The following is a 55627-nucleotide window of genomic DNA, read 5'->3' as shown; positions in this document are numbered from 1 at the left end:
TCTCCGCCAGCGGTCTTTCGCCGGACGAGGCCGAGCGGCTCGCCGCCGACCCGGCCGTCGACAAGGTCGTCCAGAACAAGAAGTTCTCCATCAGCGCCACCCAGCAGAACCCGCCCTCCTGGGGTCTGGACCGGCTCGACCAGGCCGACACGGCGGGCGACCGCGCGTACGCCTACCCCGACAGCGCCGGTGAGGGTGTCACCGCGTACGTCATCGACACCGGTGTGCGCGTGACGCACAAGGACTTCCAGGGCCGGGCCACCTCCGGGTTCGACGCGATCGACAACGACAACGACGCCAGCGACGGAAACGGCCACGGCACCCATGTCGCCGGCACCATCGCCGGTGCCGCGCACGGCGTCGCCAAGAAGGCGAAGATCGTCGCGGTGCGGGTGCTGGACGACAACGGCTCGGGCACCACCGAGCAGGTCGTCGCGGGCATCGACTGGGTCACCAAGAACCACCGGGGCCCGTCCGTCGCCAACCTGAGCCTGGGCGGGGGCGCCGACCCGGCCCTGGACGCGGCGGTCAGCAAGGCCATCGCCTCCGGTGTGACCTTCGGCGTCGCCGCCGGCAACGAGTCCCAGGACGCCGGGCAGTCCTCCCCGGCCCGGGTGCCGGAGGCCATCACGGTCGCCTCCTCCACCAAGGACGACAAGCAGTCCGAGTTCTCCAACTTCGGTGCGGTCGTGGACGTCTACGCCCCCGGCTCGGACATCACCTCGACGTGGAACGACAGCGACGAGGGCACCAAGACCATCTCCGGCACGTCGATGGCGACCCCCCATGTCGTCGGCGCGGCCGCCGTGTACCTGGCGAACCACCAGGACGCCAAGCCCGCTCAGGTGGCCACGGCGCTCACCGGCGGTGCCACCGTCGACAAGATCACCAACCCCTCCGGCGGCACGGCCAACAAGCTGCTGAAGATCGTGGAGTAACCCCCCGCCGCACCGGACGGCCGCCGTGCCCCTCCCCCACGGGGCACGGCGGCCCGTCCTATGGTGTGGCGATGACGACGAAGTACGCGGCTCTGCTGCGCGGGATCAATGTCGGCGGCCACAAGAAGGTCCCGATGGCCGAGTTGCGCACGCTCCTGGCGGAACGGGGCCACGGCGACCCGCGGACGTACCTGCAGAGCGGCAACGCGGTCTTCACCAGCGCTTCGGGCGCCGACGAGAGCGCGCTCGCCGCCGATCTCGAACAGGCCGTCGAGGAGCGCTTCGGCTTCCGCGTCGACTGCCTGGTCCGCGGCGGCCCCTACCTCCGCGCCATCGCCGACGACTGCCCCTTCCCGGCCGCCGGACTGGCCGGCAAGCAGCTGCACGTCACCTTCTTCTCCGGGCCCGTGGAACCGCGCCGGTTCGCCGCGCTGGACCCCGACGCCTTCCGCCCGGAGGAGTTCCGGCTCGGCGACCGGGCGCTGTACCTGTACGCCCCGGAGGGACTGGGCCGCTCCAAGCTGGCCGACGCCCTCGGCCGGCCCGCCCTTCTCAAGGGCCTCACCGCCACCACCCGCAACTGGAACACCGTCGCCAAGCTGGTGGAGCTGACCCATGACTGACCCCACCGCCGACCCGGCCGTCGCCGCGGCCATCGAGGGTGAACTGCGGCTGCTGGACCCGGCGGTGCGCGCCGAGCCGGAGCTCTTCGGGGCGCTGCTCCACCCGGACTTCCACGAGTTCGGCACCTCCGGCCGCCACTGGGACCGGGCCTCCCTCATCACGGCGGTCACCGCGGAGGAGGCCGTCCCGTCCCGTCCGCCGCACGTCTCCCACATGCGGGGCGTACGGCTCTCCGACGGTGTGGTGCACCTGACGTTCGACACCGACGCGGACGGCCGGGCCTCGCACCGCAGCTCCCTGTGGGTGCGCGCCGGAAGCGGCTGGCTGCTCCGCTTCCACCAGGGCACGCCGTTCCGCCGGACCCCGGCCGGCGCCTGAGAACTCCCGCCGGCCTGCCGGAAACCGGGTACGGGCCTCGGCGCGGTGATGTGTGATGGGGACATGGTGATCGTGTCGGGCAGGCCGGAAGTGGACGCGCTGAGCGAGGCGGTGGGCGTGCTGCGGGAGCGGCAGTGACGGGGGGCCGACGCAACTGCACCCCGGGGACGCGGGCTGGTTCTGGCGGCCCGGGGCAGGCCGGGACTGCTCGAACCGGGTGGGCGTGCACCGGGAACACCGCCGTCACGGTTACGGCGGGGCGATCACCGTCGCCGCGGCGGCCGTGCTGCGGGAGCTGGGCTCGTCGAGCGCGATCGTCTGCGCCCCGAGCTCCCGTGTCGGCGCGGTCGCCACCTACAGGTCGGCCGGCTTCCGGCCGCTCCCCGAGGTTTGGGACCGGTGCCGCTCCGGCACCGCCCGTGCCCCGTCGGCCGGCCCCCCGCTGAACGGGACCGGAGCGACGAACGACTGATGCGGAGAGGCCCGCTAGGCGGCGATCCGCTCCTCGGCGCGGGCCTCGTCGTAGCGCTCCAGCAGCAGCCGTGCCACCTCCGGGGACGGGCCGAGCACACCGCCGAGGACGTCCGCGCCGGCCGCGCCCCGGGCGATGCGGTCCGGTAGCCGGCCGGGCGCGATGACGTAGGGGGCGACCGCCACCCGGCGTACCCCGTCCGCGCGCAGCGCCCGGACGGCGTCCTCGGTGGTGGGAAGGCGCGCGGAGGCGAACGCAGGCCGCACGGAACACCAACCGGTGTGCCGCAGCTCCCGCGCCGTTTCAGCGATCACTGCGATCGCCTCCGGGTCGGTGGAGCCCGCCGAGGCCAGGACGACCCCGGTCGAGCGCTTGTCGGCGGGGCTCAGCCCCGCCTCGTACAGCCGTCGCTCCAGCGCCGCGGTCAGCAGCGGCGACGGGCCGAGCACCGGCGCCTGCGTCACCCGCAGGGACGGCGGAGCCTGGCGCAGGGCGGCCGGTATGTCGGCCTTGGCGTGGAAGGCGCGGGTCAGCAGCAGCGGCACGGCCACCGCGTCGCGTACGCCCTCGGCCGCCAGCCGCTCCAGCACGGCCGGCACCGACGGGACGTTGAAGTCCAGGAACGCCGTCTCGATCCGCGCCCCCGGCCGCAGCGAGCCCGCCCGCCGCACCAGGGCGTGGACGGTCGCGGCGTGCCGGGGGTCACGGCTGCCGTGGGCGATCACCAGCAGGACGGGACGACGGTTCATCGGCCGGCTCAGCCCTTCACCAGCAGACCGCGGCGGCGCAGCACCGTGCGCTCCAGCGGGCTGAAGATCAGCAGGTCGATGGCGATGCCGACGATCAGGATGAGGATGATGGCCAGGAAGATGCCGGGCATGTCGATGTTGTTGCGGCCGTTCTCCAGCAACTGGCCCAGGCCCAGGCCCAGTTCGGGCGACGAGGCGATGATCTCGGCGGCCATCAACGAGCGCCAGGAGAACGCCCAGCCCTGCTTCAGGCCGGCCAGGTAGCCGGGGAGCGCGGCCGGCATCACGATGTGCCAGGCGCCCCGCAGCCCGGTCGCGCCGAGCGTACGGCCGGCCCGCAGGAACAGCGGCGGGACCTGGTCGACGCCCGCCACCAGGCCGTTGGCGATCGAGGGCACGGCGCCCAGCAGGATCACCGCGTACATCATCGAGTCGTTCAGGCCGATCCAGAGGACCGCCGGGGCCACCCACGCCACCGACGGCAGCGACTGGAGGCCGGAGAGGATCGGGCCGATCGCCGCCCGGACGAACTTCACCCGCGCGACCAGCAGGCCCAGCGGCGTACCGATGGCCAGGGCCATGAGGAAGCCCAGCAGGGCGCGCGACACGCTGGTCCACAGCACGTCGAGGAGCGTGCCCTCCAGCCACATGGTGGACAGGCTGTCCCAGACGGCGGACGGCGCGGGCAGCTTGTACTCGTCGGTGACCTTCGCCCACACCAGTAGCTGCCACACCACCAGCACCAGGACGACCGCCACCACCGGCGGCAGTACCTTCTTGACCAGCACGTCACGCACCGGAGTGCGGGCCACCTGGACCGCGTCGAGCGCGTCGAGCCCGGCCTCCAGACCGGCGAGGTCGTCCCCCTTGGCGGCGGCCTTGGTCGTCGTGTCAGTGCTGGCCATGGCGGCGGATCTCCCCACGCAGTTCTTCGGTGATCTCGACGGACAGCTCCGCCACGGCGGCATCCTCGATACGGCGCGGCTGCGGGATGCCGATCTCCCACTCGCGGGCGATCCGGCCGGGACGCGACGACAGCAGCACCACACGCTGGGCCAGCCGCACCGCCTCGCGCACGTTGTGGGTGACGAACAGGACCGACAGCCGCGTCTCGCGCCAGATCCGGGTCAGCTCGTCGTGCAGCACGTCACGGGTGATGGCGTCCAGCGCCGCGAACGGCTCGTCCATCAGCAGCAGATCGCTGTCCTGCGCCAGCGCCCGGGCCAGCGCCACCCGCTGGCGCATGCCGCCGGACAGCTCGTGCACCCGCTTCCCGTACGAGCCGGTCAGCCGGACCAGCTCCAGCAGCCGCTCCGCCTCGTCCCGCCGCTCGTTCTTGGCCACCCCGCGCAGCCGCAGGGCCAGCTCGATGTTCTTGCCCGCGGTCAGCCACGGGAACAGCGCGTGCTCCTGGAACATCAGCGCCGGCCGGCCGCCCGGGGTCTCGATGGACCCCGCGGACGGCCGGTCCAGCCCCGCGACCAGGTTGAGCAGAGTGGACTTGCCGCAGCCCGAGGCGCCCAGGAGGGTGACGAACTCGCCCGGCGCGACGTCGAGCGATATGTCGTCGAGGACGAGCTGTCGCCCGGCCGGTCCCGAGAAGGACTTCGAGACGTGATCGAGACGGGCGGCATGCGTGGTCACCGCGGCACGGTCGTCGGCCTTGGCGATCGTGGTGGCCATGGTCGTCACCTCCTGGAAGCGGGCGTATCGGGCGGACTACTTGACGCCGAGACCGGCGTCGGCGACCTCGGGCTTGCCCGCGGCCTTCAGGACCTTGTTGAGCGGCTTCAGGTCGTAGATGCCACTCAGGTCGGGCTTCTCCAGCAGGCCCGCCTTCACCGCGTGGTCCGCCTGTGCCTGCAGCGTGGCGGCCAGCGGGTCGTCGGTGAACCGGATGGACGGCCACGCGGGGTCGATCACCTTGTCGCCCAGCGGCTTGCCGGTCAGCTCCTTGAGCTTGGTGTTGGCGGACGTCTTGGCCTTCTCCGGGTTGGCGTTGATCCACGCGTTGGTCTTCACCGAGCCGCGCAGCACCGCCTCGACCACGTCCGGGTGCTGGTCGAGGAACCTCTGCGACACGATGATGTTCGTGATCACGAACTTCTTGCCGGGCCACAGGTCGGACTCGTCCAGCAGCACCTTCGCGCCCTCGCTGACCAGCTTGGACGCGGTCGGCTCCGGTACCCAGGCCCCGTCGATGGAGCCGGACTTGTAGGCGTCGGGGGCGATCTTGTTCTCGGTGCGGACCACGGACACGTCGCCCTTGCCGCTCTCGGCGTCGACCTTCCAGCCCCGCTCGGAGATCCAGTTGAGGAACGCCACGTCCTGGGTGTTGCCGTGCTGCGGGGTGGCGATCTTCTTGCCCTTGAGGTCCGCCAAGGTCTTGATCTTGCCGGGGTTGACCACCAGCTTCACCCCGCCGGAGGCCGAACCGGCGATGATGCGCAGGTTCTTCCCCTTGGACTTGGTGTAACCGTTGATCGCGGGGGAGGGGCCGATGAAACCGATGTCGATGGAGTCCGCGTTGAGCGCCTCGATCTCGGAGGGTCCGGCGTTGAAGGTGGACACCTTCAGCTGGGTGCCGCCCAGCTCCTGCTGGAAGATGCCCTCGTGATCCCCCACCAGGGCGGTGGCGTGCGTCAGGTTGGGGAAGTAACCGAGCCGCACCTCGTCGGCGGACAGCTTCTCGCCCTTGGCCTGCGTCCGGGTCTCCCCGGTGGCCTTGGAGCCGTAGCCGCAGGAGGCGAGGGCACCGATCAGGAGGGGGAGGGCGGCGGCCGCGGCGAGGCCACGACTCAGGGTGGTGCGGAACATGGCAGGCACGGGAGGGCGTTCCTCTCGTCGGCCCGGTGCTCACGCCGTCCTGAGCTGTGTCAGGGGCGTGGCCGGGGAGTCGGCGGTGGTGTCTGTCTTCGGCGGTACGGGACGGGGCGTGGCCTCATGCGGCACATCGCGCCACGCCGCCGGTTCCCGCGCCGAGGGCGCCGCTGCCGACCCGGCCGCCCTCCTTGGCGAAGGTCGCGTACGCGTCGGTCATCAGAAGTCCCAGCCCTCGTCGTCGGCCGCCCCGGCGGTCCTGGTGACCTTGGCGGTGGCGAAGGAGTCGCCCGCCATCCCGGCCGTCAGGGTGGTGCCGTCGGCGGGGTCGATGAGCAGGAACGAACCGGTGCGGCGGGACTCGGAGTAGGAGTCCAGCGCCAGCGGTTCGGAGGTGCGCAGCACCACCCGGCCGATGTCGTTGGCCACCAGGTGCCCGGGTGACGGGTGCTGGGAGAGGTCGTCCAGGGTCAGCCGGGACGGTATGTCCTTGACGATGGCCTTGACGGTACGGGTGGTGTGCTTGAGCAGTACCCGCTGCCCCACCGTCAGCGGCTGGTCGGCCACGTGGCAGACGGTCGCCTCGACGTCCTGGGTGGTCGCCGGGGCGCACGCGGTGGGCGCGATCAGGTCACCGCGCGAGATGTCCAGGTCGTCGGCCAGCCGGACGGTCACCGACTGCGGCGACCAGGCGATGTCGACCGGCTCACCGAGCGCGTCGATGGCGGCGACGGTGGAGGTGACGCCGGACGGCAGCACGGTGACCGGGTCGCCCACGCGCAGCGCGCCGGAGGCGATCTGCCCCGCGTAGCCGCGGTAGTCGGGGTGCTCGGCGGTCTGCGGGCGGATGACGTACTGGACGGGGAAGCGGGCCGGGCAGTCGGTCAGGTCGTGGCTGACCGGCACGGTCTCCAGGTGCTCCAGCACGGTCGGGCCGCCGTACCAGACCATGTTGGCGGACGGCTCCACCACGTTGTCGCCGGCCAGCGCCGAGATCGGGATGGCGGTGATCTCCGGGACGCCCAGCTCGGAGGCGTACGTGGTGAACTCCTCGGCGATCGCCGCGAAGACCGGCTCGGCGTACTCGACCAGGTCCATCTTGTTCACCGCGAGCACCACGTGCGGGACGCGCAGCAGGGCGGCGACGGCGGCGTGGCGGCGGGTCTGCTCGACCACTCCGTTGCGGGCGTCGACCAGGACCACGGCCAGCTCGGCCGTGGAGGCCCCGGTGACCATGTTGCGGGTGTACTGCACATGGCCGGGCGTGTCGGCCAGGATGAACCGGCGCCGGGGGGTGGCGAAGTAGCGGTAGGCGACGTCGATGGTGATGCCCTGCTCGCGCTCGGCGCGCAGTCCGTCGGTCAGCAGGGCCAGGTCGGGCGTCTCCTGGCCGCGTGAGCGGGAGGCGTGGGCCACCGCTTCCAGCTGGTCGGTCAGCACGGACTTGGAGTCGTGCAGCAGCCGGCCCACCAGGGTGGACTTGCCGTCGTCGACGGACCCGGCGGTGGCGAAACGCAGCAGGGTGGTGGCGGAGAGCCCGGCGAGCTGCTCGGTGGTGGTGCTCATGTCTAGAAGTACCCTTCGCGCTTGCGGTCTTCCATCGCGGCCTCGGACAGCTTGTCGTCGGCGCGGGTGGCGCCCCGCTCGGTGAGCCGGGAGGCGGCGATCTCCGTGATCACGGCCTCCAGCGTGGTCGCGTCGGAGTCGACCGCCCCGGTGCAGGACATGTCACCGACCGTGCGGTAGCGGATCAGCCGCTTCTCGACCGGCTCGTTGTCCTTGGGGCCGCCCCACTCGCCCGCGGTCAGCCACATGCCGCCGCGCCGGAACACCTCGCGCTCGTGCGCGAAGTAGATCTCCGGCAGCTCGATGCCCTCGCGGGCGATGTACTGCCACACGTCCAGCTCGGTCCAGTTCGACAGCGGGAAGACCCGCACGTGCTCACCGGGGGCGTGCCGCCCGTTGTACAGCTGCCACAGCTCCGGACGCTGCCGGCGCGGGTCCCACTGGGAGAACTCGTCCCGCAGTGAGAACACCCGCTCCTTGGCGCGCGCCTTCTCCTCGTCGCGCCGCCCGCCGCCGAACACGGCGTCGAAGCGGTGCTCCTGGATGGCCTCCGTGAGCGGCACGGTCTGCAGCGGGTTGCGGGTGCCGTCGGGGCGCTCGCGCAGCGCTCCGCGGTCGATGTAGTCCTGTACGGAGGCCACGTGCAGCCGCAGGCCGTGCTTGGCCACCGTACGGTCGCGGTACTCCAGGACCTCGGGGAAGTTGTGCCCGGTGTCCACGTGCAGCAGCGAGAAGGGGATCGCCGCGGGGGCGAACGCCTTCAGCGCCAGGTGGAGCATGACGATGGAGTCCTTGCCGCCGGAGAACAGGATCACCGGCCGCTCGAACTCGCCCGCCACCTCACGGAAGATGTGCACCGCCTCCGACTCCAGCGAGTCGAGGTGGGACAGCGTGAACGGGCTGTCGGTGTCCTCGCCCACCACGTTGACACTCGTCGTCACGGTGCGACCCTTTCGTGAACTCGTCCGCCTGCGCGGCTGGGAAGTGCGGTCATCGTGCTCGGCCGCGGCCGGAGGGCCGCCGGTGTGTCGCTCACAGCAGGCCCCTCTCGGTGAGCAGGGCGTGCACCGCCGCCGCGGACTGCGCCACGGTCTGGTTCTGCGACTCGATCCGCAGGTCGGGCGCCACGGGCTCCTGGTACGGGTCGTCCACGCCGGTCAGCCCGCTGATCTCGCCCGCGGCCTGCTTGGCGTACAGCCCCTTCACATCGCGCTCGGAGCACACCTCGACCGGAGTGGCCACATGCACCTCGATGTACGCCGTGCCCTCGGCCTGGTGGCGCTTGCGCACCGCCTCGCGGCTGTCCGCGTACGGGGCGATCACCGGCACCAGCACCTTCACGCCGTGCGAGGCCAGCAACTCGGCGACGAAACCGATGCGCTGCACATTGGTGTGCCGGTCCTCCCGGCTGAAGCCCAGCCCCGCCGAGAGGAACTCACGGATCTCGTCACCGTCGAGCACCTCGGTCCGGTGGCCCTCGGCGCGCAGCCGGTCCGCCAGCTCGTACGCGATGGTGGTCTTGCCCGCGCTGGGCAGACCGGTGAGCCAGATGGTGGCCCCAGTCACCTGCTTCTCCTGATCAGTCGTCATCAGCCGTGCAGCCCGCACTCGGTCTTGCCCCGGCCGGCCCAGCGGCCCGCCCGGGCGTCCTCGCCCTCCAGCACCCGGCGGGTGCAGGGCGCGCAGCCCACGGAGGTGTAGCCGTCCATCAGCAGCGGGTTGGTGAGCACGCCGTGTTCCATGACGTACGCGTCCACGTCGTCCTGCGTCCAGCGGGCGATCGGTGAGACCTTGACCTTCCGCCGCTTCTCGTCCCAACCGACGACCGGGGTGTTCGCCCGGGTGGGGGACTCGTCGCGGCGCAGCCCGGTGGCCCAGGCGTCGTACCCGGTCAGGCCCTCCTCCAGCGGCTTGACCTTGCGCAGCGCGCAGCACAGGTCCGGGTCGCGCTCGTACAGCCGCGGGCCGTGCTCGGCGTCCTGCTCGGCCACCGTCCGGCGCGGGGTCAGCGTGATGACGTTGACGTCCATCACGGCGTCGACCGCGTCGCGGGTGCCGATGGTCTCGGGGAAGTGGTAGCCGGTGTCGAGGAAGACGACGTCCACGCCGGGGAAGGCGCGCGAGGCGAGGTGGGCCACGACCGCGTCCTCCATGGAGGAGGTGACGCAGAAGCGCCTGCCGAAGGTGTCGGCGGCCCACTTCAGGATGTCCAGCGCGGAGGCGTCCTCCAGCTCCCGGCCGGCCCGCTCGGCGAGCGCCTTGCGGTCCTCCTCGGCCTGCATGGCCGTCATATCGATTCCCCTCCGTGGTCATTGCGCCGAAGCCCACGGGCCAGCAGCCCGAGGAACTTCAACTGGAAGGCCCGATTGCACGCCGCGCACTCCCAGGTGCCGTGCCCCTGCTCACCGGGACGCAGGTCCTCGTCACCGCAGTACGGGCAGTGGAAGGGTGCCGCTCGCTCGCTCACGACAGTGCCTCCTCGGAGGCGCGGGCCGCCCAGGCGGCGAAGCGCTCGCCGTCCTCGCGCTCCGCCTGGAAGCGGGTGAGGACCCGCTCGACGTAGTCGGGCAGCTCGGCCGCGGTGACCTTCAGCCCGCGCACCTTGCGGCCGAAGCCGGCCTCCAGGCCCAGCGCGCCGCCCAGGTGCACCTGGTAGCCCTCGACCTGCCGGCCGTCGTCGTCCAGGACGAGCTGGCCCTTGAGGCCGATGTCGGCGACCTGGATGCGGGCGCAGGCGTTCGGGCAGCCGTTGATGTTGATGGTGACCGGCTGGTCGAAGTCGGGCAGCCGGCGCTCCAGTTCGTCGATCAGCGAGGCGCCGCGGGCCTTGGTCTCCACGATCGCCAGCTTGCAGAACTCGATACCGGTGCAGGCCATCGTGCCGCGCCGGAACGGTGACGGCCGGACCATGAGGTCCAGCGCCTCCAGCGCGGACACCAGCGACTCGATCTGGGTCTCCTCGACGTCGAGGACCAGCATCTTCTGCTCGGCGGTGGTCCGCAGCCGGCCCGAACCGTGCGCCTCGGCGGCTTCGGCGATCTTGGTCAGCGTGGCGCCGTCGACCCGGCCGACGCGCGGCGCGAACCCGACGTAGTACCGGCCGTCCTTCTGCCGGTGCACGCCGACGTGGTCGCGCCACTGCTGCACCGGCTGCTCGGGCGCCGGGCCGTCCACCAGCTCGCGCTTGAGGTACTCCTCCTCCAGCACCCGGCGGAACTTCTCCGCGCCCCAGTCGGCGACCAGGAACTTCAGGCGGGCGCGGTTGCGCAGCCGGCGGTAGCCGTAGTCGCGGAAGATGGAGATGACGCCCTCGAAGACGTCGGGCACCTCCTCCAGCGGCACCCAGGCGCCCAGCCTTACCCCGATCTTGGGGTTGGTGGACAGCCCGCCGCCCACCCAGAGGTCGAAGCCGGGACCGTGCTGGGGGTGGTGGACGCCGACGAAGGCGATGTCGTTGATCTCGTGCGCCACGTCCAGCAGCGGGGAGCCGGAGATCGCGGACTTGAACTTGCGCGGCAGGTTGGAGAATTCCTTGTTGCCGACGATCCGGCGCTGGATCTCCTCGATGGCCGGGGTGCCGTCGATGATCTCGTCCTCGGCGATACCGGCGACCGGGGAGCCGAGGATGACGCGCGGGGTGTCACCGCACGCCTCGGTGGTGGACAGGCCCACGGCTTCCAGACGGTTCCAGATCTCCGGCACGTCCTCGATCCGGATCCAGTGGTACTGGACGTTCTGCCGGTCGGTCAGGTCCGCGGTGCCGCGCGCGAACTCCTGCGAGATCTCGCCGATGACCCGGAGCTGGTCGGTCGTCAGGCGGCCGCCGTCGATCCGGACCCGCAGCATGAAGTACTCGTCGTCCAGCTCCTCGGGCTCCAGGATCGCCGTCTTGCCGCCGTCGATCCCGGGCTTGCGCTGGGTGTACAGACCCCACCAGCGCATCCGCCCGCGCAGGTCGTTGGGGTCGATGGAGTCGAAGCCTGCCTTGGCGTAGATCGTCTCAATACGTGTCCGTACGTTGAGACCGTCGTCATCCTTCTTGAACTGCTCGTTGCCGTTGAGGGGCGTGAAGTGGCCCACGGCCCACTGTCCTTCACCGCGGTGGCGCCCGGTCTTGCGGCGGGCGGCGGCGGAGGCGGGCTTTTCCGGAGTGGCGGCCATGACGATACGTCCTTCGGGACTGCAGGAGGGCGGCTCTGACCTGCACACTCGCGCGCGGGGACTGGCGCTGGGGCGGCGGGTGCGCGTGGGGTTCAGACGATGGGGAACACGGGAGGTGCTGCTTGGTTCAGCTCGCCGAACAAATGGCGCTGGACATGCGGCCGAGGTCGACGTGCCGCCGACTCACCAAGGCAGTTCCAGCTCGAGACATGACGGAAGCCTGTCACGGGACTTTGGACCCAGTCCACCATCTTCCAAGATGTGGACAATCCTGTCTCGCATCGTGGATAAGTGTGTTCCGAGTCACGCGTTTCCTCGGGAATATTCCGGCACCCCCCGGACAAACCGCTGCTCAGAGGTGCGCACCCGGCCACGGGCCTGGAACCGGAACCTCCTGCTCCTGGGTCACCTCCGTGTGGAACAGGGTGAAGCCCCGGCGCAGATAGTTGTCCATCGCGTGCGGCCCGTCCAGGGAGCAGGTGTGCAGCCACACCCGCTTCGTGGGCTCCCGGCCCGGCCACCGCTCCGCCAGGTCCCACGCCCGCGCCGCGCCGTACGACAGCAGGTGCCCGCCGATCCGCCGGCCGCGGAAGGCCGGGATCAGGCCGAAGTACACGATCTCGACCGCCCCGTCCGGCTGCGGGTCCAGCTCCACGTAACCGGCCGGCGTCCCCCTCTCGTACGCCACCCAGGTCTCCACCCCGGGGCGCTCCAGGATCTCCCGCCACCGCGCGTACGTCAGGCCGAGCCGGTCGGTCCAGCGGATGTCTCCGCCGACCGCGCTGTAGAGAAAACGGCTGAATTCCGGTGAAGGTATCTCGGCCCGGACGATCCGGATGTCCGGGCCGGGCTCCGCGGCCGGCCGCAGATCGTCGGGCGAGGTCTGTTCCAGGGACCACGTGGTCACGGTGATGCTCATACCGCCAGCGAATCACGCCCCCGGCCGCGGCCCCAAGGCGGGCGGGCGGCGCCGCGCGGCCAGGACCGCCGGGGCGGTGGAGTGGGGGAGCAGGTCGGCCGGATCGTCCGGGGCGATCACCCCCACCTCGATCTCCTCGCGGAAGCGGTACGGGCGGTGCGCCAGCACGCCCCCCAGGGTGCGGCGGACCCGGGACATCTCCGCGCGGACCGTCACCGTCCGGGACGGGTCCCCGAACAGGTCCCCCGCCAGCTCCGCCGCCGTGCGCCCGTCGCGGTGCAGCGCCAGCACGTACAGCAGCTCGGCGTGGCGGGGGCTCAGCTCCTGGGTCCAGCCGTCCAGCGCCCCGGAGACCTCCAGCGACCACCGGCGGGGCCGGCTGACGTCCAGCACCAGCCGGCTCGCCGCCGCCGCCGCGCGCTGCTCGTCGTCCACCAGCCGCACCAGCCAGCCGCCCGGCAGCGGCTCCACCGCGCACAGGCCCAGCGCCGGCACCAGCACCCGGCCCGCCCCGAAGGAGCGCGGCAGCGGCAGCCGGTCCACCGGCGCCATCCCCGTGACGGCCGCCGCCCAGCCGTGGCGGTCCACCGCCAGTGCCCGGCCGCCCACCCGGCACAGCACCGGCGCGGCCACCGAGCGCAGCCGCGCCAGCTCCGCGAAGTGCCGGTTGCGCAGCTCCGCCTCGACCAGCCGGGCCACCGAACTCACCAGCATCAGCGTCGCCGGGTGCACCGTGACGACCGGCCCGCTCACGTCCACCGCGCCGATCAGCCGCCCGTCGCGCGGATCGGTGATCGGAGCGCCCGCGCAGGTCCAGGAGTGGTGGGTCGACACGAAGTGCTCGGCGGAGTGCACCTGGACCGGGCGGCGGGTCACCAGCGCGGTGCCCACCCCGTTGGTACCGACCGTGTCCTCCGTCCAGTCGGCGCCCGGTTCGAAACCGTGCCCGTCGGCCTTGCGGAGCACCGCGGGGCTGCCCTCGCGCCACAGCACCCGCCCATCGGCGTCGGCCACCACCATGATGTGCCGCACCGAACCGGTGTCCGGCCCCGACACCGCCACCAGGCCCTCCCGCAGCAGCGGCAGCAGTCCGGCCAGCGGCGAGGCGTTCCGGCGGCGCTCCAGTTCCCCGGGCGACAGCAGACCCGAACGGCGGTCCCGGTCCGGGTCCACCCCCGTGCGCAGCATCCGCTGCCACGAATCCCGGATGTCGGCGCGCGGCGCCAGCGGTGGCCGTCCGCCGTTGAGAGCGGCCTCCCGCACACCCTTGAGGAGCAGCGTCGCCTTCCGCGCGTCCATCGCGGCGAGCCGCGTCAAGTCGACGGTGGCCCCGGCGCCCCCCGCCCGGGCGCCCGCGCCCCGGTGGCCGGCCTGTGTCATGTCTACCTCCCCGCCGCGGCGGGGAGATACGCCGACAGCACCCCCGGCGCCCCGCCTCCTGCAACCCCTTGCAACTCTCGTGGACGGCCCGCTCCGGTACGACACTGGTGCCGTACCGGGGCCCCGCCCCGGTGCCGCGCCGGGTTGGTGCCGTGTCGGCGCAGCACCACCTCGCGCGCGTTCCCGGGCGCGGGCCGTCAGACGGCGGCCCGCGCCCGCTCCACCACCGCCGCCAGGTCCAGCGTGTGCGGCAGCGTCCCGAAGGCCGACCCCCAGTCGCCGCCCAGCCGTGAGGCGCAGAACGCGTCCGCGACCTCGGCGGGGGCCCAGCGGACCAGCAGCGACCCCTGGAGCACCAGCGCCATCCGCTCGACCACCCGGCGGGCCCGTGCCTCGATCCCGTCCAGATCGGCCAGTTCGGCCAGCAGGTCCTTGATCGCCGCGTCCAGCCGGTGGTCGGCGCCGCGCGCCCTGCCGACCTCCTCCAGGAAGGCGTGCAGCGCCAGCGGCTCCCTCCCCGTGCGCCTGCCGGCCTGGGGGGTCCCCCCGAGCGCCCGCAGCACGTCCAGCGCCTGGACGTTGCCGGAGCCCTCCCAGATGGAGTTGAGCGGCGACTCGCGCAGCAGCCGCGGCATCCCGGACTCCTCGACGTAGCCGTTGCCGCCCAGGCACTCCAGGGCCTCGGCGGTCACCGGCACGCACCGCTTGGTCACCCAGTACTTCGCCACCGGCACGGCGATCCGCAGGAACGCCCGCTCCTGCTCCGAACCGTCGTCGTAGGCCGCGGCGAGCCGCAGCGCCAGGGTGGTCGCCGCCTCCGACTCCAGCGCCAGGTCGGCCAGGACGTTGCGCATCAGCGGCTTGTCGATCAACACCCCGCCGAAGGCGGCGCGGTGGGCGGCGTGGTGCACGGCCTGGGCCACCGCCTGCCGCATCAGCGCGGCCGAGCCGACCACGCAGTCCAGCCGGGTCGCCGCCACCATCTCGATGATGGTGCGCACCCCGCGCCCCTCCTCGCCGACCCGGCGCGCCCACGTCCCGTCGAACTCCACCTCGCTGGAGGCGTTCGACCGGTTGCCCAGTTTGTCCTTCAGCCGCTGGATCAGGAACACGTTGCGGGTCCCGTCCTCCAGGAGACGCGGCACCAGGAAGCAGGTCAGCCCGCCGGGAGCCTGGGCCAGGACCAGGAACCCGTCGCTCATCGGCGCCGAGCAGAACCACTTGTGGCCGGTCAGGAGGTACTCGCCGTCCGCGTCCAGCGGCTCGGCGGCCGTGGTGTTGGCCCGTACGTCACTGCCGCCCTGCTTCTCCGTCATGCCCATTCCGAAGAGCACACCGGTCTTCCGGGCCGCCGGCCGCAGCTCCTCCTCGTACACCTGGGAGGTCAGCTTCGGCTCCCACAGGGCGGCGAGCGCCGGATCCGCGCGCAGTGCCGGGACCGCCGCGTGCGTCATCGACAGCGGGCAGCCGTGCCCCGCCTCGACCTGCGTCCACACCAGGAACCCGGCGGCGCGCCGCAGGTGCCCGGCCGGCCTGCCCCAGGCGTTGGTCAGGCCGTTGGTCACCGCGTGACCGAGCAGGCGGTGCCAGGCCGGATGGAAGTCGACGTGGTCGATCCGGTTGCCGTACCGGTCGTGGGTGCGCAGTCTCGGCGGGTACTCGTTGGCGAGCGTCCCCCAGTCCTGCGCCTGGACGGACCCGGCCGTGGTGCCGAGCTTGGCGAGTTCCTGGTGGACCTCCTCCCGGAGCCGCGGGGGAAGGTGCCGCTCCACCGCTTCGGTCAGGGCCCGGTCGGCGCTGTAGACGTCGTACCCGACCAGGGGCGGAGCCTGATTGGTCACTGTGTGGGTGGTGGCTGCCATGCCGATACGGTAAGGAGGTGCAGGCAGCAAATGAAACACCCCCGTGTCCGCCACGGTCGTCGGGCAGACTCAACCGGGCCCGCGCCCTCTACCGCAATGTCTCGAAGCGGAAGATGGCATGGCTGCTTCTGAAGGACACGGTCAATTCGTGTATCGAATACCGCATCCTCGGTCTCGCCGCCGAGGCGGCGTTCTTCACCCTGCTGTCGCTGCCGCCCCTGATGCTCGGCCTGATCGGCCTCCTCGGCTACATCGACGACTGGACCGACACCACGACCGTCGCCTCCATCGAGAAGAACATCCTGGGGGCGGTCGGCACGGTCCTGTCCGACCAGGGCGTCAACGACATCGCCAAACCGCTGCTGGAGGACGTCACCGGGCGGGGGCACCCCGACCTCATCTCCATCGGTTTCGCCCTGGCGCTCTGGTCGGGCTCCCGCGCGGTGAACGTCTTCATCGACACCATCACCGTGATGTACGGACTCGACGGCCACCGCGGCATCGTGGCCACCCGGCTGCTGGCCTTCCTGCTCTACATCGTGGCCCTGCTGATCGGCGCGGTGGTGCTGCCGCTGGCGGTGGTCGGCCCCGACCGGGTGGTGGAGCTGTTCCCGTGGGGCACGGAGGTGGTGGCCGTCCTGTACTGGCCGGTGGTCATCCTGCTGTCCATCGCCTTCCTCACCACGCTCTACCACGTGTCCGTACCCGTCCGGTCGCCCTGGATCGAGGACGTCCCCGGCGCGCTGGTGGCGCTCGCGATGTGGGTGCTCGGCAGCTTCCTCCTGCGCGTCTACCTGACGAGTACGGTCGAGGGCCCGACGATCTACGGCTCGCTCGCGGCCCCCATCGCGGTCCTGCTCTGGATCGGCATCTCGGCCTTCGCCGTCCTGGTGGGCGCGGCGGTGAACGCGGCGATCGACCGGGTCTGGCCCTCGGTGGCCACGGCGGCGGCCCGCGCCGAGAACGAACGCGCCCGTACGGCCGAGGCGGCCGCGCTGGTGGCCCGGGCCAAGGCGGCGGTGGAGGATCTGGACGACGACGATCCGGACATGCCGTCGGAGTTCCCGGAGCGCTGGTCGCGGTTCCTGCCCCCGGACGACGTGGTGTCGCGGCTGCACACGAGCCGGGAGAAGGAGAAGGAGAAGGAACGGGAGAAGGCGCGGGAGAAGGAGAAGGGGCGGGAGAAGGAGAAGGGGCGGGACGGCGACGGCGCCGGGGACGGTGGAGCGGACGGCGACGGCCCGGCCCGCGGCACCGGACCCGCGCTCTGACCAGGACGATGTACCGGGAACGTCCCTCCCGCCTGGACGGCGCCGTCCTGTGGACCTGGACCGGGGAGCGCCTCGGGGGCGTCGGCGTCCTGCCCGACGGGTGCATGGACCTGATGTGGAGCGAGGGCCGGCTGCTGGTCGCCGGGCCCGACACCCGGACCCACGTCCCCGGCAACCCGGCCGCCGGCCATGTGGGGCTGCGCTTCGCTCCCGGCGACGCGCCCGGGGTGCTCGGGGTGCCGGCCCACGAGCTGCGGGACCAGCGGGTGGAGCTGGCCGCGCTGTGGCCCGCGGCCCGGGTGCGGCGGCTCACCGAACGGCTGTCCGAGGCGCCGGACCAAGCCGCCGCGCTGGAGGAACTGGCGGTGCGCGCGGCCGCCGACACGCCGGGCCCCGACCCACTGCTGCGGGCCGTCGTCCAGGCGCTGAACGCCGGGCGGACGGTCGCGGCGGCGGCCGACGCCGCCGGGCTGGGGGTCCGTCGACTGCACCGGCGTTCGCTGGACGCCTTCGGTTACGGGCCCAAGACACTGGCCCGGATCCTGCGGCTGCGGCGTGCGCTCGCGCTCGTCCGGGCCGGTCTGCCCTACGCCGAGGCCGCGGTGGCGGCGGGCTGTGCCGACCAGGCGCATCTGGCGCGCGAGATGCGGGCGCTGGCCGGCACCACGCTCAGCGCCTACACGGCGTCGGCGAAGAGCTGGACGGCGCTGCCGTCCGGGTCCAGCACCACCGCGTAACGCTGTCCCCAGACGGCGTCCCAGGGCCGCAGACGGCCCCGGTGGCCCTCGGCGAGCAGCGCCTCGTACGTGGCGTCGACATCGGCCGGGCTCGCGCAGCGGAACGCCAGGACGACCCGGTCGCCGCCCCGGGGACGCGTCCACTCCGGGTCGAACGAGCGGACGGTCTCCTCGGTGTCCCACAGGATCCGTGTCCCGTTGGGCAGGACGGCCTCGGCATGCGGGGCGGCGTCCGCCCCGGCCGGGACGTCCAGGCCGAGGCGCCGGTAGAAGGCGAGGGAGGCGGCCATGTCGGAGACGACGAGGCCGATCGCGTCGAGTCGTGGTGTGGTGGTCATGCCGACACCGTAGGCCGTGCTGTGCCACCCGGTCTTGTAGGAATCGGACACGGCCCGGGCGTCGCCGGCGCTCCGGCGCGGCACCGCCGGCGGATCGGGCGGGGGCCGGGGCGCCCGGCCCCGTGCCCTCGGCGCCGCGCTCCCCAGTCCAGGTAATGATAAGGTAAAGAAGATCCTTTCTGCGCGTTCCGCGTCATCACGGAGGGGGCAACCATGGGAACCCGGCGCACCCAACTGCCCGGCGTCGGCACGCAGTACGACTTCACCACCGAAGCCGGTCAGCACATCTCCGTCGTGGTCCACCACGACGGCCGCCGCTTCCTCGGGTTCTACCGCGCCGACGACCCGGACACCTGCCAGGCGTCGGTACCGCTCACCCCCGAAGAGGCCACCGCCCTGGCCCATGTGATCGACCCGGTGGCGTTCGGGGCCGTCCGCACCGACGGCCTCGACCTGGTCACCGAGCACATACCGGTCAGCAGCCGTTCCCCCTACGCGGGGCGGCCGCTCGGCGACACCCGGGCCCGCAGCCGCACCGGCGCCTCCATCGTCGCCGTACTGCGCCGTACCAGCGCCCATCCGTCGCCCGCCCCCGACTTCCGGCTGGCCATCGGTGACACCCTGGTCGCCGTCGGCACCCGCGACGGCGTGGACGCGCTGGCCGCGCTCATCGGCGGAGGATGACATGCACGACACCACCGCGCTCCTCATAGAGCTGGGGGCGGTCATCCTCGGCCTCGGCCTGATAGGCCGGTTCGCCGGCCGCATCGGCCTCTCCCCGATCCCCCTCTACCTGCTGGCCGGGCTCGCCTTCGGCCACGGCGGCCTCCTCCCGCTCGCCGCCAGCGAGGACTTCGTCGCCGTCGGCGCCGACATCGGCGTCATCCTGCTCCTCCTCCTGCTGGGCCTGGAGTACAGCGCCTCCGAACTCGTCACCAGCCTCCGGACGCAGTACCCGTCGGGGGCCGTCGACTTCGTCCTCAACGCGGCCCCGGGCGCCGCCGCGGCGCTGCTGCTCGGCTGGGGCCCGGTCGCCGCCGTCGCCCTCGCCGGCGTCACCTGGATCTCCTCGTCCGGTGTCATCGCCAAGGTGCTCACCGACCTCGGCCGGCTCGGCAACCGCGAGACCCCCGTCATCCTCGGGGTGCTCGTCATCGAGGACCTGTCGATGGCCCTCTACCTCCCGCTGCTGACCGCCCTGCTGGCCGGCGCCGGGCTCGCCGGCGGCAGCGTCACCCTGCTCATCGCGCTCGGTACCGTCGGTCTCGTCCTGTACGTCGCGCTGCGCCACGGCCGGCTCATCAGCCGGGCCGTCTCATCCGACAACCCCGAGATGCTGCTGCTCGTGGTGCTCGGCCTGACCGTGCTGGTCGCCGGGATCGCCCAGGAGCTCCAGGTGTCCGCCGCGGTCGGCGCGTTCCTGGTGGGGATCGCCCTGTCGGGCGAGGTCGCCGAGGGCGCGCGCAAGCTGCTCACCCCGCTGCGGGACCTGTTCGCGGCCGTCTTCTTCGTCTTCTTCGGACTGTCGACCGACCCGGCGGCGATCCCGCCGGTCCTGCTGCCCGCGCTGCTGCTCGCCCTGGCCACCGCCGTCACCAAGATCCTCACCGGCTGGTACGCGGCCCGCCGCGCGGGCATCGGCCCGCGCGGCCGGCTGCGGGCCGGCGGAGCGCTGGTCGCCCGTGGCGAGTTCTCCGTCGTCATCGCCGGGCTCGCGGTCGCCACCGAACCGCGCATAGGGCCCCTGGCCACCGCGTACGTCCTGATCCTGGTGATCCTCGGACCCCTCACCGCCCGCTGGACCGAACCGGCGGTCGGCCGCCTGCGCGGCGCGCTGTCGCGCCGCCCAAGGCCCCGCCCGGCGCCGCCGCCGGGCCATGAGCGGATCGAGGGGACCTCGCAGAGCCCGGCGTCCTCGGAGACGTCGGCGGCGAACTGAAAAACGTTGGCGCCGGGACCGCAGCCCCCCTAGGCTGAGGGCGTTCCGACACGGGCCGGGTTGTGCGGCGCCGTGCACCGGGCCGTGGTCGACTGCGGCCTGATCGACCGCGGCCGACCGCGAAGAGCGCAGAACTGGGAGGTGTGACCGATGGCTGTCGCTGTGAAGGGTGCCGCCCGCATCCAGAAGTCCGTCCACCACACCTCCGTGGCCTCCGGCTGACCCGATCCTTCCCGCGCGCCGTGCGCGCGCCGCCGGGGCCACCCTGTGAAGGGTTCCCCCTTGCCTCTCTCCACCAGCGCCGCCTCCCCGCACGCCCTAGCCCCCTACGGCTGGGACGAGTCCTGGGCCGCCGCGTTCGCCCCCCACGCCGCCCGGGGACTGGTCCCCGGCCGGGTCGTCCGGGTGGACCGCGGCCAGTGCGACGTCGTCACCCCGGACGGCACGGTCCGCGCGGACACCGCTTTCGTCACCCCGCACGATCCGCTGCGGGTCGTGTGCACCGGGGACTGGGCCGCCGTCGACCCCGACGGCAATCCCCGGTACGTACGCGCGTACCTGCCGCGCCGTACCGCCTTCGTGCGCTCCACCTCGTCCAAGCGCTCCGAGGGGCAGGTCCTCGCGGCCAACGTCGACCACGCGATCATCGCGGTCCCGCTGGCCGTCGAGCTGGACCTCGGCCGGGTGGAGCGGTTCCTCGCCCTCGCCTGGGAGTCCGGCGCCCAGCCGCTCGTGGTGCTCACCAAGGCCGACCTGGTGCCCGACCCGGTCGGGCTCTCCTACCTCGTGCGGGACGTGGAGACGGCCGCGCCCGGGGCCCGGGTCCTCGCGGTCAGCTCCGCCACCGGCGAGGGCGTCGACGTGCTCGCCGCCGTCGTCGCGGGCGGTACGAGCGTCCTGCTCGGCCAGTCGGGCGCCGGCAAGTCCAGCCTGGCCAACGCCCTCACCGGCGAGGACTCCATGGGCGTCCGGGCCGTCCGCGACGCCGACGGCAAGGGCCGGCACACCACCACCACCCGCAACCTCCTCCTCCTGCCGGGAGGCGGCACCCTCATCGACACCCCGGGGCTGCGCGGTGTGGGGCTGTGGGACGCCGGCGCCGGGGTCGGCCAGGTCTTCGCGGAGGTCGAGGAACTGGCCGGGGGCTGCCGCTTCCAGGACTGCGCGCACCACGCGGAGCCGGGCTGTGCGGTGCTGGCCGCCGTCGAGGACGGCACGCTGCAGCCGCGGCGGCTGGAGAGCTACCGCAAGCTGCTGCGGGAGAACCAGCGCATCGTCGCCAAGACGGACGCCCGGCTGCGCTCGGAGATCCGCAAGGACTGGAAGCGCAAGGGCGCGGAGGGCCGCGCGGCCCTGGCCGCGAAGCGCGGGCGCGTGGGCTGACCCCCCGGCCGCCGGGCCCGGCCCGGGCCCGGCGGCCGGGCAGCGTCGTGTCCGGAAACCGCCGGTCGCGCCCCGGCCGGCGGCGCACACTGGGTGCCGTGACGGTGGACGAGGAGACCAAGTACGAGGCGGTGAGCAGCCGCGACGCGCGCTTCGACGGCGAGTTCTTCTTCGCCGTGGCGACCACCGGCATCTACTGCCGGCCCAGCTGCCCGGCCGTCACGCCCCGGAGGGAGAACGTCCGGTTCTTTCCGACGGCCGCCGCCGCCCAGGTGAACGGCTTCCGGGCGTGCCGCCGGTGCCGGCCGGACGCCGTGCCCGGCTCGGCCGCCTGGAACGTGCGCGCCGATGTCGTCGGCCGCGCCATCCGCCTGATCGGTGACGGCGTGGTCGACCGCGAGGGTGTGCCCGGACTGGCCGGACGGCTCGGTTACAGCGACCGCCAGGTGCGGCGCCACCTCAACGCCGAGCTCGGCGCGGGGCCCGTCGCGCTCGCCCGCGCCCAGCGCGCCCACACCGCGCGGGTACTGCTGCGCACCACCCGGCTCCCGATCACCGAAATCGCGTTCGCCGCGGGTTTCGCCAGCGTGCGGCAGTTCAACGACACGATCCGGCAGATCTACGCCCGCACCCCCAGCGGACTGCGCGCGGAGCGCGGTGGCCGCGCCGGCGCCGGCGCCCCCACGGCCGGTATCCCGCTGCGGCTGGCCCACCGCGGCCCGTACGCCGCGGGTGACGTCTTCGACCTGCTCGCGGCCGAGGCGGTCGACCGGATCGAGGAGGTGACCGGCCCTCCCGGCGCCCGTACCTACCGGCGTACCCTCCGGCTGCCGTACGGCTCGGGGATCGCCGCCGTCGACGAGCGGTCGCCCGGCCGCTGGCTGGAGGCCCGTGTCCACCTCACCGACCTGCGGGACCTCACCACCGCCGTACAGCGGCTGCGCCGCCTGTTCGACCTGGACGCCGACCCGTACGCGGTGGCGGAACGGCTCGGCGCCGACGCGGCGCTCGGTCCGCTCGTGGCCGCCCGGCCCGGACTGCGCTCGCCCGGCGCGGCCGAGCCGGAGGAGTTCGCGGTACGGGCGCTGGTCGGATCCGCCGAGGCGGCGCGGCTGGTCGAGGAGTACGGCACGGCGCTGGACAGCCCGTGCGGCGGCCTCACACACCTGTTCCCCCGCCCCGCCGAGCTCACCGGCCACCCCGGGGCCGGGCCGCTGGCCGCCGCGCTCGCGGCCGGCGAGGTGCGGCTGGACCCGGGGGCCGACCGGGACGGGGCCGAACGCGCGCTGCGCGCCCTGCCCGGCATCACCCCGGCCACCGCCGCGCTGATCCGGACGCGGGCCCTCGGCGACCCGGACGTGGCACTGGACGCCCGGGCCGACCGCGCGCGGTGGCGCCCCTGGCGCTCGTACGCCTCGCGGTACCTGGCCGGCCGCTGAGCGGTGACCGCGCCGGGCCGGCCCGGCGGGCGCCCCGCCGCGCTCAGCCCCCGGCCGCGGCGCCCACCCACGCGCCGACGACCAGCAGGCAGGCGAACAGCTCCACCAGGACGCTGGTGCCGATCGCGCGCATCACCGTCCGGGTGGACGCCAGCGCCGGCCCGTGGCCGCCCAGGCGCAGCCGCTCCGAGAGGTAGACACCGCCGACGTATCCGGGCACGGCGCCGATCACGGGCACCAGGACGAACCCCAGCAGGGCGCCCACCCCGGCGTACACGACCATGCGGCGGTTCACCCCCAGGCCCCGCAGCCGGCGGGCGGGCAGGTGCCAGACCACGACCTGGGTCACCAGCAGCAGCGCGGTGGAGCCGACCAGCAGCCACCAGGCGAGCGAGGTCCGCACATGCAGCGACCACCACAGCACCGCGGCCCACACCAGCCACGGCCCCGGCACGCCCGGCAGCAGGACACCGAGCAGTCCGAGGAGCATCACCAGCCCGACCAGTACGAGCTGCCACGCACCCATCTGTCCAGCCTGCCCGACCTGCCGGGAACACGCAGTTCGCCCGGGCCGTCGCCGGGACCCCCGTCAGGCGGAGGCGTCCCGCGTCACCCAGCCGCGTTCGTACGCGTGCCAGCCCAACTGGAGCCGGGTGGTGGCGCCCGTCAGGTCCATCAGCCCCCGCACCCGGCGCTGTACGGTCCGCAGCCCCAGCTCCAACTGCTTGGCGGCGCTCGCGTCCGTCATCCCGGCCAGCAGCAGCGACAGGATCTCCAGGTCCGTCGCGTCCGGGCCGGCCGGTGTCCCCCGGTCCGGTCCGCCCGTTCCCCCGGCCGGCCGCGTCCGCAGCGGCAGCGCCTCCCGCCACACCACCTCGAACACACCGGTCAGCGACTCCAGCAGCTCGCTGGCGTGCACCACCAGCGCGGCCGGCTCCGCTCCCGGTCCGGTCAGGGGGACCATGGCGAGAGCCCGGTCCGCGACGACCAGCTCCATCGGTACCCGGTCCGCCACCCGTACCCCCTGCGCACCGCCGAGCTCCGCCAGAACGCCGACGCCGCCCGGCAGGTCCAGCACCGCCCGCTCGGCCACCACCCGGCGGGACACGCCCGACCGCTTTCCCGGCGCGGCGGCCGGGACGCCGGTCACCAGGGCGCGGATCTCCCCGGTCGCGGCCAGCTCCAGCTGGCGGCGCCGGTGCGCCACCGCGCTCGCGCCGGTCACCACCTCCACCAGGTCGTGCGCGGCCGGCTCCGCCGGGTCGGCCCGGTACTCCTCCGCCAGCCGCGCCGCCGCCAGCTCCGCCCGCTCCAGATCCTGCCGCTGCCGGGCGAGCAGGGCGGCCAGCGCCACCCCCGGCGGTGCCGCCACCCACCGCCCGGCGCGGGCCGGTGACCGGGCTGCCAGGCCCCGTGCCTCCAGCCGCCGCAGCGCCTCCTCGGTGCCGGCGGCGGACACCGCCAGCCGGTGCGCCAGGTCGCCCACCTCCGCGGCGCCGAGCGCGACCAGCGCGCGGTACGCCGACTCCTGGAGCCCGTCGAGACCTATCGCCGCCAGCACCCCTGCCGCCACCCTTCGTCCCCCTGTGTCGCCCCTGCCGCCCCTGGCTCCGGTCCTCCCGGCGCTCCCCGGCGCTCCATGGCTCCCCGCCGTTCTCCGGCGCGCGGTCGCCGGGCTCATCATTCCCCGCCTCCCCGCCCGGCCGGCACGCACCCCACCGGGGCCGTAACCCGGGCCGCGGTCCCACGACTTCGGAACGGTCACTTTTCCGGTCGCGCCGCTCCGGTACGCCCCGGCCGGTGGACAATGAACGGCATGAGTCCACAGGGGGAGAGGCCCGCCGGCGACGAGGACGGCTGGTGGGACGAGCTGTACGACACCGACGCGCCCGACACGGGTCCGGCCGCCACGGGCGACACGCTGGACGACCGGTTCGCATCGGCGTCGGACACCGTCACGGTCCCGCCGGCCCGCCCGGCGCCGGAGGTCCCGGCCGGGCGCCCACCCACCCGGCCGGAGCGGCGAGCCGCGCCGGCCGGACCGCCGGCCCGCCCCCGTGGCGACCACGACCGGGCCCCCTGGGAGCCCCCTGGCGGCCCCACGGGCCCCCGCACCTTCCCGGGCGCCGCGTCCCCGGCGCCCCCCGCTTCCGGGTCACGCGCTCCCCGTCCGCCGCGCCCGCGCGGCGAGTACGTCGGCGACGGGCCGCCCACGTACGAGCCCGAGCCCACCGCGCTGCCCCCGGCCCACCCGCACCAACTGGACGAGCTGGTCGCCGACACCGTCCTGGACGGCGCCCGGTACGGCACGTACACGCTGCGGGCCGCCTCGGTGCGCGGGGACTCCGCCCGGAACCGGGGCGAGCCGCGCCGGGACGCCCTGCTGACCGCGCGGTTCGGCACCGGAGAGGCCGCGCTGGTGCTGGTCGCGGTGGCGACCGGCGACCGGGCCGCGGAGGCCGGCCACCTGGCCGCCGCCGACGCCTGCCGCTGGATCGGCGAGGCCGTCGGCCGCCACCACGTCCGCCTCGGCGAGGACATCAGGGCGGGCCGCCGGGGCGACCTCAAGTCCGGCCTGCACCGGCTCACCGCCCGTGCCTACGGCAGACTGCGGGCCCGCGCCACGGACCTCGGTCTGGAGCCGGGCCGGTACACCGCTAGCCTGCGCTGCCTGCTGCTGACCGCCGACCCCGGCTGCCGTACCCGGGTGTTCTTCGGCGTCGGGGAGGGCGGGCTGTTCCGGTTGCGCGGTGGTGCCTGGCAGGACATCGAGCCACCGCCGCCGGACCCGGCCGCGCTCACCGGTGAGGCGGTCGTCGTGGGTTCACCGCCGGGACCGGCACGGTCCGGACCGTCCGCCCCTCCCGTCCCGGAGGACCCGCCGGCCCCGGACGACCCGCCGGGGCCGCCCGCCGGGGCGTTCCGGTTCCGCGCCTCCGTGGCCCGCCCGGGTGACACGCTGCTGCTGGCCGGCCGAGGGTTCGCCGAGCCGTTGCGGGGTGAGCCCGCACTCGCCGAGGAGCTCGCCGAGCGGTGGGCGGCGGAGGAGCCGCCGGGCCTGGCCGCCTTCCTCGCGGACACCCAGCTACGGACGAAGGGCTACGCGGACGACCGGACGGCGGTGGCCGTCTGGGAGGCGTAACCACAGCGGTGCGAGAGGCGTAACGGCGGAGATTCCGTCAAAGATGACCATATGGCCAAACAGAACGTCGCGGAACAATTCATTGAGATCCTCGTCCGGTCCGGTGTGCAGCGGCTGTACGGCGTGGTCGGTGACAGCCTGAACCCGGTGGTCGACGCCATCCGCCGCACCCCGGGCATCGACTGGGTCCACGTCAGGCACGAGGAGGCCGCGGCGTTCGCGGCCGGTGCCGAGGCCCAGATCACCGGCAGGCTCACGGCCTGCGCCGGTTCCTGCGGTCCGGGCAACCTCCACCTCATCAACGGCCTCTACGACGCGCACCGCTCGATGGCCCCGGTCCTCGCCCTCGCCTCGCACATCCCCTCCAGCGAGATCGGCCTCGGCTTCTTCCAGGAGACCCACCCCGACCGGCTGTTCCAGGAGTGCAGCCACTACTGCGAGCTGATCTCCAGTCCCCAGCAGATGCCCCGGGTGCTCCAGACCGCGATCCAGCACGCGGTGGGCCGGCGCGGGGTCAGTGTGGTGGCGCTCCCCGGCGACCTGGCCTCCGAGCCCGCCCCCGAGAAGCTTGCCGAGCACACACTCGTGACCACGCGCCCCACCGTGCGCCCCGGCGACACCGAGATCGACGCGCTCGTCCGCATGATCGACGACGCCGAGAAGGTCACGCTCTTCTGCGGCAGCGGTACGGCCGGCGCCCACGCCGAGGTCATGCAGTTCGCCGAGCGCGTCAAGGCCCCGGTGGGACACGCGCTGCGCGGCAAGGAGTGGATCCAGTACGACAACCCGTTCGACGTCGGCATGAGCGGGCTCCTGGGGTACGGCGCCGCCTACGAGGCCACCCACGAGTGCGACCTGCTGCTCCTGCTGGGCACCGACTTCCCGTACCGGGCCTTCCTCCCCGACGACGTGAAGATCGCCCAGGTCGACGTACGGGCCGAACACCTCGGCCGCCGCTCCAAGCTGGACCTGGCCGTCTGGGGTGACGTGCGCGAGACACTGCGCTGCCTCACCCCGCGCGTGCGCCCCAAGACGAACCGCAAGTTCCTCGACAAGATGCTGAAGAAGCACACCGACGCCCTGGAGGGGGTCGTCAAGGCGTACACCCGCAAGGTGGAGAAGCACACCCCCGTCCACCCCGAGTACGTGGCGTCCGTGCTGGACGAACTGGCGGACGACGACGCCGTGTTCACCGTGGACACCGGGATGTGCAACGTCTGGGCCGCCCGCTACCTCACCCCCAACGGCCGGCGCCGCATCATCGGCTCCTTCAACCACGGCTCGATGGCCAACGCGCTGCCGCAGGCGATCGGCGCCCAGCAGGCCGACCGGGGGCGCCAGGTCGTCTCCATGTCCGGCGACGGCGGATTCTCCATGCTGATGGGTGACTTCCTCACCCTGGTGCAGCAGGACCTGCCGGTGAAGGTGGTGCTGTTCAACAACTCCTCCCTGGGCATGGTGGAGCTGGAGATGATGGTGGCGGGCCTGCCGTCGTACGGCACGGACCACCACCACACCGACTTCGCGGCCATCGCCCGCGCGGCCGGGGCCCACGGGGTGCGGGTGGAGAAGCCCAAGCATCTGGCGGGCGCGCTCAAGGACGCCTTCAAGCACAAGGGCCCGGCCCTCGTCGACGTGGTCACCGACCCCAACGCCCTGTCCATCCCACCGAAGATCAAGGCCGAGATGGTGACCGGCTTCGCGCTCTCCGCCGGCAAGATCGTGCTGGACGGGGGAGTGGGCCGGATGCTCCAGATGGCCCGCTCCAACCTGCGCAACGTGCCGCGGCCCTGAGCCGGCGGGGCGCGTGGCGCGAGGGCGCACCGGCGGTGCATGCCTCCCTGCTCCTCCTCTGCCCGTGAGGCGCTGCCCGGGAGGGGGCCTTGCCCCGGTGCGCCCTTGTGCGCCCGCCTCCGGGGACGGCCGGGAGGCGTGACGATGTGTAGGCAGGGGCATGCATCCCGTGAGCCTGTTCGAGGGAAAGGGCCGACGACGTGCGGGTGGGGGCTATGAGTGGGCGTCAGGCAGGGGCCGGACCCGTGACCGGCGAGCGGGACTGGGCACCCGAGGAGGGGCGCCCGGGCCGCGAGGATCTCACGCGGGAGCCGCCGCAGTGGCGGCGGAGAATCGGCCGGGCGGACATCACCGCCGTCCCGGAGGTGCGGCGGTCCCTGCGCGAGCTGCTGCGGCACTGGGGCCGGCCGGAGACGACCGACGCGGCGGAGCTGCTCACCAGTGAGCTGGTGACCAACGCGCTGATACACACCGACCACGGCGCCGTCGTCACCGCCAGGGTGACCCCGGGGAGGTTACGGGTGGAGGTCCGGGACTTCGTTCCGGAACCGCCCCGGCCGCATCTGCCGGAGTGCGGCGAGCGCACCCACGGCCGGGGTCTGTTCCTGGTGCAGGCCCTCGCCGACGAGTGGGGCGTCACCACCCATGGCATGGGGAAGGTCGTCTGGTTCGAGCTCTCCGCCCCGGCCGCCTGAGCGGACCGGGCGGACCGGGCGGGCCCGCCGGGCCCGCCGGCGCGCCGCCTCAGCCGAACTGCTGCTCCAGATCCCTCAGTTTGCGCTCCAGGGAGGCAAGGCGCGGCAGCGCCTGGGTGTCGTCCTCGGCGGTGAGGTCCACGGTGCGGTATGCGAACGGGTGCGTTTCGGCCGGAAGGTCGTCGGCCGGAAGGTCGTCGGCCGGAGAGCCGTCGGCCGGAGAGGTCCGGGCCGGGCGGGTGTCGGCCGGACCGGGCCTCGTCGATCCGGGTTCAGTGCCCTTGACGGCCTGGAGGGAGGGCCGGGAGCGGTGCGGCGGCTGTCCCGGCTCGGCTATGACGGGCTCCGCGGCGGACGCCGTGGTGACGTCGACCTGACGGCCGCCGCCCCGTCCGGGACCCCAGGCCCGGTGCCGGCGGTTGAGCGCCTTGAGGTGCGCCCGTTCCAGCTTGCGCCGCTCGCGCCCGCGGAGCCGCTGCTGCCGCTTCTGCCGCCGGTCCTCACGGACCTCGTCGACCGCCTCGTCCAGTGTCCGCACGCCCTCCAGCAGCATCAGCGACCAGGCTGCGAACGTCTCACGGGGCGCCCGCAACCACCGTACGATCCGGATCTGCGGCAGCGGCCGGGGCACCAGGCCCTGCTCGCGCAGCGCGGCGCGGCGGGTCTGCTTCAGCGCCCGGTCGAACAGCACCGCCGCCGACAGCGACATGCCCGCGAAGAACTGCGGCGCGCCCGCGTGCCCCAGTCCGCGTGGCGCGTGCACCCAGTTGAACCAGGCGGCGGCCCCCGCGAACGTCCAGACCAGGAGCCGGGAACCGAGGGCCGCGTCGCCGTGGCTCGCCTCGCGCACCGCCAGGACGGAGCAGAACATCGCGGCGCCGTCGAGTCCGAAGGGGACCAGGTACTCCCAGCCGCCGGAGAGGTTGAGGTTCTGCCGGCCGAAGCCGACCAGGCCGTGGAAGGAGAGCGCGGCGGCCACCGCGGCGCAGCAGAACAGGAGCAGGTAGGAGGCGGTGCCGTAGACGGCTTCCTTGCGCCGCCGGCGCTCCTTGTCGCGCTCCCAGGAGTCGTCGGCCGCGGTCTTGCGCCCGGCGCGCCTGCCGCGCGCGAGTACCGCCACCGCCGCCAGGACTCCCGCGATCATCACGCCGCCGGGAAGCAGCCAGGCGAGCGATATCTCGGTCAGTGTCATGCGGTGTTCCTCGTATCGCCGTGGGGTGTTCCGGCGTCATAGTGGCCGAAGCGACACGCGTGCCACGAGCTTTCCGGGTAACGGAACGCCAATAGGTGGGATGAACGGCAATTCCCTCGAACTCCCGCTTGAGCACGCCGTGTCGCGTTCGATTCGACTCACTCGACCGGGTGGAGTGGCGAGGGGGGACGGCTCCCGGGCGGTTACGCGGAGGCGCTGAGGCGGCGGACCCTCTCGGCGTCACAGGTGCGCGGGCAGGTCACACAGGTGTCCTCGGGGCGCAGGGTGTAGAAGAGGCAGCAGCTCGCCCGGTCCCGGGTGGGCAGGGCGGCGCCGTCCGGACCGGTCAGCTCACGGAAGCCCGCCGTGCCGACGTACGGCTTGGCGGTGCCGGGCAGCAGCAGGTCCAGTTCGGCCATGGCGCGCGGCTCCTCGTCCAGCAGGTGCGCCACGTACCACAGGCCCTCGACGATCTCGTCCGTCGCCATGCCCCACAGCGCCCGCTTGCCGCGCCGCATCCGTGGCCCGAACCCCTCCAGTACCGGCCCCAGATGCTCGGCGACGGCCGTCCGCACCTCGCCGCGCAGGGACTCCTCGTCGGCCACCACCCGGGCACCGGGCAGCGCGGCCGCCGGGTCGCCCGGCAGGCACGCGAACTCCCGCACCCGCACCGCCATCCGGCCCAGGGCCCGCTGGAAGGCGACGTCCGCCACGGGCAGCCGCGGCACCCGGCGGTGCAGGAACCAGGGCACGGTCACCAGGAGGCAGGCGGGCCATGCGTAGCGGTGCAGCCCGAAGCTGGCGACCACGTCGGGCCGGGCCCGCTGCCCGTAGTCCCGCAGCACCTGGGCGTCGTCCCAGGAGAGGAAGGCGTCGAGGGCGGGGCCGCCGGCCGCGAGTTCGTCCGCTCCGACCCAGCCGTTGCCGCGCGGGGCCCGCTCACCGTCGGCCAGCTCCCGCACCCGCAGCCCCGGGAAGATCTCGGTGAGACGGGCGTAGGCGTCCGCGACGGGTGAGGTCAGCGCGGAGTGGAGGCCGGGGAGCAGGGCTTCTGCGGGCATGCAGGGGACCACCGAATCGCGATCGTTGTGCAGGTAAGGCTTACCTTACCGGATGCGATCCATGTTGTGGTCCTCCGCCGATGAGCACCCCCGGGGCACGCGGGCCGCCCGGTGCGCCTATGGTGCACACGGGCCCCGCACACCGCGAGCGGGCCCCCGGTACGAGACGCCAGGAGGACCCGAGTGGAGCAGGCCACAGCGCGCGGGGCCGCGCCGCGCGCGCCCGCCCCCCGGCTTCCGGGTCGGGCGCGCGGCGAGCACACCCACGGTGAGGTCCCGGCCCCCGCCTCCGCGCACACCACGGAGCCGGCCGCCCCGCCCGGCCGGCGTCTCGTCCAGCGCCACTCGGTGCGCGGCCAGGTCCTGACCGCGCTGCGCACCGCGCTCGTCGCCGGGGAGCTGGCCCCCGGCGAGGTCTACTCGGCGCCCGCCCTCGCCGCGCGCTTCGGCGTCTCGGCCACCCCGGTCCGCGAGGCGATGCAGCAGCTCGCCGTCGAGGGCGCCGTGGAGGTCGTGCTCAACCGCGGCTTCCGTGTCGTCGAGCGCACCCCGCGTGAGCTGGCGGAACTCGCCGAGGTCCGCGCCCTGATCGAGGTCCCGGTGATGCTGCGGCTGGCCCGTACGGTCCCGGCCGCGCGCTGGGCCGAGCTGCGCCCCCTCGCCGAGGAGACGGCCGCGGCCGCGGCCCGCGGCGACCGCGCCCACTACAGCGAGCGGGACCGCGCCTTCCACCGCGCGCTGCTCGGCCTGGCCGGCAACGAACAGCTGGTCGCCGTCGCCGAGGACCTGCACCGCCGCTCCCAGTGGCCGCTGACGAACGGCCCGGCGACCCGCCGCGCCGACCTGGTCGCGGACGCGGCGGAACACGGCGCCCTGCTGGACGCGCTCATCGCCCAGGACCTGGCGGTCGTGGAGTCACTCGTCCGGGAGCACTTCACCGGCGCGCCGTGAGCGCGCGTGTCGTGGCACTGGATGGCCACGCGCTCCTGGTGCAGGCCGGTGTGCACCGTGGTCGAGCACCGGATACTGGGTCCTGAGGAGGGCGAGCTCCACCAGCCGGAGCGGGCCTGCGGAGACCGGTTCCTCATCGACGGCCATGAGTGGGGCGGTCGCTTCTCGCTCGTCGAGCACCCACCCAGAGTCCTCGCCGCACCCGTGCACAAGCACACCCGCGAGGACGCGTTCGGTTTCATCCTCGAAGGATCGGTCGGCGCGCGGTTCGGCGACGAGGAGGTGGTGGCCGGGCCCGGCGACCTGGTCTTCAAGCCGCGCGGCGAATGGCACACCTTCCGGCTGCTCGACCGGCTCGGTGACGACCTGTGCCCACAGGAGCTGGAACAGCGGGTGGCCCCTTACGGCTGCGCCACCGACATGGCGGCGACCATGAGCCTGGCGGAGAAGCACGGGCTGGTCTTCTGGCGCCGTCCGCCCCGCCCTCCCCGCGCGGCGGGCACCCGCTCCCCGCCCCGGCCGATCCGGGCGGACCGGGAGGGCCTGCCCGACCGGGTGGGCCCGCCCGGCCGGGGAGGCCGTGGGGCCGGGTCAGGCCGCCGCCCGTGGCGCGAGCTGGACCGCGAGCCAGGTGGGCACCCCGCCCAACAGTCGCAGCAGCCGGCGGGCCTCCGCGCGCAGGCGGGCCGCCTCCGGCTCCGGTTCGGCGTCCGCCAGGGCGGCCAGCGCCGGGGCGGTGCCGACGAGGTAGCCCAGCTCCTCCCGGAGGCGCAGCGACTCGGCGAATCCGTGCCGGGCCTCGGCCAGTTCGCCGTCACGCAGGGCCAGCCCCGCCAGGTGCCGCCAGGTGAAGGAGAGCAGTAACGTGTCGCCCCGGGCGGTGGCGCCCGCGTGGGCCCGGCGGTACGCGGCGTACGCGGACTGCGGGGAGTCGGCCAGGTACTGGGCGATCAGGCCGCGCCGGAAGTCCAGCAGCGGGCGGCCGGGCGCGGCCGGGTCGATCAGCGCGGCGGCCCGCCCCAGCGCCGCCCGCGCCTCGTCGGTCCGGTCCCGTGCCCCCAGCAGCGTCGAGGCGTAGGCGAGGTAGCCACGCTCACAGGCCGCCGCGCCGCGCTCGTCGTCACCCTGGGCGAGCGCCTCGGCCGCGCGCAGGGCGTCGTCCGCCTCCGCCCAGCCCCGCTCCGTGTACAGACACCGCTCGATCAGCAGTGAGGCGCGCTGGATCGCCACGCGGGGGGCGGCGGCGTGCGGGGCGAGGAGGGCGGCCGCGTCGGTCCAACAGCCGCGCGAGCGCAGCCGCCATACCGCGGTCTGGAGAGGATCGTCGCTTTCGGTCGTTCCGGAACCAGACATGGCGGTATGCGCCACATTGCCCTCCCCGAGCGCGCCATTGAGCTGTTGAGTCGGGAGGAATCTCAGCACGGATCGGCACGACGGCCAAGAGGCACAGGTGAATTGATTCACAATCAGGGACACCACCCGGGACGCCCGGAAGGGCCCCGGCGCCGCTCCGGAGGGGGCGACCGGAGTGGCCGGCACCGTGGTGCCACCGGCCCGGGCGGTTCCCCCGAAAAGGTGAACCGGGACCCTTCCGGTGGGCTCTCCGCCGGACGCGGGGTCGGACGCCGGCCCAGGCGGGCCGGTACGCGGGTGCGCGAAGTGGAAAGCGAGCGCGGGAGGGGCGTGTGGGGGCGGCTGAACGCGCCGGGCGGCGACGTGGTGGCGGAGTGGCAGCGGCGTTTCGGCCACCGCGCGAAGCGGCGGAGGCGCGTGCAGGTGGAAACGTTTCGCCAGGACCGGGGCCCGGGGGGAGCCCCTTGCCCCGTATCGCCTCACCGGGGATCGACGCCCCGACCTGGTCGTTCCCGGCAGCAAGAAGTATGAGGATCTGAACATATAGGCATGTCTTGTGGTGGCCACCCGGACCGGCGCAACCTGCTGAGCACGGCGCCACCGCTTCCGGGCGGTGGCGTGAAACCGCACAAGAAGGAGACGCCATGAAGAAGGCCTACGAGGCGCCGACGCTCGTCCGGCTGGGTTCCTTCCGCAAGAAGACCGGGCTGCTCCAGCGGTCCGGCAACGACCGTCTCATCCTGAGCAAGAACTGACGGTCGAGGGCGCGAGTACTTCGACGCCATGAGTGATACGCACGCAAGTGCGGGTCCGGGCCGCGGCGACGCGCACTTCACGGTCTTCCCCGACCGTGCGGACGCGGCCGCCGCGGCCCGCTCCTTCACCCGCCCCGGAACACGCGTCCTGCCCCACGCCTCGGGCCGGCCCTGGCTGGTCGGTCGGTGGCACGACGACGAGCTCGTGACCGCCCGCGCCGGTACCGCGGCCATCGCGCTGATCGGCTGCTGCCCGACGGACACCGCCGCACTGCAACGCCATGCCGCCGGGCTGCGGGACCTGGCCCGGCTCGACGCCCTGGCCCGGACCCTGGCCGGCAGCTTCCACCTGGTCGCGGCCCTCGACGGCCGGCTCCGGGTGCAGGGCAGCGCGTCCGGTCTCCGGCTGGTCTTCCACGCGCTGGTCGACGGCGTCCGGCTCGCCGCGACCAGCGCCGACGTACTGGCCGCCGCGCTGGGCGCCGAGCCGGACCGGGAACAGCTCGCGGTCCGGCTGCTGTGGCCGGTGCCCCACCCGCTGTCCGAGCCCTCCCTCTGGCACGAGGTCACGGCGCTGGCTCCCGAGGACGCGCTGATCGTCGCGGCGGACGGCCGTACGGCGCGCCACTCGCGCTGGTGGACCCCGCCGGAGCCGGTGCGGCCGCTCGCCCAGGGCGCGCCGCGTGTCCGCGAGGCGCTGACCGAGGCGGTCGACGCCCGCACCCGGCAGGGCGGCGTGGTCAGTTGCGACCTCTCCGGCGGACTCGACTCCACCTCCCTCTGCTTCCTGGCCGACCGCTCCCCGGCCCGGGTGGTGGCCGGCACCTGGCCCGGGCGCGACCCGGCCGACACCGACCTGCACTGGGCCCGGCAGGCGGCCGGGTTCCTGCCGGACGTCGAGCACGTGGTCTGGGACGCCGATGCCTCCCCGCTGGTCTACACCGACCTGCTGGACATCGACGACCTGCTGGACGAGCCGACCATCGGCGTCATGGACCGCTCACGGGTCCTGCACCATCTGCCGGACCTGGCCGCCCGGGGCAGCAGGCTGCACCTGACCGGTATCGGCGGCGACCACGTGGCCTGGTGCTCGGAGGCGTACTACCACCGGCTGGTGCGAACCAGGCCGCTGTTCGCGCTGCGCCGGCTGCGCGGCTTCCGGGCCCTGTGGCAGTGGCCGCTCGCCGGCACCGCGCGCGCCCTGGCCGACTCCCGGCCGTACCGGGTGTGGCTGGCCGACTCCGCCCGCCATCTGCGCGACCCCCTGCCCCCGTCCGTGGCGGCCGGGCTGGGCTGGGGCATGGCGCCCCGCCTGTTCGGCTGGGTGACCCCGGACGCCGAGCGGCTGGCCGCGCGGGCCATCAGGGAGGCGGCCCACGACGCGGTGCCGCTCCACCCGGACCGGGGGCTGCACGCCGACCTGGCCCAGATCCGCGACTGCACCCGCGTCATCCGCCAGTGGGACCGGATGGCCGCCCGGTCCGGCCTGCCGATGGCGTCGCCGTTCCTCGACGACCGGGTGATCGAGGCGTGCCTCGCCGTCCGGCCGAGCGAAAGGGTGACGCCCTGGCGGTACAAACCACTGCTGACCGAGGCCATGAGCGGGATCGTGCCCGAGGTGTGCCTGCGGCGCACCAACAAGGCGGCGGCCTCCATGGACGCCGCCAACGGGCTGCGCGAGCACCGTGGCGACCTGCTGGCGCTCTGGGAGGACTCCCGGCTGGCCGGGCTCGGCCTGGTGGACGCCGCCGCCCTGCGCCGCCTCGCCGAACGGCCCGCCACGCCCGGCCTGCGGGACGCCATCCTCTACTCGACCATCGCCTGCGAGGTGTGGCTGCGCGGCCTGGCCCCGGCCCCCGGGACGCATACGCCCACTCCCTCCTGAGGCACCCAGCGAAAGGCACGCACACCATGGCTCTGCGGTTCGGCACCGATGTCTCCACGGCGGAGACCGACTACGGCACGGTCCTGCTGGACGAGCGCAGCGGACAGTACTGGGAGCTCAACCCCACCGCCACCCTGGTCGTCAAGACGCTGCTGACCGGCGCCGACGAGGCGGCCGCCGCCGACGCGCTGGTCGAGGCGTTCGCCGTCGACCGGGCCCGGGCGGAACAGGACGTCGCCGAGCTGGTGGCCCAGCTCCGCACCTCGGGGCTGGCGGCATGACGACACCCAGCGCGCTGGAACGGCCCGCCGGCGTGCCCTTCACCCGGCGGCTGGCCGCCCGCCTCGTGCTGGTGCCCGCGCTGCTGCTCTCCCTGCTGCCGCCGCGCCGCATCCGCGCCGTGCTCGGCCTGGTCCGCCGGGGTGCCACGCCCGCCACCGCCGCCCGGGCCCAGGGCGCCCGGGACGCCATGTGCGCGGTGAGCCTGCGCTGCGCCGGGCCGCAGGGCTGCCTGCCCCGCTCGCTGGGCGCGGCGCTGCTGTGCCGGCTGGGCGGCACCTGGCCGACCTGGTGCACCGGCGCGCGGGTCGTGCCGCCGTTCACCGCGCACGCCTGGATCGAGGCGGACGGCAGGCCCATCGGCGAAGGCGTACCGGACGACTACTTCACCCGGCTCATGGCGGTGGCCCCGGTGAGCCGGCCGGCTCCATGACCGGAACGGCCGAGGAGCGGGCGCCGGGCGGGGCCGGTGACCGGAAGGCGGCCGGAAGGCCGGTGGCGTCCGGGGCCGGCGGACCGGGACCGGCGGACAGCGACGAGGCCGACCGTGGCGTGCCCCCCGGTGGGGTGGCCCGTGGCGAGGCGCCCCCCGGTGAGGTGGCCGACCGCTCCACCCGGGCGGCCGTCGCCACCATGTACCGGCTCACCGCCGGGCACCGGGCCTCCCTCGTCACCGCCACCGTCCTCACCCTGGCGGGTTCCACCCTCGGCCTGGCACAGCCGATGGTCGCCAAGCACGTCGTGGACGCGAGCGGAACGGGGCGGAGCTCCTGGCCGCTGCTGGCGCTGCTGGGCGGGTTGTTCGTCGCCGAGGCGGCGACCGGCGCCGTGGGGCGCCTCGTACTGGAGCGCATGGGGGAGGGCGTCGTACGGCAGCTCCGCCACAGCCTGGTCGGACGGCTGCTCCGGCTGGAGATGAGGGAGTACGACCGGCACCGTGGCGGCGACCTGATCTCCCGGGTCACCGCCGACACCACCCTGCTGCGCGAGGTGGTGGCCCAGGCGCTGGTCGACCTGGTGACCGGGGCGCTCGTCGCGGCCGGCGCCGTCGTCCTGATGCTGTGGCTCGACCCGTTGCTGCTGCTCCTGGTCGCCCTGACCGTGGCCGCTGCGGCGGTGGTGGTGGCCTCCCTGCTCGCGGGCATCCGGGCGGCGTCCGAGCGGATGCAGAACTCCGTCGGCGCGATCGCCGCCGACCTGGAGCGGGCGCTCGGGGCCCTGCCGATGGTGCGGGTGCACCGGGCCGAGGCGCGGGAGGCGGCCCGCATCGGGGAGCGGGTGGAGGAGGCGTACGAGGCAGGGGTGCGGACCGCGAAGCTGGCGTCCGTGATGAGCCCCGCGGTCGAACTCGCCGTCCAGGGCTCCTTCCTGATCGTCCTGGTCGTCGGAGGCCTGCGGGTGAACGGGAACGCGGGCTCGCTCGGAGACCTGGTCGCCTTCCTGCTGTACGCCTCCTTCCTGGTACTGCCGCTGTCGTCGGTCTTCCGCGCGGTCGGCCTGATCCAGCGCGGCATGGGCGCCCACCAGCGCATCCAGCGGGCCCTGGCCCTGCCGGCCGAGCCCACCGGACCCGCCACCGGGCCCACCGGACCCGAGTCGACGGCGGGCCCCCGCGCGACGGGCCCCGGCCCGGCAGCGGCCGGCGAGGTCCCCGCCCTCGCCCTGCGGGACGTCCGCTTCGGCTACCACCCGGACCGGCCGGTGCTGCGCGGCGTCTCGCTGACGGTTCCGCACCGCGGCCAGACGGCCCTGGTCGGCCGCTCCGGCACGGGCAAGAGCACGATTTTCGCCCTGGTGGCGAGGTTCTACGAGCCGGACTCCGGCACCCTGCTGTTCGACGGCCGGCCGGCGGCCGAGCTGACCCGCGGCCAGTGCCGGGCCCGTATCGCCGTGGTCGACCAGAACACCCATGTGGTGCACGGGACGCTGCGGGACAACATCACCTACGCCGTACCGGAGGCCACCGACGCCGAGGTGCGATGGGCCGTGGAACTGGCCCGGCTGGAAGGCGTCGTCCGGCGGCTGCCCGGCGGACTCTCGGGGATGCTCGGCGAGCGAGGCGCCACCCTGTCGGCGGGGGAGCGCCAGCGGGTCGCCCTCGCCCGCGCCCTGCTGGCCCGGCCCTCCCTGCTCCTGCTGGACGAGCCGACCTCCCATCTGGACGCCATCAACGAGTCGGCGCTGACGGCCGTGATGCGCGACGCCGCTCGGGAGTGCGCGGTCCTGGTGATCGCCCACCGGCTGTCCACGGTCCAGCACGCGGACCGGATCGTGGTGCTGGACCACGGCCGGGCCACGGCCTGCGGACGGCACGAGGAACTGCTCGCCACCAGCTCCGTCTACCGGGCGCTGGCCGCGGGCCAGATGCTGCGCCCGTCCCCCGCCGCGCCGGTGCCGCGCGCCGAACGCCCCGCCCGCTGAGCCGGCGGTACCCCGCGGCCCGGTCCCGCCCGTCCCGCCGCCCGCCCACCTCCCCGCACGCCGGGCCCGCCCACCTCCCCGCACGCCGGGCCCGCACGCCGGGCCCGCACGCCGGGCCCGCACGCCGGGCCCGCACGCCCGCCGCCCGAGGCCAGGGGCGGGGCCGTCCTAGGCGGACCAGTGCGCCGGACGGGACAGCGAACCGGGCGGCTTCGTCCGGGCGTCCCCGCGTGCCGCGTTCACCTGGGGCTGGGTGAGGAAGAGGGCTCCGGTGAGGTCCGCCCCCGCCAGCCGGGCGTCCCGGAAGTCCGCCCCGAGGAGGTCGGCCCGGCGCAGGTCGGCGCCGGTGAGGTCGGCCGCGATGAGGCAGGCGCCGCGCAGGTTCGCCCCGCGCAGGTCGGCACCCTTCAGCCGGGCACCCATCAGGTCGGCGCCCCGGCGGTTCTTCTTCCTGCCGGGCACCCCGGCCCGGACCAGCTCGCTGGCGCGCAGCAGCAGATCGCCCACTGCCCGGCGATGGGCGGTGACGTCCAGCCCGGCGAGCTCACCGGCGGGGAGGAGGGTGAGGCGCTCGGTCTCGTCGAGCAGGGCGCGGATCTCGCCGTGCAGCGTGTCGGCCGGCTTCATGGCCAGCGCCTCGGTCAGGTACCACAGCAGCTCGTGGAGCTGCCGTACGACGGGGAAGACCGCGAACATCCGGGAGGCGGTCCCGGGGGCCCGCCGCCAGTCCCGGCCGCCGAAGGTGACCTGGGAGACCTTCTGGCCGGCGCCGAAGCAGTCGTACACCGTGCAGCCGGGGAAGCCCTCGTCGCGCAGGCGGGTGTGGATGCCGCAGCGGAAGTCCGCGCGCAGGTTGCCGCACGGCTTCCCGGCGGGCTTGTCGGCGGCGAAGTCGGCCGACGCGGCGAAGGGCAGCGCCACACAGCACAGCCCGAAGCAGTCGGCGCAGTCGCCGCGGAGGTCGTCCTTGGGTTCGGACATCAGGTGGTGCTTTCCGCTCTCTTCGGTGAGTGGCGCCGGACGGCGGTCCGGGCCCGCTTCGGATGATCCCGTGGACCGGGCGGGACGTCAGGACATGCGCAGCGCGAGGAAGAAGTCCAACTTGTCCTCCAGGCGCGACAGGTCACGCCCCGTCAGCTGCTCGATCCGCCCCACCCGGTACCGCAGCGTGTTCACGTGCAGGTGCAGCCGGCTCGCGCACCGCGTCCACGAGCCGTCGCTGTCCAGGAACGCCTCCAGGGTCGGGATCAGCTCCGCCCGGTGCCGCCGGTCGTAGTCCCGCAGCGGGTCCAGCAGCCGGGCGGTGAACGCCCGCCGCACGTCGTCCGGCACGAACGGCAGCAGCAGCACGTGCGACGCCAGCTCGTGGTGGCCCGCCGCGCACACCCGGCCCGGCCGCGCCGCCGCCACCCGTCGGGCGTGCCGCGCCTCCTCCAGCGCCCCGCGCAGGCCCTCGGCCGAGTGCACGGCCGCGCTCACGCCCAGTGTGAGCCGCCCGTCGTCGGCGAGGCCGGCCGACAGCGGTTCGCGTACCGCGGCCAGCAGCGCGTCCGCGTGCAGCCCCGCAGCCTCCGCGGAGCCGCCGGCCGAGCCCGCCGGGCCGCCCTCGCCGCCGCCCTCGGCCATCGTCCCGTCGGGTCCGGCGACGGCCGGCAGCGGCACCAGCGCGACGGCCTCGTCACCCGTGTGCGCCACCGCGATCCGGTCGGCCGACTCCGGGCCGGACGTGGCCGGGTCGACCAGGATCTCCTCCAGCAGGGACTGGGCGATCGGCCCGCCCTCCACGGCCGGGCGGACCGCGGCGCCCGCCGTCCCCGCCGTACCGGCGCCGGGGCCCGTGCCCGTGGCGGCGCCCTCCTGCCCCCACTCCACCCGGGCCACCACGACCTGCCAGTGCGGTGCCGTGCCCAGACCCGGCAGCAGCACCGGCGCGGCCACCCGCAGCCGTGCCGCGATCTCGGCCGGCGGGGCGCCGGTCTGCACCAGCTCCAGCACCTCCTGGGCCAGCCGGCGCCGCACCGTGCGCGCCGCCTCCCGCCGGTCGCGCTCGACGGCGATCAGCTGGGTGACGCCCTGCAGCAGGTCCAGCCGGGCGGCCGGCCAGTCGCCGGCGTCCGCCTCCACCGCCAGCAGCCAGTCCGACAGCACGGTCTCCCGCACGTCCCGGGACGCGGGGGTGGCGCCCCGCCCGGTGTTACGGATCGGGAAGAGCGAGTACGTCGCACCGGCCACGGCCGCGCGGTGCGGTCCGCGCCGTCCGGTGCGGGTCGCCGCCAGGTGCTCGGCGGCCAGGACGGTGCCCAGGCCGTCCGGCAGCGGGGCGCCCGCGCCCGCGATCTGCCGCCCGGTGGGGGAGAGGACCCAGGCGTGAAGGTCCAGGTCGGAGCCGAGCAGGTCGAGGACGACCTCGGGTCCGCCGCCCGCCGGACCCGAGGTCATCAGCCTCCTGTGGCGATCCACGACAGCCGCGAGGTCGCCGGCCCGCTCGCCCGACACCTGTCGAACGACATGCTCGGTGATCGTCGCGAACGCAACGGATTCATGCACCGCGAAAAGCGGTAGCCGGTGGCGCAAACACGCCTGGACCAGGTCGTCGGGGATCGCGCCGAGCTCCGCCTCGCCCGCCGCCAGGGCCGCCACCCCGGCACCCGAGAGGATCCGGACGAACGGCTCGGAGTCGGCCGAGTCCCGCCGCCACGCCAGCCCGGTGAGCACCAGCTCGCCGCCGGACAGGTACCGGCTCGGATCACGCAGGTCCGTGGTCATCACGCCGCGGACGGTGCGGTCCAGCTCGTCCTCGCCGCCGAGCAACCGCAGCCCCAGCGCGTCGGTCTCCAGCAGTGCGCGCAGCCGCATCTCGTCGCCGCCGATCTCTCTCGTGGGTGTCTCGTTGTGGACGGTGACCTGTGGCCACCGTTTCCGGGGGGAAACGGAGAGGTTACTGCCCCTCGCCTTTCGTTCGAATCTACAAGACGGGACGGGCGGCCAGCCAACTCCTTCATGGTTTCGGTGACTGCACCGGGTGGAGCACCGCTGGGTGTACTTGGCGCACCAGGCGTTAACAGCACATGAACATGAAGACGAAGACGAGGCCCGGCCGTCCCCCGCGCCCCGGCGAACGACCCGACCACTCGGATCACGGATCACGTGGATCACTCGGATCACGTCTCACCGGATCACACAGAAGAGAGCCACTCATGGACTTCCTTCGCCCCGCCAGCTGGGAGGAGGCGCTCGCCGCGAAGGCGGAGCACCCCACGGCTGTGCCCATCGCGGGTGGCACCGACGTCATGGTCGAGATCAACTTCGACCACCGACGGCCCGAGTACCTCCTCGACCTCAACCGCATCGAGCTGCTGAGCGAGTTCGAGGTCGGCGAGGAGAACGTCCGGCTGGGCGCCTCCGTGCCCTACAGCCGGATCATGGCGGACCTGCGGGCGGAGCTGCCGGGCCTCGCGCTCGCCTCCCACACCGTCGCCTCGCCCCAGATCCGCAACCGCGGCGGGGTGGGCGGCAACCTGGGCACCGCCTCCCCGGCCGGTGACGCGCACCCGGCCCTGCTGGCCGCCGGCGCCGAGGTGGAGGTGGAGTCGGTGCGCGGCTCCCGCTTCATCCCCATCGACGAGTTCTACACGGGCGTCAAGCGCAACGCGCTCCGGCCCGACGAGCTCATCAAGACCGTCCACATCAAGAAGGCCGACGGTCCCCAGCAGTACTCCAAGGTGGGCACCCGCAACGCGATGGTGATCGCGGTGTGCGCCTTCGGCCTGGCGCTGCACCCCGAGACGCGGACCGTGCGCACCGGTATCGGCTCCGCCGCCCCCACCCCGGTGCGGGCCCGGGCCGCCGAGGACTTCCTGAACGCCGCGCTGGAGGAGGGCGGGTTCTGGGACAGCGGAAGGGTCATCACCCCCTCGATCGCCAAGCAGTTCGCCGAGCTCGCCTCCGGCGCCTGCAACCCGATCGACGACGTGCGGGGCACCGCCAGGTACCGCAGGCACGCCGTCGGCATCATGGCCCGCCGCACGCTGGGCTGGACCTGGGAGCAGTACCGCGGCACCGCCCGCGCCCTTGAAGGAGCTGCATAACGATGCGTGTCAATTTCACCGTCAACGGACGTCCGCAGGAGGCCGACGACGTCTGGGAGGGCGAGTCCCTCCTGTACGTGCTGCGGGAACGCCTGGGTCTGCCCGGCTCCAAGAACGCCTGCGAGCAGGGTGAGTGCGGCTCGTGCACGGTCCGCCTGGACGGCGTCCCGGTCTGCTCCTGCCTGGTCGCCGCCGGCCAGGTCGAGGGCCGCGAGGTCGTCACCGTCGAGGGCCTCGCCGACTACGCGAGGCAGCGCTCCGAACACGGCGGCGCGTGCGGCACCGGTGCCTGCGGCTCCTCCGGCACGTCCCTCCAGGAGGCCCGTGGCTGGCAGGCCCGCCCTTCCGACGGGGCCAGCGACTCCCAGACCGGGGAGGGCACCGAGCTCTCCCCGATCCAGCAGGCGTTCATCGACGCGGGCGCCGTGCAGTGCGGCTTCTGCACCCCCGGCCTGCTGGTCGCCGCCGACGAGATGCTGGAACGCAACCCCTCCCCGTCCGACGAGGACATCCGCGAGGCGCTCTCCGGCAACCTCTGCCGCTGCACCGGCTACGAGAAGATCCTGGACGCCGTCCGCCTCGCGGCGGCCCGCCAGGAACGTCAGGGAGAGGCGGTCTGATCCCGATGGCAACCGACAACCGAGTCGCCGCCACCCCGGCCGGCACTCCCACCAAGGTCACCCAGGGCTCGAAGACCAGGGGCGGCATCGGCGAGTCCACCCTGCGCCCCGACGGCACCCTGAAGGTCACCGGCGAGTTCGCCTACTCCTCGGACATGTGGCACGAGGACATGCTCTGGGGCCAGATCCTGCGCTCCACGGTCGCGCACGCCGAGATCGTCTCCATCGACACCTCCGAGGCCCTCGCCCGGGCCGGGGTGTACGCCGTCCTCACCTACGAGGACCTGCCCACCGAGGTGAAGAACTACGGCCTGGAGATCCAGGACACCCCGGTGCTCGCCAACGGCGTCGTACGCCACCACGGCGAGCCGGTGGCCCTGGTCGCCGCCGACCACCCGGAGACCGCCCGCCGCGCCGCCGCCAAGATCAAGGTCGAGTACAAGGAGCTGCCCGTCGTCACCGACGAGGCCTCCGCGACCGCCCCCGACGCGCCGCTGCTGCACCCCGGCCGCGACGACCACCACGCCGGTCACGTGGCGCACCCCAACATCGTGCACCGCCAGCCGATCGTGCGCGGCAACGCCGACGAGGCCGCCGCGAAGGCCGACGTCATCGTCTCCGGCGAGTACGTCTTCGGCATGCAGGACCAGGCCTTCCTCGGCCCGGAGTCCGGCCTCGCCGTGCCCGCCGAGGACGGCGGCGTCGACCTGTACGTCGCCACCCAGTGGCTGCACTCCGACCTCCGCCAGATCGCCCCCGTCCTCGGCCTGCCCGAGGAGAAGGTCCGCATGACGCTCTCCGGCGTCGGCGGCGCCTTCGGCGGCCGCGAGGACCTGTCGATGCAGATCCACGCCTGCCTGCTGGCGCTGCGCACCGGCAAGCCGGTCAAGATCGTCTACAACCGGTTCGAGTCCTTCTTCGGCCACGTCCACCGCCACCCGGCGAAGCTCTGGTACGAGCACGGCGCCACCAAGGACGGCAAGCTCACGCACATGAAGTGCCGGATCGTGCTGGACGGCGGCGCCTACGCCTCCGCCTCCCCGGCCGTCGTCGGCAACGCCTCCTCGCTCGCCGCCGGCCCCTACGTCATCGACCACGTCGACATCGAGGCCATCGCCCTCTACACCAACAACCCGCCCTGCGGCGCCATGCGCGGCTTCGGCGCGGTCCAGGCGTGCTTCGCCTACGAGGCGCAGATGGACAAGCTCGCGAAGAAGCTGGACATGGACCCGGTGGAGTTCCGCCGGCTCAACGCCATGGAACAGGGCACCCTGATGCCGACCGGCCAGCCGGTCGACTCGCCCGCCCCGGTCGCCGAGCTGCTGCGCCGCGTCAAGGCGCGCCCGCTGCCTCCGGAGCGCCAGTGGGAGTCCACCGAGGGCGCCGATGTCCGCGCGCTGCCCGGCGGGCTGTCCAACACCACGCACGGCGAGGGCGTCGTCCGGGGCGTCGGCTACGCGGTCGGCATCAAGAACGTCGGCTTCTCCGAGGGCTTCGACGACTACTCCACCGCCAAGGTGCGCATGGAGGTGATCAACGGCGAGGCGGTCGCCACCGTCCACACCGCGATGGCCGAGGTCGGCCAGGGCGGCATCACCGTCCACGCGCAGATCGCCCGCACCGAGCTCGGGGTCACCCAGGTGACCATCAACCCGGCCGACACCCAGGTCGGCTCCGCCGGCTCCACCTCCGCCTCCCGCCAGACCTACGTCACCGGCGGCGCGGTCAAGAACTCCTGCGAACTGGTCCGCGAGAAGGTCCTGGAGCTGGGCCGGCGCAGGTTCGGCAGTTACCACCCGGCCTGGGCCACCGCCGAGCTGCTGCTCGAGGGCGGCAAGGTCGTCACCGACGGCGGCGAGGTCCTGGCCGACCTGGTGGACGTGCTGGAGGGCGAGGTCGTCGAGATCGAGGCCGAGTGGCGCCACCGCCCGACCGAGGCGTTCGACCTGCGCACCGGGCAGGGCAACGGCCACGTCCAGTACTCCTTCGCCGCCCACCGGGCGGTGGTGGAGGTCGACACCGAACTGGGCCTGGTGAAGGTCATCGAGCTGGCCTGCGCCCAGGACGTCGGCAAGGCGCTCAACCCGCTGTCCGTCATCGGCCAGATCCAGGGTGGCACCACCCAGGGCCTGGGCGTGGCGGTCATGGAGGAGATCATCGTCGACCCCAAGACCGCGAAGGTGCGCAACCCCTCCTTCACGGACTACCTGATCCCCACCATCCTCGACACCCCGACCATCCCGGTCGACGTGCTCGAACTCGCCGACGACCACGCGCCCTACGGGCTGCGCGGCATCGGAGAGGCCCCGACCCTGTCGTCCACCCCGGCCGTCCTCGCGGCGATCCGGAACGCGACGGGGCTGGAGCTCAACAAGACGCCGGTACGCCCCGAGCACCTCACCGGCACCCAGTAGCCCTCCGGGCGGCGCGCGCCTCACCGGAACGTCACAAGTCCACGGCACGCGCCGCCCGGAGCTCCCCACGCAGTATCCGGAACACGACCGAAGCACCCCCACGCTTCGTCCCCCACGCCTCACCCCGTTCGTCTCGGGCCGTCCCCCGGGTCGTGCAGCCCACGCACCATCCCAAATCCCGCGATCTCCAGCGCTTTCTGCGGGTGCCCCTATGAACCTTGGGAGTAGGCACCATGACCCAGTCGTCAGTGGAGCCGAAGACCGTCGCCGAAGACGCGGGCTCCGGCTCCCGCGTTCCCGCCGGGCGGTCTTGGCTCGACCGGTACTTTCACATAACCCACCGAGGATCCACGGTCGCGCGTGAGGTGCGCGGCGGCGTCACGACCTTCATGGCCATGGCGTACATCCTCCTGCTCAACCCGCTGCTCCTCGGCGGTCCCGACGCGCTCGGCGACAAGCTGAGCCAGCCGGCGCTCATCACCGCCACCGCGCTCGCCGCGGCGGTCACCACCCTGGCGATGGGCGTCATCGGGAAGGTCCCGCTCGCCCTGGCGGCCGGGCTGAGCGTCGCGGGCGTCCTGTCCACGCAGGTCGCCCCGCACATGACCTGGCCGCAGGCCATGGGCATGTGCGTGATCTACGGCGGCGTGATCTGCCTCCTCGTCGTCACCGGCGTCCGCGAGGTCATCATGAACGCCATCCCGCTGGCCCTGAAGCACGGCATCACCATGGGCATCGGCCTGTTCATCGCGATGATCGGGTTCGTCAACGCGGGCTTCGTGGGCAAGGGCAACCCCGTCGCCCTCGGGGTGGGCGGCTCGCTCTCCGGCTGGCCGGTGGTGCTCTTCGCCGTCACGCTGCTGCTCATCTTCATGCTCCAGGCCCGCAAGGTGCCCGGCGCCATCCTCCTGGGCATCGTCGTCGGCACCGTCATCTCCGTGGTGGCCACCGCCACCGGACTGATCGGCGAGGGCGAGTGGGGCGCCAAGGCGCCCGTCCTGCACGGCAGCGTGGTGTCCCTGCCGGACTTCTCGCTCCTCGGCGCGGTCGAGTTCGGGGGCTGGGAACAGCTCGGCGTCACCACCGTCGGCATGATCGTCTTCACCCTGGTGCTGGCGGGCTTCTTCGACGCCATGGCCACCATCATCGCCGTCGGGCAGGAAGCGCGGCTCGCCGACGCCAAGGGCCGGATGCCCGGTCTGAACAAGGCGCTGTTCATCGACGGCGCGGGCGGCGCGATCGGCGGCGCCACCAGCGCCTCCGGCCAGACCGTCTTCATCGAGTCCGCTACCGGCGTCGGTGAGGGCGCCCGCACCGGACTCTCGGCCACGGTCACCGGCCTGTTCTTCGCCGCCTGCCTGTTCTTCACCCCGCTCACCCAGCTGGTGCCCGGCCAGGTGGCCTCCGCGGCCCTGGTCGTCATCGGCGCGATGATGCTGCAGAACGCCCGGCACGTCGACTGGACCGACTGGTCCGTCGCCGTCCCGGTCTTCCTCACGGTGGTGCTGATGCCGTTCACGTACACCATCACCACCGGTGTCGGCGCGGGCGTCATCGCGTACTGCGCCATCAAGGCCGCGCAGGGCAAGTGGCGCGAGCCCAGCATTCTCATGTGGGTTCTCTCCGCGGTGTTCATCTTCTACTTCGCGACGGGTACCGCGCACTGAGGCACCCGCCGCACATCCGTCTGGACAAGGAGGCCCGACATGCTGGACATCGCCGAGGAACTCACCCGGTGGGTCGAGCAGGGACGTGACTTCGCCGTCGCCACCGTGGTGGCGGTCGGCGGCAGCGCGCCCCGGCAGCCGGGAGCGGCACTCGCCGTCGACAGCGAGGGCACCGCTGTCGGGTCGGTCTCGGGCGGATGTGTGGAGGGCGCGGTCTACGACCTGTGCCGGCAGGCGATCGAGGACGGCCAGACCGTCCTGGAACGCTTCGGCTACAGCGACGAGGACGCCTTCGCGGTCGGTCTGACCTGCGGCGGAGTCATCGACATCCTCGTCACCCCGGTTCGCGGCGGGGTCTGCCCCGCCGCCCTGTCGGCCGCCGCCTCCGGGGAGGCGGCGGCCCTCGCCCGGATCACCGACGGACCGGCGGAGCTGCTCGGGCAGGCTCTGCTGGTCCGCCCGGACGGCTCGTACGAGGGGGCCCTCGGCGGCCACCCGCAGCTCGACCGCACCGCCGCGGCCGAGGCCCGCGCCCTGCTGGACGCGGGCCGCACCGGCACGGTCGTCATCGGGGAGGAGGGCTCGCGCTGCGGCCGCCCCCTGACCCTGCTCGTCGAGTCCAGCGTGCCCGCCCCCCGCATGATCGTCTTCGGCGCGATCGACTTCGCGTCGGCACTGGTGAAGGTGGGCAAGTTCCTCGGCTACCACGTCACCGTGTGCGACGCCCGCCCGGTCTTCGCCACCCCGGCCCGCTTCCCCGAGGCCGACGAGATCGTGATCGAGTGGCCGCACCGCTACCTCGCGGCCACCCGGGTGGACTCCCGTACCGCCCTGTGCGTACTGACCCACGACGCCAAGTTCGACGTGCCCCTGCTCCGGCTCGCGCTGCGGCTGCCCGTCGCCTACGTCGGCGCGATGGGCTCCCGCCGCACCCACGAGGACCGCAACGAACGGCTGCGCGCCGTCGGTGTCACGGAGCTGGAACTGGCCCGCCTGCGTTCCCCGATCGGCCTCGACCTCGGTGCCCGCACGCCGGAGGAGACCGCCCTGTCGATCGCCGCGGAGATCGTCGCCGAGCGCCGCGGCGGCACCGGCGTCCCCCTCACCGGCGCCCACACCCCCATCCACCACGACGGCCCCGGCGCCCCGGCCGGCCGGCTCGGTTCCGTGGCCTGACCCGGACCGCGGGGCGGCGGAAAACCCGGGTGTCCGCCCGCCGCCGGAGGCCTAGGGTCCGGAGCATGGACATCCGTGACGTGCCCGAGGCGCATGCCGACCGCGCCCTGGAGCTCGTGTACCTGGTCTTCCACGACCGCCCGGCGGCAGAGCGCCGCGAGCACCACCGTGAGCTGCTGCTGCGCTGCGAGCGCGTCGGGGCGTACGACGGCGGCGCCCTGGTCGGCTTCCTCGCCGCCCACCCCTTCACCCTCTCCGTGCCCGGCGGCGAACTGCCCTGCCCGGGGCTCACCTTCGTCGCGGTCGCGCCGACCCACCGCCGCCGCGGGGTGCTGTCCGCCATGCTCGCCGAGGTGTTCCGGCGCGGCGCCGCGCGCGGCGCGCCACTGGCCGCGCTGTGGGCGTCCGAGGACGCCATCTACGGCCGCTTCGGCTTCGGCCCCGCCACCCAGGGCCTCAGCGTCGAGATCGACTCCCGGCGCCCGCTCGCCCTGCGCGTGGAGCCCGACGCGCGGCCGCTGCGGCTGGTCGACGCGGCCCGGGTGCCCGAGGTCGTCGGCCCGTACTTCGACGCCACCCGGAGCGGGCGGGCCGGCCGGATCGCCCGGGACCCGGAGCGCTGGCGCGGCGAGTGGCTGGCCGAGGAGGACGAGGAGGACGACGAACTGTCACCGCCCCGGACCGTGGCCCTCGGCGAGCCCCCGGCCGGGTACGCGGTCTACCGCACCAGGGCCGGCGACGACGCGACCGGTGCCCCCGGACTCGTCCGCGTCGACGAGCTGGAGGCGGACACCCCGGCCGTCGCCGCCGCCCTGTGGCGCTACCTCGCCTCCATCGACCTCACCGGCACGGTCCGGGCGTGGGGCCGCCCGCCGGACGATCCGCTGCTGCACTTCGCCGCCGACCGCGACCAGGTACGGGTCACCGGGCAGTTCCCGGCCCTGTGGGTGCGCCTGGTCGACGTGCGCGCGGCGCTCACCGCCCGGGCCTGGGCGGTGAGCGCCGACCTGGTCCTGGAGGTCCGTGACGACCACCTGCGGGCCAACCACGGCCGCTTCCGCCTCACCGCCTCGGCGCGCGGCTGCCGGTACGAACCGACCGGTGACCCGGCCGACCTCACCCTCGGGGTGCGGGACCTGGCGGCCTGCTACCTCGGCGGCACCCGCGTCCGCGAACTGGTCCGCGCCGGTCTGGTGACCGAGCACACCCCGGGGTCCGCGGCCAAGCTGGACGACGCGCTGCGCACCGAGCTGCTGCCGAACACGGCCGACGAGTTCTGACCGCGCCGGCCCCCCGCAGGCGCACCCGCGCCGGCCGGCCCCCGCCGGTGCGCCGGAACACACGGGGTTCGATCCGCACCCGGCGGGAACACGCCACATTCCCCGGTACCGGCGTTCGCGACCGTGCGAGGCACGGCACCGGCCGGGATGATGAAGCGCCCCGCGACACCCCGCGGGACGCGATCGGAAAGGCGGGCTTTTCGTTGCGCAGTGTCGGAGTGGAGGAAGAACTCCTCCTGGTTGACCCGGAGAGCGGCGAGCCGCGTGCCCTGTCCACGGCCGTACTGGCGATCGCGGCCAAGGAGAGCCGGGACGGTGAGAACGCGTTCGAGAAGGAGCTCCAGGCACAGCAGCTGGAGTTCGCCACCCACCCCCGCACGGACATGGGGGAGCTGGGTGCCGAGATCCGGCGCTGGCGGGCCGAGGCCGCCCGGCACGCGGGCGAGGTCGGCGCGGCCGTGGCCGCCCTGGCCACCTCGCCGCTGCCCGCCGGGCCGGCGGTCAGCGAGGGCAAGCGCTACCGCTGGATACAGGAGCACTTCGGCCTGACCGCGCAGGAGCAGCTCACCAGTGGCTGCCACGTCCATGTGTCGGTCGAGTCGGACGAGGAAGGCGTCGCCGTCCTGGACCGGATCCGCCCGTGGCTGGCCGTGCTGCTGGCGCTGAGCGGGAACTCGCCGTTCTGGCAGGGCAGCGACAGCGGGTACGCCAGCTACCGGAGCCGGGTGTGGGGCCGCTGGCCCTCGGCCGGCCCGGTGGAGATCTTCGGTTCCGCCGACCGCTACCACCAGCAGGTGAGCGACCTGGTCGGCACCGGGGTGCTGCACGACGAGGGGATGATCTACTTCGACGCCCGGCTCTCCCGCAACTACCCCACCGTGGAGGTCCGCGCCGCCGACGTCTGCCTCGACGCCTCCACCACCGCGCTGATCGCCACCCTCACCCGCGGCCTGGTCGACACGGCCGCCCGCGAGTGGCGCGAGGGCGTGCCTCCGGCCCGGCACGGCGTCGGGCTGCTGCGGGTGGCTTCCTGGCGGGCCGGCCGCTCGGGCCTGGACGACGAGCTGATCGATCCCCTGACGATGCTCCCCGCCCCCGCCGAGCACGTCGTACGCGCCCTGCTCGACCACGTCGCGGACGCCCTCGACGACAACGGCGACCTGGCCTACGCCCGCGAGGGCATCGCCCGGCTGCTGCGCGACGGCAACGGCGCCCGCGTCCAGCGCGACCTGCTCAACCGCACCGGCAGCCTCCGCGAGGTCGTCGCCGCCTGTGTCCGCCGCACCCAGTCGGACGGCGCGGAGTAACCGGCGCCCCGGCGCACGGGACCGGTTCCCCCGGCGTGCGCCGGGGTACCCGGGTGTCCCGTTGCCGGAACGTCACGGCAAGAAGGCAGCCGCCGGAAGGAGACACCCGTGCTGCTCGAACAGCGGGCCTTCGACATCGCCCGCCGGATCGCCCGGCGGCGCTCCGCCCCCGCCCTGCACCCGAGCGGCCTGAACTGCGCCGGAGTGCTCGACGTGCCCGGCAGCGACAACGGCCGGTGGGGCGGCGGCTGGCTCGACCGGCCGGGGCTCTACGACGTGGCCGTCCGGTGGTCGCGCGCGGCGGGCCTGCCCGGCGGGCTGCCCGACGGCCTCGGGCTCGCCCTGCGCGTGGCGGACGCCGGCGGCCCGGGCGCCCCCCTGGACCTGCTCCTCACCTCCAGCGGCGCCGGCCGGCTGGGCCGGCACCTGCCGCTGCCCCGGCGCGACGCCATCGGCGGGCCGTACTCCACCCTGGTGTCGTACCGCGCGGGCGACCGGGAGCGCGTACTGGCCGCCTTTCCGGTGCGCCACGGACCGCGCCGCGTCCCAGGCGGCCTGCCCGCGCTGCGGGAGGCCCTGGGCCGGGCGCCGGTCTCCTTCGACCTTCGCGCGGCGGCGCCCGGCGAGCCCTGGCGGTCCTTCGCCACCCTGACCGTCCGGGCACCGGGCGACGCCCCGCCCACCAGTTCCCCCGGCTACGACCCCTACGCCCACAGCGTGCCCGGTCTGCGCCCCACCGCCCGCCTGCGCGACCTGCGGATCGCCGCCTACAGCGGCTCCCGGCACGGTCGCGCCGACCGGGCGGGCGCCCGCCATGGCTGACCCCGCCCGGGGGCGCGGCCGGCGACCGGGCCCCCGCGACGCCACGGACGCCGGCGCCACGGACCCCGGCGGCCCCGGCGCCGGCCCGGACCCGGGAGGGGCGTCCGGAGCGGGTTCCGGTACGGGGCGCGGAGCGGGGCCGGACACCCGGCGTTCGCTGCTCGTCTGGGCGCTGATCGGCGCGGCGGCCATGGCCGCCGTCGACGAGATCGTCTTCCACCAGATCCTGGGCTGGCACCACTTCTACGACCGCTCCACCCCCGCCGTCGGCCTGCTCTCCGACGGGCTGCTGCACACCGCCGAGCTGCTGGGGCTGGTCGCCGGCTTCGCCCTCCACGCCGACCTGCGCCGGCGCCGCGCCCTGGACCGCCGTCACGCCCTGGCGGGGCTCCTCCTCGGCCTCGGGGCCTTCCAGCTCTTCGACGGCACCGTCGACCACAAACTGCTGCGGGTGCACCAGATCCGTTACGGCGTCGACGTCACCGGCTACGACGTGGCCTGGAACGCGGCCGGCCTCGCCCTGCTCGCCGCCGGCGCCGTCCTCGCGGTACGCGCCCGGCGCCACCACCGGTGACCCCCGCGCCCGGCCACACCGGGCCGGACCCGGTGCTGCCGCTGGTCGCCCTGGCCACGGTGGTCGCCGTCGCCGGGTACCTGGCGGCGGCCGCCCGGCTGCGCCGGCGGGGCGACGCCTGGCCCCGGTACCGCGACGCCTCGTTCACGGCCGGGGGCGCGGCCCTCGCCGCCGCGGCCGTGGCCCCGCTGCCCGGCGGGCCGTTCACCGCCCACATGGCGCAGCACCTGGTGATCGCCATGGCCGCTCCCGTACCACTGGTGGTGGCCCGGCCGATGACCCTGGCCCTGCGGACGCTGCCGCCCGGCACCGCCCGCCGCGCCCTGCTCGCCGTGACCGGCTCCCGGCCCGCCGCCCTGCTGTGCTTCCCACCGCTGGCCGCGCTGCTGGACATGGGCGGCCTGTGGCTGCTGTACCGCACCCCCCTGCTGGCCACCGCCCACCACGAGCCGCTGGTGGGCGCGGTGGTCCACCTCCACGTACTGGCGGCCGGCGCGCTGTTCACCTTCTGCGTGTGCCAGCGCGATCCGGTGCGCCACGGCTGGAGCCTCGCCTGGCGCGGCGGCGCCCTGCTGGCCGCCGGGGCCGCCCACGCGGTCCTCGCCAAGTCGCTGTACGCCTCGCCCCCGCCGGGCACCGCCTTCGCCGCCGCCGACCTGAGGGCCGGCGCCCAGGTGATGTACTACGGCGGCGACCTGGTCGACCTGGCGCTGGCCACCGTGCTCGCCGTGCAGTGGTACGCCGCCACCGGCCGGGCCCGGGCGCGTTTCCGGCGGCTGAGCGCGGCTACTCGCGCCACATGAACCCTACGCACAGGCAGCAAGGAACTCAGCCGGGACCGGGGCGCGGGCCGGGCCGGATGCTCGCGGCGCTCGACCGGCTGGAACGCTGGCCGAAGGCCGACCGGGTGATCGACGCCCTCCAGCTCGCGGTGCGCTCCGCACCCCTGGGGCGGGCCCGGGACGCCCTGCACGGGCGGCGGCTCGGCCACCCCGTCCACCCGCTGATGGTGCAGGTCCCCATCGGCGCGTGGCTGTCGGCGGCGGTCCTGGACTTCTGGCCGGGGCAGCGGCGCGGCGCGCGCGCCCTGATCGGCGTGGGCCTGCTGGCCGTCGGCCCGGCGGCGGCGGCGGGCTGGGCCGACTGGGCCGAGCTGCACCGGCAGCAGCGGCGCGTCGGCCTGGTCCACGCCGCGGCGAACGTGACCGCCGCGTCCCTGTACGCCGGCTCGCTGGCCGCCCGTTCCAAGGGCCGCGAGGGCCTGGGCCGGGTGCTGGGCCTGGCCGGTCTGACGGCCGTGTCCGCGGGCGGCGCGCTGGGCGGGCACATGGCCTACCGGCAGGCGTCGGGGGCGAACCACGCCGAGGAGGTCCCGCACCTGGTGTCACCGGGCTGGCACCCCCTCGGTGACCTGGCCGACTTCCCGGCAGGCCGGGCGGCGCGGCGCCATGTCGACGACGTGGCCGTCCTGGTGGTCCGGGAGAGCGGGGACACCGTGCGGGTCCTCGCCGACCGGTGCAGCCACCTGGCCGGGCCGCTGTCCGAGGGTGAGATCGCCGACGGGTGCGTCCGGTGCCCCTGGCACGGCAGCGTGTTCCGGCTGGCCGACGGGTGGAACGTCCGGGGCCCGGCGACAGCGCCGCAGCCGGCGTTCGACACCCGTGTGGTCGACGGCCGCGTCGAGGCCAGGCTGCGCCACACCGGCCGGGCTGAGCAGGACGAGGGGGAGGAAGCGGCCTGATCCCGGCGGTCGTCCAGCCCCCTTCGCCCACGGGCGCCGAGGGGCCGTACCGGCCGTGCCGACGGCCCCTGACGGCGGAACGGCCCGGTGGACCGGTCCACCGGGCCGTCGAGCGGGCGCGGCACCCCGCCGCCGAGCGGTACGGGGTCCGCGCCGGGGGTCCGGCCCGCCGGGAACGGGTCCGCTCAGTCCTTGGTGACCTTCTCGGACATCGCCGTGTACGCGAACTGCAGCGCGTCCGAACCGGCCACCGCCGCCACGGCCGACATGGCCGTCCGCGTCGCCCGCGGCCACAGCACCCGGCTCGCGGTCAGCGTCGTGCCGATCCACACGCTCATGCAGAACGGGCAGGTCAGCAGCTCGCCGACGGTCTCCCGGCGCCCGTGGCGCGGCTCCTCGCCCACCTCGGCGGGGCCTTCCGGCCCCTCGTACCGGGTGAACGGCGCGCGCAGCGGACTGGTCACCGTGCCCTTGCTGAGCAGCCTGCTCAGCCGGAACGTCGCCACCGCCGTCAGCGCCAGGTCCCAGGGTTCGGGCCGCTCCGGCAGCGGCCGCCCCGAGCGCCGCACCGCGATCGCCCAGGCCGCCGTGTAGGTGCCGAAGGCCGTCAGGGCCGCCGCGTAACCGCCCAGCGGCCGGTCCGCCCCGCCGGCATAGGTCCGCCGTACCCGCCCCAAGAGGTCCGCCATGAGCGTCGCCTCCGTCTCTGCTCGTCGTTGCACGTGCCGCGCGCCGGCCGCCTCGTCCGCGGTCCCCGCGTCGCGTTCCGGGCCGCCTTCCCCGTCACGGTAGGGCGAACCGCGCGCGGCGGCACGGCGGGGAAGGCCGGCATGATCTCCGTCTTCGCGGGCAGACGGCGGAGGGCCGGTCCGCCCCGGCTCCCGTTGCCCGCGCCCGAAGGAGACCCCCCTCATGAGCTCGCCGATATACGACCAGCTGGTCAAGGAACACGGAGACGTCCTCACCGAAACGAGAAAGCTGGCGGATTTCACCCACCGGCAGGCCGACCGGATGCTGAGCTGGGACCTGCACCACCGGGGATGGGAGCAGGAGGACCGGCCGGAACGCGAGAGGCGCGCCGAGCGCCGGGAGAGTCCGGAATATGCCGAGCAGAGCTGAAAAGGCGTTTTGCGCGGGCCGGCGCGGGGAACACGCACCTTCTCAGGAAGGAGCGCGACCATGACCCGCAGCAAGAGGACTTCCGCCGCCAAGGCCAAGGCCGAGCAGGTCGAAGGCGCGGCGAAGGAGGCGGCCGGCCGCACCGTCGGCAACGAGCGACTGACCGCCGAGGGCCGCGGTGAGCGAGCCAAGGGCGACCTGCGCCAGGCGGGCAAGAAGATCAAGGACGCTTTCAAGCGGTAGCGCGAGCGGCAGCGCGAACCCACACGGAGCGGTGGCCCGGCGGAGGTCGTGTTGACCCGGGCGACCCCGCCC

Annotated in this window: 55 protein-coding genes and 1 pseudogene (1 of these 56 cut by a window edge); 33 read left to right on the top strand and 23 right to left on the bottom strand. The window is 74.1% G+C overall.

Translation table 11 applies throughout. The annotated features are described in order from the left end of the window. The 4 genes from AB0H53_RS10260 to AB0H53_RS10245 form a co-directional block, all read left to right on the top strand. Positions 1–938 carry the 3' portion of a S8 family peptidase gene (locus AB0H53_RS10260; protein ID WP_362109570.1) on the top strand. 250 nt of this gene lie to the left of the window's left edge, so the window shows 938 of its 1188 coding nt (coding positions 251–1188); its start codon lies off the left edge, out of view; the stop codon is at positions 936–938. 71 nt (positions 939–1009) lie between these two features. After that, complete coding sequence (locus AB0H53_RS10255) at positions 1010–1561, top strand: DUF1697 domain-containing protein (RefSeq protein WP_362109568.1); 552 nt, start codon at positions 1010–1012, stop codon at positions 1559–1561. Continuing rightward, positions 1554–1940: a nuclear transport factor 2 family protein gene (locus tag AB0H53_RS10250; RefSeq protein ID WP_362109566.1), complete on the top strand. Its 387-nt coding sequence runs from the start codon at positions 1554–1556 to the stop codon at positions 1938–1940. Before AB0H53_RS10255 ends, AB0H53_RS10250 begins: the two co-directional genes overlap by 8 nt. 223 nt (positions 1941–2163) lie before the next feature. After that, complete coding sequence (locus AB0H53_RS10245) at positions 2164–2412, top strand: hypothetical protein (protein ID WP_362109564.1); 249 nt, start codon at positions 2164–2166, stop codon at positions 2410–2412. A gap of 14 nt (positions 2413–2426) precedes the next feature. On the opposite strand, the gene AB0H53_RS10240 is transcribed toward AB0H53_RS10245, so the two are convergent. The 14 genes from AB0H53_RS10240 to AB0H53_RS10175 form a co-directional block, all read right to left on the bottom strand. Then, positions 2427–3161: a sirohydrochlorin chelatase gene (locus AB0H53_RS10240; protein ID WP_362109562.1), complete on the bottom strand. Its 735-nt coding sequence runs from the start codon at positions 3159–3161 to the stop codon at positions 2427–2429. Between the two features lie 8 nt (positions 3162–3169). Beyond that, positions 3170–4066, bottom strand: coding sequence for an ABC transporter permease subunit (locus AB0H53_RS10235; protein WP_362109560.1), 897 nt, complete (start codon positions 4064–4066; stop codon positions 3170–3172). Then, positions 4053–4844 carry an ABC transporter ATP-binding protein gene (locus AB0H53_RS10230; protein ID WP_362109558.1) on the bottom strand — a complete coding sequence of 264 codons (792 nt, stop codon included), beginning with the start codon at positions 4842–4844 and terminating at the stop codon, positions 4053–4055. Before AB0H53_RS10230 ends, AB0H53_RS10235 begins: the two co-directional genes overlap by 14 nt. A gap of 36 nt (positions 4845–4880) precedes the next feature. Next, on the bottom strand, positions 4881–5987 hold the full coding sequence (locus tag AB0H53_RS10225) for an aliphatic sulfonate ABC transporter substrate-binding protein (RefSeq protein WP_362109556.1): 1107 nt from the start codon (positions 5985–5987) through the stop codon (positions 4881–4883). Between the two features lie 213 nt (positions 5988–6200). Next, the gene (locus tag AB0H53_RS10220; RefSeq protein ID WP_362109554.1) at positions 6201–7547 is read right to left on the bottom strand and encodes a GTP-binding protein; all 1347 of its coding nucleotides are present in this window, start codon (positions 7545–7547) and stop codon (positions 6201–6203) included. A gap of 2 nt (positions 7548–7549) precedes the next feature. After that, positions 7550–8488: a sulfate adenylyltransferase subunit CysD gene (cysD, locus tag AB0H53_RS10215; RefSeq protein ID WP_362109552.1), complete on the bottom strand. Its 939-nt coding sequence runs from the start codon at positions 8486–8488 to the stop codon at positions 7550–7552. Positions 8489–8579: 91 nt separating this feature from the next. Then, entirely contained in the window at positions 8580–9137 is a 558-nt protein-coding gene (gene cysC / locus AB0H53_RS10210) for an adenylyl-sulfate kinase (protein ID WP_362109550.1), read from the bottom strand. After that, a complete protein-coding gene (locus AB0H53_RS10205; RefSeq protein ID WP_362109548.1) occupies positions 9137–9838 on the bottom strand; it encodes a phosphoadenylyl-sulfate reductase in 702 nt (233 codons plus the stop codon). The genes cysC and AB0H53_RS10205 overlap by 1 nt, the downstream gene beginning before the upstream one ends. Beyond that, positions 9835–10014 carry a hypothetical protein gene (locus AB0H53_RS10200; RefSeq protein ID WP_362109546.1) on the bottom strand — a complete coding sequence of 60 codons (180 nt, stop codon included), beginning with the start codon at positions 10012–10014 and terminating at the stop codon, positions 9835–9837. The genes AB0H53_RS10205 and AB0H53_RS10200 overlap by 4 nt, the downstream gene beginning before the upstream one ends. Next, positions 10011–11708, bottom strand: coding sequence for a nitrite/sulfite reductase (locus AB0H53_RS10195; RefSeq protein ID WP_362109544.1), 1698 nt, complete (start codon positions 11706–11708; stop codon positions 10011–10013). Before AB0H53_RS10195 ends, AB0H53_RS10200 begins: the two co-directional genes overlap by 4 nt. A 127-nt stretch (positions 11709–11835) precedes the next feature. Next, positions 11836–11919, bottom strand: coding sequence for a putative leader peptide (locus AB0H53_RS10190; RefSeq protein WP_362109826.1), 84 nt, complete (start codon positions 11917–11919; stop codon positions 11836–11838). Between the two features lie 141 nt (positions 11920–12060). Then, entirely contained in the window at positions 12061–12627 is a 567-nt protein-coding gene (locus tag AB0H53_RS10185; protein ID WP_362109542.1) for a GNAT family N-acetyltransferase, read from the bottom strand. 12 nt (positions 12628–12639) lie between these two features. Further along, positions 12640–14007 (bottom strand): GAF domain-containing protein, encoded by a 1368-nt coding sequence (locus AB0H53_RS10180; RefSeq protein WP_362109540.1) that lies wholly within the window; start codon positions 14005–14007, stop codon positions 12640–12642. A 197-nt stretch (positions 14008–14204) separates the two neighbouring features. Beyond that, positions 14205–15869, bottom strand: coding sequence for an acyl-CoA dehydrogenase family protein (locus tag AB0H53_RS10175; protein WP_362109538.1), 1665 nt, complete (start codon positions 15867–15869; stop codon positions 14205–14207). 17 nt (positions 15870–15886) lie between these two features. Here AB0H53_RS10175 and AB0H53_RS10170 point away from each other — a divergent pair, with 17 nt between their 5' ends. After that, entirely contained in the window at positions 15887–17140 is a 1254-nt protein-coding gene (locus tag AB0H53_RS10170) for a YihY/virulence factor BrkB family protein (RefSeq protein ID WP_362109536.1), read from the top strand. An 8-nt stretch (positions 17141–17148) separates the two neighbouring features. Continuing rightward, positions 17149–17877: a helix-turn-helix domain-containing protein gene (locus AB0H53_RS10165; protein WP_362109534.1), complete on the top strand. Its 729-nt coding sequence runs from the start codon at positions 17149–17151 to the stop codon at positions 17875–17877. On the opposite strand, the gene AB0H53_RS10160 is transcribed toward AB0H53_RS10165, so the two are convergent. Then, positions 17817–18215, bottom strand: coding sequence for a VOC family protein (locus AB0H53_RS10160; protein WP_362109532.1), 399 nt, complete (start codon positions 18213–18215; stop codon positions 17817–17819). The two genes, AB0H53_RS10165 and AB0H53_RS10160, sit on opposite strands and share 61 nt — an antisense overlap. Before the next feature lie 213 nt (positions 18216–18428). On the opposite strand from AB0H53_RS10160, the gene AB0H53_RS10155 reads away from it, so the two are divergent. The 4 genes from AB0H53_RS10155 to AB0H53_RS10140 all read left to right on the top strand — a co-directional run bounded on the left by AB0H53_RS10155 (position 18429) and on the right by AB0H53_RS10140 (position 22976). Further along, complete coding sequence (locus tag AB0H53_RS10155; RefSeq protein ID WP_362109530.1) at positions 18429–18899, top strand: TrkA C-terminal domain-containing protein; 471 nt, start codon at positions 18429–18431, stop codon at positions 18897–18899. A 1-nt stretch (position 18900) separates the two neighbouring features. Beyond that, complete coding sequence (locus AB0H53_RS10150) at positions 18901–20154, top strand: cation:proton antiporter (protein WP_362109528.1); 1254 nt, start codon at positions 18901–18903, stop codon at positions 20152–20154. Positions 20155–20436: 282 nt separating this feature from the next. Continuing rightward, positions 20437–21537, top strand: a complete 1101-nt coding sequence (gene rsgA, locus AB0H53_RS10145; RefSeq protein ID WP_362109526.1) for a ribosome small subunit-dependent GTPase A — start codon at positions 20437–20439, stop codon at positions 21535–21537. Positions 21538–21641: 104 nt separating this feature from the next. After that, positions 21642–22976 carry an AlkA N-terminal domain-containing protein gene (locus AB0H53_RS10140; protein ID WP_362109824.1) on the top strand — a complete coding sequence of 445 codons (1335 nt, stop codon included), beginning with the start codon at positions 21642–21644 and terminating at the stop codon, positions 22974–22976. Between the two features lie 43 nt (positions 22977–23019). On the opposite strand, the gene AB0H53_RS10135 is transcribed toward AB0H53_RS10140, so the two are convergent. Both AB0H53_RS10135 and AB0H53_RS10130 read right to left on the bottom strand, forming a co-directional pair. Then, positions 23020–23502, bottom strand: coding sequence for a DUF456 domain-containing protein (locus AB0H53_RS10135; protein WP_362109524.1), 483 nt, complete (start codon positions 23500–23502; stop codon positions 23020–23022). A gap of 63 nt (positions 23503–23565) precedes the next feature. Further along, on the bottom strand, positions 23566–24537 hold the full coding sequence (locus AB0H53_RS10130) for a helix-turn-helix domain-containing protein (RefSeq protein ID WP_362109822.1): 972 nt from the start codon (positions 24535–24537) through the stop codon (positions 23566–23568). 255 nt (positions 24538–24792) lie between these two features. On the opposite strand from AB0H53_RS10130, the gene AB0H53_RS10125 reads away from it, so the two are divergent. The 3 genes from AB0H53_RS10125 to AB0H53_RS10115 all read left to right on the top strand — a co-directional run bounded on the left by AB0H53_RS10125 (position 24793) and on the right by AB0H53_RS10115 (position 28607). After that, a complete protein-coding gene (locus tag AB0H53_RS10125; protein ID WP_362109522.1) occupies positions 24793–26118 on the top strand; it encodes a protein phosphatase 2C domain-containing protein in 1326 nt (441 codons plus the stop codon). A 51-nt stretch (positions 26119–26169) separates the two neighbouring features. Next, positions 26170–27912 (top strand): pyruvate dehydrogenase, encoded by a 1743-nt coding sequence (locus tag AB0H53_RS10120; RefSeq protein WP_362109520.1) that lies wholly within the window; start codon positions 26170–26172, stop codon positions 27910–27912. Positions 27913–28244: 332 nt separating this feature from the next. After that, positions 28245–28607, top strand: coding sequence for an ATP-binding protein (locus AB0H53_RS10115; RefSeq protein WP_362109820.1), 363 nt, complete (start codon positions 28245–28247; stop codon positions 28605–28607). A 49-nt stretch (positions 28608–28656) separates the two neighbouring features. Here AB0H53_RS10115 and AB0H53_RS10110 read toward each other — a convergent pair whose 3' ends face one another. Both AB0H53_RS10110 and AB0H53_RS10105 read right to left on the bottom strand, forming a co-directional pair. Continuing rightward, positions 28657–29799 (bottom strand): DUF2637 domain-containing protein, encoded by a 1143-nt coding sequence (locus tag AB0H53_RS10110; protein WP_362109518.1) that lies wholly within the window; start codon positions 29797–29799, stop codon positions 28657–28659. 203 nt (positions 29800–30002) lie between these two features. Next, the gene (locus AB0H53_RS10105) at positions 30003–30860 is read right to left on the bottom strand and encodes a (2Fe-2S)-binding protein (protein ID WP_362109516.1); all 858 of its coding nucleotides are present in this window, start codon (positions 30858–30860) and stop codon (positions 30003–30005) included. Positions 30861–31043: 183 nt separating this feature from the next. Here AB0H53_RS10105 and AB0H53_RS10100 point away from each other — a divergent pair, with 183 nt between their 5' ends. Together AB0H53_RS10100 and AB0H53_RS10095 are read left to right on the top strand one after the other, a co-directional pair. Further along, positions 31044–31811 carry a GntR family transcriptional regulator gene (locus tag AB0H53_RS10100; RefSeq protein ID WP_362109514.1) on the top strand — a complete coding sequence of 256 codons (768 nt, stop codon included), beginning with the start codon at positions 31044–31046 and terminating at the stop codon, positions 31809–31811. 21 nt (positions 31812–31832) lie between these two features. Next, positions 31833–32141, top strand: a pseudogene (locus AB0H53_RS10095) (cupin domain-containing protein); the annotation flags it as partial. 261 nt (positions 32142–32402) lie between these two features. On the opposite strand, the gene AB0H53_RS10090 reads toward AB0H53_RS10095, so the two are convergent. Next, the gene (locus tag AB0H53_RS10090) at positions 32403–33179 is read right to left on the bottom strand and encodes a hypothetical protein (protein WP_362109512.1); all 777 of its coding nucleotides are present in this window, start codon (positions 33177–33179) and stop codon (positions 32403–32405) included. A gap of 629 nt (positions 33180–33808) precedes the next feature. On the opposite strand from AB0H53_RS10090, the gene AB0H53_RS10085 reads away from it, so the two are divergent. The 5 genes from AB0H53_RS10085 (at position 33809) to AB0H53_RS10065 (ending at position 38504) form a co-directional block, all read left to right on the top strand. Further along, on the top strand, positions 33809–33919 hold the full coding sequence (locus AB0H53_RS10085; RefSeq protein ID WP_311688311.1) for a keywimysin-related RiPP: 111 nt from the start codon (positions 33809–33811) through the stop codon (positions 33917–33919). Between the two features lie 28 nt (positions 33920–33947). Further along, the gene (locus AB0H53_RS10080) at positions 33948–35804 is read left to right on the top strand and encodes a lasso peptide isopeptide bond-forming cyclase (protein ID WP_362109510.1); all 1857 of its coding nucleotides are present in this window, start codon (positions 33948–33950) and stop codon (positions 35802–35804) included. A 26-nt stretch (positions 35805–35830) separates the two neighbouring features. Further along, positions 35831–36085: a lasso peptide biosynthesis PqqD family chaperone gene (locus AB0H53_RS10075; RefSeq protein WP_362109508.1), complete on the top strand. Its 255-nt coding sequence runs from the start codon at positions 35831–35833 to the stop codon at positions 36083–36085. After that, positions 36082–36516: a lasso peptide biosynthesis B2 protein gene (locus AB0H53_RS10070; protein ID WP_362109506.1), complete on the top strand. Its 435-nt coding sequence runs from the start codon at positions 36082–36084 to the stop codon at positions 36514–36516. Before AB0H53_RS10075 ends, AB0H53_RS10070 begins: the two co-directional genes overlap by 4 nt. A 200-nt stretch (positions 36517–36716) precedes the next feature. Next, positions 36717–38504, top strand: coding sequence for an ABC transporter ATP-binding protein (locus AB0H53_RS10065; RefSeq protein ID WP_362109818.1), 1788 nt, complete (start codon positions 36717–36719; stop codon positions 38502–38504). A 168-nt stretch (positions 38505–38672) separates the two neighbouring features. On the opposite strand, the gene AB0H53_RS10060 is transcribed toward AB0H53_RS10065, so the two are convergent. Beyond that, the gene (locus AB0H53_RS10060; protein ID WP_362109504.1) at positions 38673–39485 is read right to left on the bottom strand and encodes a pentapeptide repeat-containing protein; all 813 of its coding nucleotides are present in this window, start codon (positions 39483–39485) and stop codon (positions 38673–38675) included. A gap of 87 nt (positions 39486–39572) precedes the next feature. Then, complete coding sequence (locus AB0H53_RS10055; protein ID WP_362109502.1) at positions 39573–41360, bottom strand: PucR family transcriptional regulator ligand-binding domain-containing protein; 1788 nt, start codon at positions 41358–41360, stop codon at positions 39573–39575. Positions 41361–41701: 341 nt separating this feature from the next. On the opposite strand from AB0H53_RS10055, the gene AB0H53_RS10050 reads away from it, so the two are divergent. The 11 genes from AB0H53_RS10050 (at position 41702) to AB0H53_RS10000 (ending at position 54193) form a co-directional block, all read left to right on the top strand. Continuing rightward, a complete protein-coding gene (locus tag AB0H53_RS10050) occupies positions 41702–42592 on the top strand; it encodes a xanthine dehydrogenase family protein subunit M (RefSeq protein WP_362109500.1) in 891 nt (296 codons plus the stop codon). 2 nt (positions 42593–42594) lie between these two features. After that, positions 42595–43212, top strand: a complete 618-nt coding sequence (locus tag AB0H53_RS10045) for a (2Fe-2S)-binding protein (protein WP_362109498.1) — start codon at positions 42595–42597, stop codon at positions 43210–43212. Between the two features lie 5 nt (positions 43213–43217). Then, on the top strand, positions 43218–45626 hold the full coding sequence (gene pucD, locus AB0H53_RS10040; protein ID WP_362109496.1) for a xanthine dehydrogenase subunit D: 2409 nt from the start codon (positions 43218–43220) through the stop codon (positions 45624–45626). Between the two features lie 233 nt (positions 45627–45859). Further along, a complete protein-coding gene (locus AB0H53_RS10035) occupies positions 45860–47293 on the top strand; it encodes an NCS2 family permease (protein WP_362109494.1) in 1434 nt (477 codons plus the stop codon). Between the two features lie 39 nt (positions 47294–47332). Beyond that, positions 47333–48469: an XdhC/CoxI family protein gene (locus tag AB0H53_RS10030; protein ID WP_362109492.1), complete on the top strand. Its 1137-nt coding sequence runs from the start codon at positions 47333–47335 to the stop codon at positions 48467–48469. A 65-nt stretch (positions 48470–48534) separates the two neighbouring features. Beyond that, on the top strand, positions 48535–49749 hold the full coding sequence (locus tag AB0H53_RS10025) for a GNAT family N-acetyltransferase (protein ID WP_362109490.1): 1215 nt from the start codon (positions 48535–48537) through the stop codon (positions 49747–49749). 203 nt (positions 49750–49952) lie between these two features. Next, positions 49953–51056 carry a glutamate--cysteine ligase gene (locus tag AB0H53_RS10020; RefSeq protein WP_362109488.1) on the top strand — a complete coding sequence of 368 codons (1104 nt, stop codon included), beginning with the start codon at positions 49953–49955 and terminating at the stop codon, positions 51054–51056. A 108-nt stretch (positions 51057–51164) separates the two neighbouring features. Continuing rightward, on the top strand, positions 51165–51878 hold the full coding sequence (locus AB0H53_RS10015) for a phosphodiesterase (protein WP_362109486.1): 714 nt from the start codon (positions 51165–51167) through the stop codon (positions 51876–51878). A 190-nt stretch (positions 51879–52068) separates the two neighbouring features. After that, entirely contained in the window at positions 52069–52452 is a 384-nt protein-coding gene (locus tag AB0H53_RS10010; protein ID WP_362109816.1) for a DUF2243 domain-containing protein, read from the top strand. Next, entirely contained in the window at positions 52449–53255 is an 807-nt protein-coding gene (locus AB0H53_RS10005) for a cytochrome c oxidase assembly protein (protein WP_362109484.1), read from the top strand. Before AB0H53_RS10010 ends, AB0H53_RS10005 begins: the two co-directional genes overlap by 4 nt. After that, on the top strand, positions 53252–54193 hold the full coding sequence (locus AB0H53_RS10000; protein ID WP_362109482.1) for a Rieske 2Fe-2S domain-containing protein: 942 nt from the start codon (positions 53252–53254) through the stop codon (positions 54191–54193). The genes AB0H53_RS10005 and AB0H53_RS10000 overlap by 4 nt, the downstream gene beginning before the upstream one ends. A 185-nt stretch (positions 54194–54378) precedes the next feature. On the opposite strand, the gene AB0H53_RS09995 is transcribed toward AB0H53_RS10000, so the two are convergent. Next, complete coding sequence (locus tag AB0H53_RS09995; RefSeq protein WP_362109480.1) at positions 54379–54882, bottom strand: DUF1360 domain-containing protein; 504 nt, start codon at positions 54880–54882, stop codon at positions 54379–54381. A gap of 223 nt (positions 54883–55105) precedes the next feature. Between AB0H53_RS09995 and AB0H53_RS09990 the strand changes: the two genes are divergently transcribed. Further along, positions 55106–55312: a hypothetical protein gene (locus tag AB0H53_RS09990; protein WP_362109478.1), complete on the top strand. Its 207-nt coding sequence runs from the start codon at positions 55106–55108 to the stop codon at positions 55310–55312. 60 nt (positions 55313–55372) lie between these two features. Continuing rightward, the gene (locus AB0H53_RS09985; RefSeq protein ID WP_362109476.1) at positions 55373–55555 is read left to right on the top strand and encodes a CsbD family protein; all 183 of its coding nucleotides are present in this window, start codon (positions 55373–55375) and stop codon (positions 55553–55555) included. Positions 55556–55627: the final 72 nt, after the last annotated feature.

It is taken from the genome of Streptomyces sp. NPDC050856 (assembly GCF_040653855.1).
Lineage (GTDB): Bacteria > Actinomycetota > Actinomycetes > Streptomycetales > Streptomycetaceae > Streptomyces.
The sequence above is the reverse complement of the archived record's forward strand: the minus strand, read 5'-3'. Positions and strand labels throughout refer to the sequence as shown.

Coding starts and splice junctions, on each gene's coding strand:
- AB0H53_RS10255 (WP_362109568.1), top strand. CDS start 1,010: ATGACGACGAAGTACGCGGCTCTGCTGCGCGGGATCAATGTCGGCGGC.
- AB0H53_RS10250 (WP_362109566.1), top strand. CDS start 1,554: ATGACTGACCCCACCGCCGACCCGGCCGTCGCCGCGGCCATCGAGGGT.
- AB0H53_RS10240 (WP_362109562.1), bottom strand. CDS start 3,161: ATGAACCGTCGTCCCGTCCTGCTGGTGATCGCCCACGGCAGCCGTGAC.
- AB0H53_RS10235 (WP_362109560.1), bottom strand. CDS start 4,066: ATGGCCAGCACTGACACGACGACCAAGGCCGCCGCCAAGGGGGACGAC.
- AB0H53_RS10230 (WP_362109558.1), bottom strand. CDS start 4,844: ATGGCCACCACGATCGCCAAGGCCGACGACCGTGCCGCGGTGACCACG.
- AB0H53_RS10220 (WP_362109554.1), bottom strand. CDS start 7,547: ATGAGCACCACCACCGAGCAGCTCGCCGGGCTCTCCGCCACCACCCTG.
- cysC (WP_362109550.1), bottom strand. CDS start 9,137: ATGACGACTGATCAGGAGAAGCAGGTGACTGGGGCCACCATCTGGCTC.
- AB0H53_RS10205 (WP_362109548.1), bottom strand. CDS start 9,838: ATGACGGCCATGCAGGCCGAGGAGGACCGCAAGGCGCTCGCCGAGCGG.
- AB0H53_RS10195 (WP_362109544.1), bottom strand. CDS start 11,708: ATGGCCGCCACTCCGGAAAAGCCCGCCTCCGCCGCCGCCCGCCGCAAG.
- AB0H53_RS10190 (WP_362109826.1), bottom strand. CDS start 11,919: ATGTCTCGAGCTGGAACTGCCTTGGTGAGTCGGCGGCACGTCGACCTC.
- AB0H53_RS10185 (WP_362109542.1), bottom strand. CDS start 12,627: ATGAGCATCACCGTGACCACGTGGTCCCTGGAACAGACCTCGCCCGAC.
- AB0H53_RS10180 (WP_362109540.1), bottom strand. CDS start 14,007: ATGACACAGGCCGGCCACCGGGGCGCGGGCGCCCGGGCGGGGGGCGCC.
- AB0H53_RS10175 (WP_362109538.1), bottom strand. CDS start 15,869: ATGGCAGCCACCACCCACACAGTGACCAATCAGGCTCCGCCCCTGGTC.
- AB0H53_RS10165 (WP_362109534.1), top strand. CDS start 17,149: ATGTACCGGGAACGTCCCTCCCGCCTGGACGGCGCCGTCCTGTGGACC.
- AB0H53_RS10160 (WP_362109532.1), bottom strand. CDS start 18,215: ATGACCACCACACCACGACTCGACGCGATCGGCCTCGTCGTCTCCGAC.
- AB0H53_RS10155 (WP_362109530.1), top strand. CDS start 18,429: ATGGGAACCCGGCGCACCCAACTGCCCGGCGTCGGCACGCAGTACGAC.
- AB0H53_RS10150 (WP_362109528.1), top strand. CDS start 18,901: ATGCACGACACCACCGCGCTCCTCATAGAGCTGGGGGCGGTCATCCTC.
- AB0H53_RS10135 (WP_362109524.1), bottom strand. CDS start 23,502: ATGGGTGCGTGGCAGCTCGTACTGGTCGGGCTGGTGATGCTCCTCGGA.
- AB0H53_RS10125 (WP_362109522.1), top strand. CDS start 24,793: ATGAGTCCACAGGGGGAGAGGCCCGCCGGCGACGAGGACGGCTGGTGG.
- AB0H53_RS10120 (WP_362109520.1), top strand. CDS start 26,170: ATGGCCAAACAGAACGTCGCGGAACAATTCATTGAGATCCTCGTCCGG.
- AB0H53_RS10110 (WP_362109518.1), bottom strand. CDS start 29,799: ATGACACTGACCGAGATATCGCTCGCCTGGCTGCTTCCCGGCGGCGTG.
- AB0H53_RS10105 (WP_362109516.1), bottom strand. CDS start 30,860: ATGCCCGCAGAAGCCCTGCTCCCCGGCCTCCACTCCGCGCTGACCTCA.
- AB0H53_RS10085 (WP_311688311.1), top strand. CDS start 33,809: ATGAAGAAGGCCTACGAGGCGCCGACGCTCGTCCGGCTGGGTTCCTTC.
- AB0H53_RS10080 (WP_362109510.1), top strand. CDS start 33,948: ATGAGTGATACGCACGCAAGTGCGGGTCCGGGCCGCGGCGACGCGCAC.
- AB0H53_RS10075 (WP_362109508.1), top strand. CDS start 35,831: ATGGCTCTGCGGTTCGGCACCGATGTCTCCACGGCGGAGACCGACTAC.
- AB0H53_RS10070 (WP_362109506.1), top strand. CDS start 36,082: ATGACGACACCCAGCGCGCTGGAACGGCCCGCCGGCGTGCCCTTCACC.
- AB0H53_RS10065 (WP_362109818.1), top strand. CDS start 36,717: ATGTACCGGCTCACCGCCGGGCACCGGGCCTCCCTCGTCACCGCCACC.
- AB0H53_RS10060 (WP_362109504.1), bottom strand. CDS start 39,485: ATGTCCGAACCCAAGGACGACCTCCGCGGCGACTGCGCCGACTGCTTC.
- AB0H53_RS10055 (WP_362109502.1), bottom strand. CDS start 41,360: ATGCGGCTGCGCGCACTGCTGGAGACCGACGCGCTGGGGCTGCGGTTG.
- AB0H53_RS10050 (WP_362109500.1), top strand. CDS start 41,702: ATGGACTTCCTTCGCCCCGCCAGCTGGGAGGAGGCGCTCGCCGCGAAG.
- AB0H53_RS10045 (WP_362109498.1), top strand. CDS start 42,595: ATGCGTGTCAATTTCACCGTCAACGGACGTCCGCAGGAGGCCGACGAC.
- pucD (WP_362109496.1), top strand. CDS start 43,218: ATGGCAACCGACAACCGAGTCGCCGCCACCCCGGCCGGCACTCCCACC.
- AB0H53_RS10035 (WP_362109494.1), top strand. CDS start 45,860: ATGACCCAGTCGTCAGTGGAGCCGAAGACCGTCGCCGAAGACGCGGGC.
- AB0H53_RS10030 (WP_362109492.1), top strand. CDS start 47,333: ATGCTGGACATCGCCGAGGAACTCACCCGGTGGGTCGAGCAGGGACGT.
- AB0H53_RS10025 (WP_362109490.1), top strand. CDS start 48,535: ATGGACATCCGTGACGTGCCCGAGGCGCATGCCGACCGCGCCCTGGAG.
- AB0H53_RS10010 (WP_362109816.1), top strand. CDS start 52,069: ATGGCCGCCGTCGACGAGATCGTCTTCCACCAGATCCTGGGCTGGCAC.
- AB0H53_RS10000 (WP_362109482.1), top strand. CDS start 53,252: ATGAACCCTACGCACAGGCAGCAAGGAACTCAGCCGGGACCGGGGCGC.
- AB0H53_RS09995 (WP_362109480.1), bottom strand. CDS start 54,882: ATGGCGGACCTCTTGGGGCGGGTACGGCGGACCTATGCCGGCGGGGCG.
- AB0H53_RS09990 (WP_362109478.1), top strand. CDS start 55,106: ATGAGCTCGCCGATATACGACCAGCTGGTCAAGGAACACGGAGACGTC.
- AB0H53_RS09985 (WP_362109476.1), top strand. CDS start 55,373: ATGACCCGCAGCAAGAGGACTTCCGCCGCCAAGGCCAAGGCCGAGCAG.